General features: G+C 68.2%; 47 protein-coding genes and 1 pseudogene (1 of these 48 running past the window's edge). 22 read left to right on the top strand and 26 right to left on the bottom strand.

What is annotated here, in order from left to right:
* On the top strand, positions 1-798 hold the 3' portion of the coding sequence (locus tag HWW87_RS27105) for a TonB-dependent siderophore receptor (protein ID WP_175822895.1). Its footprint begins 1,404 nt before the window's first position; only the last 798 of its 2,202 coding nucleotides appear in the window; the start codon falls outside the window, past its left edge; the stop codon is at positions 796-798.
* 18 nt (positions 799-816) lie between these two features.
* On the opposite strand, the gene HWW87_RS27100 is transcribed toward HWW87_RS27105, so the two are convergent.
* Positions 817-2,085, bottom strand: a complete 1,269-nt coding sequence (locus HWW87_RS27100; RefSeq protein WP_175822894.1) for an MFS transporter — start codon at positions 2,083-2,085, stop codon at positions 817-819.
* 106 nt (positions 2,086-2,191) lie between these two features.
* Here HWW87_RS27100 and HWW87_RS27095 point away from each other — a divergent pair, with 106 nt between their 5' ends.
* The 3 genes from HWW87_RS27095 to HWW87_RS27085 all read left to right on the top strand — a co-directional run bounded on the left by HWW87_RS27095 (position 2,192) and on the right by HWW87_RS27085 (position 3,967).
* Entirely contained in the window at positions 2,192-3,253 is a 1,062-nt protein-coding gene (locus tag HWW87_RS27095; RefSeq protein ID WP_175822893.1) for a LysR substrate-binding domain-containing protein, read from the top strand.
* 94 nt (positions 3,254-3,347) lie between these two features.
* The gene (locus tag HWW87_RS27090) at positions 3,348-3,587 is read left to right on the top strand and encodes a type II toxin-antitoxin system prevent-host-death family antitoxin (RefSeq protein ID WP_175823060.1); all 240 of its coding nucleotides are present in this window, start codon (positions 3,348-3,350) and stop codon (positions 3,585-3,587) included.
* On the top strand, positions 3,587-3,967 hold the full coding sequence (locus HWW87_RS27085) for a type II toxin-antitoxin system VapC family toxin (RefSeq protein ID WP_175822892.1): 381 nt from the start codon (positions 3,587-3,589) through the stop codon (positions 3,965-3,967). The genes HWW87_RS27090 and HWW87_RS27085 overlap by 1 nt, the downstream gene beginning before the upstream one ends.
* A 21-nt stretch (positions 3,968-3,988) precedes the next feature.
* Here the strand turns inward: HWW87_RS27085 and dapA are convergent, their stop codons facing one another.
* Entirely contained in the window at positions 3,989-4,882 is an 894-nt protein-coding gene (dapA, locus tag HWW87_RS27080) for a 4-hydroxy-tetrahydrodipicolinate synthase (RefSeq protein ID WP_175822891.1), read from the bottom strand.
* Between the two features lie 451 nt (positions 4,883-5,333).
* On the opposite strand from dapA, the gene HWW87_RS27070 reads away from it, so the two are divergent.
* Entirely contained in the window at positions 5,334-6,353 is a 1,020-nt protein-coding gene (locus tag HWW87_RS27070; protein ID WP_175822890.1) for a sulfate ABC transporter substrate-binding protein, read from the top strand.
* Between the two features lie 163 nt (positions 6,354-6,516).
* Positions 6,517-7,485 (top strand): ion channel, encoded by a 969-nt coding sequence (locus HWW87_RS27065; protein ID WP_175822889.1) that lies wholly within the window; start codon positions 6,517-6,519, stop codon positions 7,483-7,485.
* Positions 7,486-7,517: 32 nt separating this feature from the next.
* On the opposite strand, the gene HWW87_RS27060 is transcribed toward HWW87_RS27065, so the two are convergent.
* Positions 7,518-8,132 carry a glutathione S-transferase gene (locus tag HWW87_RS27060; RefSeq protein WP_174390246.1) on the bottom strand — a complete coding sequence of 205 codons (615 nt, stop codon included), beginning with the start codon at positions 8,130-8,132 and terminating at the stop codon, positions 7,518-7,520.
* 393 nt (positions 8,133-8,525) lie between these two features.
* Here HWW87_RS27060 and HWW87_RS27055 point away from each other — a divergent pair, with 393 nt between their 5' ends.
* Positions 8,526-9,083: a DapH/DapD/GlmU-related protein gene (locus tag HWW87_RS27055; protein WP_175822888.1), complete on the top strand. Its 558-nt coding sequence runs from the start codon at positions 8,526-8,528 to the stop codon at positions 9,081-9,083.
* A 1,901-nt stretch (positions 9,084-10,984) separates the two neighbouring features.
* Positions 10,985-14,557, top strand: coding sequence for an indolepyruvate ferredoxin oxidoreductase family protein (locus HWW87_RS27050; protein WP_175822887.1), 3,573 nt, complete (start codon positions 10,985-10,987; stop codon positions 14,555-14,557).
* Between the two features lie 154 nt (positions 14,558-14,711).
* Here HWW87_RS27050 and HWW87_RS27045 read toward each other — a convergent pair whose 3' ends face one another.
* Entirely contained in the window at positions 14,712-16,133 is a 1,422-nt protein-coding gene (locus tag HWW87_RS27045) for a family 1 glycosylhydrolase (protein ID WP_175822886.1), read from the bottom strand.
* A 364-nt stretch (positions 16,134-16,497) separates the two neighbouring features.
* On the bottom strand, positions 16,498-18,165 hold the full coding sequence (locus HWW87_RS27040; protein ID WP_175822885.1) for a Na+/H+ antiporter: 1,668 nt from the start codon (positions 18,163-18,165) through the stop codon (positions 16,498-16,500).
* Positions 18,166-18,473: 308 nt separating this feature from the next.
* Between HWW87_RS27040 and HWW87_RS27035 the strand changes: the two genes are divergently transcribed.
* From HWW87_RS27035 to HWW87_RS27015, 5 genes are all read left to right on the top strand, one after another.
* Positions 18,474-19,760: an EAL domain-containing protein gene (locus tag HWW87_RS27035; RefSeq protein ID WP_175822884.1), complete on the top strand. Its 1,287-nt coding sequence runs from the start codon at positions 18,474-18,476 to the stop codon at positions 19,758-19,760.
* A gap of 172 nt (positions 19,761-19,932) precedes the next feature.
* Entirely contained in the window at positions 19,933-20,319 is a 387-nt protein-coding gene (locus HWW87_RS27030; RefSeq protein ID WP_175822883.1) for a hypothetical protein, read from the top strand.
* Positions 20,316-20,720 carry a hypothetical protein gene (locus HWW87_RS27025; RefSeq protein WP_175822882.1) on the top strand — a complete coding sequence of 135 codons (405 nt, stop codon included), beginning with the start codon at positions 20,316-20,318 and terminating at the stop codon, positions 20,718-20,720. Before HWW87_RS27030 ends, HWW87_RS27025 begins: the two co-directional genes overlap by 4 nt.
* A gap of 83 nt (positions 20,721-20,803) precedes the next feature.
* The gene (locus HWW87_RS27020) at positions 20,804-21,529 is read left to right on the top strand and encodes a copper homeostasis protein CutC (protein ID WP_175822881.1); all 726 of its coding nucleotides are present in this window, start codon (positions 20,804-20,806) and stop codon (positions 21,527-21,529) included.
* A 50-nt stretch (positions 21,530-21,579) separates the two neighbouring features.
* The gene (locus tag HWW87_RS27015) at positions 21,580-22,668 is read left to right on the top strand and encodes a suppressor of fused domain protein (RefSeq protein ID WP_175822880.1); all 1,089 of its coding nucleotides are present in this window, start codon (positions 21,580-21,582) and stop codon (positions 22,666-22,668) included.
* A 61-nt stretch (positions 22,669-22,729) separates the two neighbouring features.
* Here HWW87_RS27015 and bioB read toward each other — a convergent pair whose 3' ends face one another.
* From bioB to aceK, 9 genes are all read right to left on the bottom strand, one after another.
* Positions 22,730-23,749: a biotin synthase BioB gene (bioB, locus tag HWW87_RS27010; RefSeq protein WP_174389901.1), complete on the bottom strand. Its 1,020-nt coding sequence runs from the start codon at positions 23,747-23,749 to the stop codon at positions 22,730-22,732.
* Positions 23,750-23,789: 40 nt separating this feature from the next.
* Positions 23,790-24,512, bottom strand: coding sequence for a dethiobiotin synthase (gene bioD, locus HWW87_RS27005; RefSeq protein WP_175822879.1), 723 nt, complete (start codon positions 24,510-24,512; stop codon positions 23,790-23,792).
* Complete coding sequence (bioF, locus tag HWW87_RS27000; RefSeq protein ID WP_175822878.1) at positions 24,509-25,693, bottom strand: 8-amino-7-oxononanoate synthase; 1,185 nt, start codon at positions 25,691-25,693, stop codon at positions 24,509-24,511. The genes bioD and bioF overlap by 4 nt, the downstream gene beginning before the upstream one ends.
* The gene (bioA, locus tag HWW87_RS26995) at positions 25,690-27,036 is read right to left on the bottom strand and encodes an adenosylmethionine--8-amino-7-oxononanoate transaminase (RefSeq protein ID WP_175822877.1); all 1,347 of its coding nucleotides are present in this window, start codon (positions 27,034-27,036) and stop codon (positions 25,690-25,692) included. Before bioA ends, bioF begins: the two co-directional genes overlap by 4 nt.
* 512 nt (positions 27,037-27,548) lie before the next feature.
* Positions 27,549-28,820 carry a CocE/NonD family hydrolase gene (locus tag HWW87_RS26990; RefSeq protein ID WP_175822876.1) on the bottom strand — a complete coding sequence of 424 codons (1,272 nt, stop codon included), beginning with the start codon at positions 28,818-28,820 and terminating at the stop codon, positions 27,549-27,551.
* Positions 28,821-28,926: 106 nt separating this feature from the next.
* Complete coding sequence (locus HWW87_RS26985; RefSeq protein WP_175822875.1) at positions 28,927-29,364, bottom strand: YchJ family protein; 438 nt, start codon at positions 29,362-29,364, stop codon at positions 28,927-28,929.
* A 39-nt stretch (positions 29,365-29,403) separates the two neighbouring features.
* On the bottom strand, positions 29,404-30,081 hold the full coding sequence (locus tag HWW87_RS26980; protein ID WP_059585396.1) for an SDR family oxidoreductase: 678 nt from the start codon (positions 30,079-30,081) through the stop codon (positions 29,404-29,406).
* Between the two features lie 102 nt (positions 30,082-30,183).
* Positions 30,184-30,951, bottom strand: coding sequence for a carbonate dehydratase (gene can / locus HWW87_RS26975; RefSeq protein WP_124464809.1), 768 nt, complete (start codon positions 30,949-30,951; stop codon positions 30,184-30,186).
* Positions 30,952-31,007: 56 nt separating this feature from the next.
* Positions 31,008-32,825, bottom strand: a complete 1,818-nt coding sequence (gene aceK, locus HWW87_RS26970; RefSeq protein ID WP_175822874.1) for a bifunctional isocitrate dehydrogenase kinase/phosphatase — start codon at positions 32,823-32,825, stop codon at positions 31,008-31,010.
* A gap of 304 nt (positions 32,826-33,129) precedes the next feature.
* Between aceK and HWW87_RS26965 the strand changes: the two genes are divergently transcribed.
* The 3 genes from HWW87_RS26965 to HWW87_RS26955 all read left to right on the top strand — a co-directional run bounded on the left by HWW87_RS26965 (position 33,130) and on the right by HWW87_RS26955 (position 36,345).
* On the top strand, positions 33,130-34,206 hold the full coding sequence (locus HWW87_RS26965; RefSeq protein WP_175822873.1) for an MBL fold metallo-hydrolase: 1,077 nt from the start codon (positions 33,130-33,132) through the stop codon (positions 34,204-34,206).
* A 70-nt stretch (positions 34,207-34,276) separates the two neighbouring features.
* Complete coding sequence (locus tag HWW87_RS26960) at positions 34,277-36,061, top strand: DUF6880 family protein (RefSeq protein WP_175822872.1); 1,785 nt, start codon at positions 34,277-34,279, stop codon at positions 36,059-36,061.
* Positions 36,062-36,090: 29 nt separating this feature from the next.
* Positions 36,091-36,345, top strand: a complete 255-nt coding sequence (locus HWW87_RS26955; RefSeq protein WP_175822871.1) for a DUF6429 family protein — start codon at positions 36,091-36,093, stop codon at positions 36,343-36,345.
* 7 nt (positions 36,346-36,352) lie between these two features.
* Here HWW87_RS26955 and HWW87_RS26950 read toward each other — a convergent pair whose 3' ends face one another.
* From HWW87_RS26950 to argS, 6 genes are all read right to left on the bottom strand, one after another.
* Complete coding sequence (locus tag HWW87_RS26950; protein WP_175822870.1) at positions 36,353-37,999, bottom strand: ABC-F family ATP-binding cassette domain-containing protein; 1,647 nt, start codon at positions 37,997-37,999, stop codon at positions 36,353-36,355.
* A gap of 192 nt (positions 38,000-38,191) precedes the next feature.
* Positions 38,192-39,796, bottom strand: a complete 1,605-nt coding sequence (locus HWW87_RS26945) for an ABC transporter substrate-binding protein (RefSeq protein ID WP_175822869.1) — start codon at positions 39,794-39,796, stop codon at positions 38,192-38,194.
* Between the two features lie 432 nt (positions 39,797-40,228).
* A complete protein-coding gene (locus HWW87_RS26940; RefSeq protein WP_174389888.1) occupies positions 40,229-41,002 on the bottom strand; it encodes an SDR family oxidoreductase in 774 nt (257 codons plus the stop codon).
* A 19-nt stretch (positions 41,003-41,021) separates the two neighbouring features.
* The gene (locus HWW87_RS26935) at positions 41,022-41,660 is read right to left on the bottom strand and encodes a thiol:disulfide interchange protein DsbA/DsbL (RefSeq protein ID WP_174431741.1); all 639 of its coding nucleotides are present in this window, start codon (positions 41,658-41,660) and stop codon (positions 41,022-41,024) included.
* A gap of 69 nt (positions 41,661-41,729) precedes the next feature.
* The gene (locus tag HWW87_RS26930) at positions 41,730-42,629 is read right to left on the bottom strand and encodes an SPOR domain-containing protein (RefSeq protein WP_175822868.1); all 900 of its coding nucleotides are present in this window, start codon (positions 42,627-42,629) and stop codon (positions 41,730-41,732) included.
* 120 nt (positions 42,630-42,749) lie between these two features.
* A complete protein-coding gene (gene argS / locus HWW87_RS26925) occupies positions 42,750-44,531 on the bottom strand; it encodes an arginine--tRNA ligase (RefSeq protein ID WP_175822867.1) in 1,782 nt (593 codons plus the stop codon).
* A 200-nt stretch (positions 44,532-44,731) separates the two neighbouring features.
* On the opposite strand from argS, the gene HWW87_RS26920 reads away from it, so the two are divergent.
* Entirely contained in the window at positions 44,732-45,055 is a 324-nt protein-coding gene (locus tag HWW87_RS26920; RefSeq protein WP_011353361.1) for a DUF1840 domain-containing protein, read from the top strand.
* A gap of 306 nt (positions 45,056-45,361) precedes the next feature.
* On the opposite strand, the gene HWW87_RS26915 is transcribed toward HWW87_RS26920, so the two are convergent.
* The 6 genes from HWW87_RS26915 to HWW87_RS26890 all read right to left on the bottom strand — a co-directional run bounded on the left by HWW87_RS26915 (position 45,362) and on the right by HWW87_RS26890 (position 52,855).
* Complete coding sequence (locus HWW87_RS26915; protein WP_175822866.1) at positions 45,362-45,949, bottom strand: hypothetical protein; 588 nt, start codon at positions 45,947-45,949, stop codon at positions 45,362-45,364.
* Between the two features lie 148 nt (positions 45,950-46,097).
* Positions 46,098-48,815 carry a methionine synthase gene (gene metH, locus HWW87_RS26910; RefSeq protein WP_175822865.1) on the bottom strand — a complete coding sequence of 906 codons (2,718 nt, stop codon included), beginning with the start codon at positions 48,813-48,815 and terminating at the stop codon, positions 46,098-46,100.
* 42 nt (positions 48,816-48,857) lie between these two features.
* Positions 48,858-49,925 carry a homocysteine S-methyltransferase family protein gene (locus HWW87_RS26905; protein ID WP_175822864.1) on the bottom strand — a complete coding sequence of 356 codons (1,068 nt, stop codon included), beginning with the start codon at positions 49,923-49,925 and terminating at the stop codon, positions 48,858-48,860.
* Positions 49,926-50,126: 201 nt separating this feature from the next.
* Positions 50,127-50,384, bottom strand: coding sequence for a DUF3567 domain-containing protein (locus HWW87_RS26900; protein ID WP_006477667.1), 258 nt, complete (start codon positions 50,382-50,384; stop codon positions 50,127-50,129).
* 254 nt (positions 50,385-50,638) lie between these two features.
* On the bottom strand, positions 50,639-51,874 hold the full coding sequence (locus HWW87_RS26895) for a DUF3108 domain-containing protein (protein ID WP_175822863.1): 1,236 nt from the start codon (positions 51,872-51,874) through the stop codon (positions 50,639-50,641).
* A gap of 114 nt (positions 51,875-51,988) precedes the next feature.
* Positions 51,989-52,855: an IclR family transcriptional regulator gene (locus tag HWW87_RS26890; RefSeq protein WP_027812547.1), complete on the bottom strand. Its 867-nt coding sequence runs from the start codon at positions 52,853-52,855 to the stop codon at positions 51,989-51,991.
* 129 nt (positions 52,856-52,984) lie between these two features.
* On the opposite strand from HWW87_RS26890, the gene HWW87_RS26885 reads away from it, so the two are divergent.
* From HWW87_RS26885 to HWW87_RS26865, 5 genes and pseudogenes are all read left to right on the top strand, one after another.
* Positions 52,985-53,977 carry a fumarylacetoacetate hydrolase family protein gene (locus HWW87_RS26885; protein WP_175822862.1) on the top strand — a complete coding sequence of 331 codons (993 nt, stop codon included), beginning with the start codon at positions 52,985-52,987 and terminating at the stop codon, positions 53,975-53,977.
* 126 nt (positions 53,978-54,103) lie between these two features.
* On the top strand, positions 54,104-54,931 hold the full coding sequence (locus tag HWW87_RS26880) for an enoyl-CoA hydratase/isomerase family protein (protein WP_175822861.1): 828 nt from the start codon (positions 54,104-54,106) through the stop codon (positions 54,929-54,931).
* 81 nt (positions 54,932-55,012) lie between these two features.
* The gene (locus tag HWW87_RS26875) at positions 55,013-55,753 is read left to right on the top strand and encodes a PhaM family polyhydroxyalkanoate granule multifunctional regulatory protein (protein ID WP_175822860.1); all 741 of its coding nucleotides are present in this window, start codon (positions 55,013-55,015) and stop codon (positions 55,751-55,753) included.
* Between the two features lie 24 nt (positions 55,754-55,777).
* Entirely contained in the window at positions 55,778-57,004 is a 1,227-nt protein-coding gene (locus HWW87_RS26870) for a patatin-like phospholipase family protein (protein WP_175822859.1), read from the top strand.
* A 466-nt stretch (positions 57,005-57,470) separates the two neighbouring features.
* Positions 57,471-57,671: pseudogene (locus tag HWW87_RS26865) on the top strand (ferritin-like domain-containing protein); the annotation flags it as partial.

The raw sequence follows: 57,671 nt of genomic DNA, 5'->3' as shown, positions 1-57,671 counted from the left end.
TCGGAAGGCACCGCGGCGGGCAAGCCCACCGAGCGCGCGGACACCGCCGATCGCCATCTGAGCACGCGCGCGGGGCTCGTGTTCAAGCCGACCGACAACGGTCGCGCGTATTTCGCTTACGGCACGTCGTTCAACCCGTCCGCCGAATTTCTCGTGACCACCGGCTCCGGCCTGAGCGCGGCGACCGGCGCGCTCGCGCCCGAGAAAAACGAGAGCTTCGAACTCGGTGCGAAATGGGAAGGGCTCGCGGGTATCGCGCTGAACGGCGCGCTGTTCCAGACTGAAAAGAAGAACGCGCGCGAACGAATGGCCGACGGCAGCTATGCGCTCGTGGGCCGGCAACGCGTGCGCGGTATCGAGCTCGGTGCCGCCGGCAAGGTGACGCCGCGCTGGGACGTGTTCGCGAACTACACGTACCTGGCGAGCGTGACGCTCAGCTCGCCTGCGTCGCCGCGGCGCGACGGGCAGGCGCTCGGCAACACGCCGCGGCACGCGTTCAACGTGTGGACGACCTATCGGTTGCCGGCGGGCTGGACGGTCGGCTATGGTTCGCACTTCGTCGGCCGGCGCAACGTCACGTCGCAGGGCGACGGCAAGCTCGGCGCATACTGGGTGCACAACCTGATGGCGAGCTACGACGTGAGCCGTCGGCTGCACATCCAGCTGAACGTGGACAACCTGTTCGATCGCGCTTACGTCGAACGCGTGCGACAGGTGTCGGGCAGCGAGTCGCGGTCGTCGGCGGTCGAGTTCGGCGACGGCCGTTCGGCAATGCTGTCAGCCGTGTACAAGTTCTGACCGCGCCGTGCGTGCCCGTCATCGCGCGAACAGCGGATAGGTCGCGCCCGCGACCAACGCCGCCGCGAGCCATACCACGCTCCACGAACTCGCGGCGAGCAGCGGCGGAATCGCGAGCGGCGTCGCGAACAGCCCGAGGTAGACGATCGTGTTCGCCATCCCGAGCGCGGTGCCTGCGTGATTCGCGCCCGCGAGCGTCGCGAGCTCCGTGTACGCGACCCCATGCCATGCCGACACGCAGATGCCGGCGAACACGAGAATCGCGACGATCGCGGCGAGCGGCACATGCGGGCTGCCGGCCGTCGCCGCCGCGAGCAGCGTGAACGACCCGGCCGCGACGAACACGGAACCGCGCAGGTACGCGCGCCGGTTGCCGTGCCGGTCGGTATGGCGGCCGCTCCAGACGCGCATCACCATCGCGCCGAGCTGCAGCGCGACCATCGCCGCGCTGATGCCGGCGAGGCCGAGCCGGCCGAAGTCGTGCAGGAACACCGTCGCGAACGTGAGCACCGCGAATTGCGGCGCGCACAGCAGGCCGATGCCGAGCACGATGCGCCACACGGGGCCGCTCGCGAGCGGATTGCGCGCGTGCCCGGCGGCCGGCGGCCACTGGGCGGCGTGACGCGTGGCGAGGTTCGCCGCGGGCGGCTCGGCGGGCGGCTCGTGCAGCCAGCGCCACGTGAGCGCGGCCGATCCCGCGCACAGCAGCATCAGCGCGCCGAACACCGCGGCGAAGCCGACATGCGACGCGAGCGACGGCAGCAGCGCCGCGCCCAAGCCGCCGCCGAGCGGCACGGCCGTCTGGCGGATGCTCATCGCGAGCCCGCGTTCGCGCTCGCCGAACCAGCGCATCACCGCGCGCCCGCTCGACCCGTTCACGCTGCCGCCGAGCAGGCCGACGCAGCCCATGGCCGCGACGACGCGCATCAGCGGCGGCACCGCGTGCGCGGTCGGCGCGATCGTGCACATCATCAGCGCGAGCATCGCGGCCGTCGCGACGAGCCCGCTCAGCAGCACGCGGCGGTCGCCGAAGCGGTCGGCGGCGATTCCCCACGGCAGCTCGGACAGCGCGACGCCGAAGCCGAGCGCGCCGAGCACGAGGCCGAGTGCGCCGTTGTCGAGGTGATAGGCGGTGCGCATCCACACGGCCGTGGTCGGAATGCCGGCCGCGGCGGCCGAAAAGCTCATGTTCGCGGCGACGCCGGCGGCCAGCACGCGCCAGCGATGGGCCGGCCCGCGCACGTCGCGGGCAGGTGAAGAGGGAGAAGCGATGCACGAGGTATCCATGACGGCAGGCCCGGTTCGAAGTTGACGTCCACAGTCTGGCGGCCTACATTCGTCCTGAAAATCGGAAAGTTTTTGATGAATCGTTCGATAAATCAGGATGATTGAGATGCCCGGACAAGACATTCCGCGCGACGGCGGCGAGCCGCTCGCGGTGGCCGATGCCACGCTGGCGCGGCCCAACTTCGACGTTGCGGCGCTGCGCAGCCTCGTCGCGGGCGTGGATCTCGGCAGTTTCGCGAAGGCGGCCGACCGCGTTGCGCGCTCGTCGTCGGCGGTGAGCGCGCAGATCCGCAAGCTCGAGGAGCAGGCCGGCACGCCGCTGTTCGTGAAGGCCGGGCGCGGGCTCGCGCTGACCGACGCCGGCGACGCGATGCTGCGCTACGCGCGGCGGATGATCGAGCTGAACGACGAGGCGGCCGCGGCCGTGCGCGGCGTGAATCTCGACGGCTGGGTACGGGTCGGGCTGCAGGAGGATTTCGGCGAGGCGATCCTGCCGGACGTGCTCGGGCGGTTCGCGCGCGCGCATCCGAAGGTGAAGATCGAGGCGCGCGTGGCGCGCAATGCCGATCTGCTCGACCGGCTCGATGCGAACCAGCTCGATCTGGCGCTCGTATGGGGCGATCCGGCGTCGGCGGCGCTCGTGTCGCGGGCGGGAATCGACAGCGAGGCGATCGCGCAGGTGCCGATGCAATGGATCGGTGCGGTGGCGGGCGGGGGTTTCGGTGTGCCGGATGGCGGCGGGGATGCGGGTGGGGAGGGCGGGGCGGTGGGTGAGCGCAGGGTGGGCGAAACCGGCGGTCGTGCCATGCATGCGACGGGCGAGCCGTTGCCGCTCGTCGTGTTCGACCGGCCGTGCCGGTTCTTCGGCGCGGCGACCGATGCGCTCGATCGTGCCGGCGTGCCGTGGCGCGTCGCGTTCACGACGCCGAGCCTCGCCGGGCTATGGGCGGCCGCGGCGGCCGGCCTCGGGCTGACGGTGCGCTCGCATTACGGGCTGCCGGCGTCGGTGCGCGTGCTCGATGCGGCGTCGTGCGGGCTGCCGGCGCTGCCCGGCCTGCCGCTGATCCTGCTGCGGCGCACGTCGTCGGCGACCCAGACGGTCGACCGGCTTGCACGGATCGTGACGCAGGCGGTGCGGGGGGCGACGGAGGGAGCGCTTGCAGCGTGATTCCGGAGGTGGCGGGCAGGCCGGTGTCCGAGCGGCTGGACGTTTGGCCTATTGGAGCAACGAGGCGAATGTCGTAACAATGATGGGTCACTCAATGGAGCCCATCATGCAAGTTGCCACTGTCCCCGAAGCCACGCTCGATCTTCAGCGGCTGCTCGATGCCGCGATTGCCGGCGAACGTGTCGTGATCACGCAGAGCGGTAAGCAGTCGGTCCGGCTCGTGCCGCTCAGGCCTATCCATCAATTCGGCGCCCTTGAGGGACAGATATGGATTGCGGACGATTTCGACGCACCGCTTTCCGCCGAAGAGCTGGCCGCGTTCGAAGGGAAGTAATGCGGCTGCTGTTCGATACTCACATCTTTCTCTGGGCGGTGGCGAACGATTCCAGGCTGAGCGCGCGGGCGCGCAATCTGATCGTCGCTGCCGATGAAGTGTTCATCAGCAGCGCGAGCATCTGGGAAGTGGCCATCAAAGCCGGGAAGGGGAAGTTGGACGTCGATGTGGATCGGCTGATCGACAAGATCAAGGCGAACCAATACCGCGAACTGCCCGTTCGGGCCGCACACGGTGCGGCCGTACGTCATCTTCCCCATTACCACGGCGACCCGTTCGACCGATTGCTGGTCGCGCAGGCCTGGTACGAACCAATGGTGCTCATCACCGCGGACGGCCATCTTGCGCAGTATGGCGCGTCAAGAATTTTGACGGTCTGAAACAGTTTCGGGATCGAATCCCTACGCCGCTGCGCCAGCCGACGCGGACGCCTCCAGCTCCGCACAGAGCTTGCCCAGCCGCTCCCGCAACCCCGCGCTCGCCGGCACGAACGGTAGCCGCAACCCGTCCTCGCACCATCCTTGCGCGGCGAGCACGGCCTTCACCGGCGCCGGGTTCGGTTCCGCGAACAGCGCCGCGACGAGCGGCTGCAGTGCGACCGACAGGCGCCGCGCGTCGGCGAGCCGCCCGTCGCGCAGCAGCGCATGAATCCGCACATGCCAGTCGGGCAGCACGTGCGCGCTGCTCGCGATCGCGCCGTGCGCCCCCGCGCACATCGCCGCGAAGTTCTGGTTGTCGTCGCCGGACAGGATCGCGAGCGGCGTGTCGTGCACCAGCCGGCTCATCCGGTCGAGCGTGCCGCCGCATTCCTTGATGCCCGCGACGCGCGGATCGCGTGCAAGCGCCTGCAGCGTGTCCAGTTCGACGTTCACGCCGGTGCGGTACGGGATGTTGTAGACGAGCACGGGCAGGTCGGCCGCGTCGACGATCGTCTCGACATGGCGGCGGATGCCGTCCTGCGTCGGCCGCACGTAGACGGGCGGCGTGACGAGCAGCCCGTCGGGGCGCAGCGCCGCGAGTTCGCGCGCGCGGGCGGCCGCGAAGTGCGTCGCGCTCGCGGTCAGCCCGACGACGATCGGTAGCCCGGGCGCCGCGTCGCGCAGCGTCGCGAATACCGCGTCCTGTTCGCGCGCGTCGAGCAGCACGCCTTCACCGGTCGTCGCGCCCGCGACGAAGCCCGCGATGCCCGCGGCCGCATAGTGGCGCGCGAGTCGCGCGAGCGCTGCGTGGTCGACCTCGCCGTGGTGGAACGGCGTGATGATCGGCAGCCAGATACCTTCGAAACGTGTGTTCATGCAAAGCCTCATGGTGGAAACGGAGTGGGAAGGAACCGTTCCGCCGGCGGCGTGCCGGAGCGAGGCGTGCGTGCAAGGAGAAAGAAACGACCTGCGGGCATCCCGTCCGGCATTCGCCTGACGGGACGCGACGTCCCCGTCAGTCGAGGAGTCGTTTTTTCAGTTTCAGCCCGGCCGCACGCGCACCTGCCGCGACGGCGGCGAGGATCGAGGGCGAGCGCAGGGGAGCGGACATGGATGAACCGTGAGTGGGCTGAGCGGCGATCTTAACACCGGGGCGGCGGCGCGCGCGAGCCCCGGCCGCCGTTTAGCAGGATTCGAGATTTGCTTTCCACGACTGATTGGAAGACCCGCCGCGCCCGGCCGCTAGAATGCCCGCTTACGTTTCGATGACAGCGCGTACGCGTGCGGTCACGCACATTCACCACCACTGGAAACGGGGCATATCACGATGGCAAGCATCAAGGGGATCGGCCGCTGGCTGCACACGGGCGCGGCGGCGGCACTGGTCGTGGCGGCGACGGCCGCGCACGCGGACACGTCGATCCTGAACGTGTCGTACGACGTGACGCGCGAGCTGTACAAGGACATCAACACGAGCTTTGCCGCCGCCTACAAGCAGAAGACCGGCGAGACGGTCGCGCTCAAGCAGTCGCACGGCGCGTCGAGCGCGCAGGCGCTGTCGGTGCTGCAAGGGCTGCAGGCCGACGTCGTGACGATGAACCAGCCGAACGACATCGACCTGCTCGCCGAGCGCGGCCAACTGCTGCCGAAGGACTGGCGCGCACGCTTCCCGGACAACAGCTCGCCGTACTCGACGACGATGGTGTTCCTCGTGCGCAAGGGCAACCCGAAGGCGATCAAGGACTGGAGCGATCTCGCGAAGCCGGGCGTCCAGGTGATCATCGCGAACCCGAAGACGTCGGGCAACGGCCGCTATGCGTATCTCGCCGCATGGGGCTTCCAGAAGCAGAAAGGCGCGACCGACCAGCAGGCGCTCGACTTCGAGAAGGCGATCTTCCGCAACGTGCCGGTGCTCGATTCGGGCGGCCGCGGCGCGACGACGACGTTCACGCAGCGCGGCATCGGCGACGTGCTCGTCACGTTCGAGAACGAGGTCGCGCTGATGGACACGGGCGCCTCGGGCGCGCAGTTCGACGCCGTGTATCCGTCGGCGAGCATCCTCGCGGAGCCGCCCGTCGCCGTCGTCGACAAGGTGGTCGACAAGAAGGGCACGCGCAAGGTCGCGCAGGCGTATCTCGACTACCTGTACACGCCGGAAGCGCAGGAGATCATCGCGCAGCACCATCTGCGCCCGCGCGACGCGACCGTGCTGAAGAAGCATGCGGCCGAGTTCAAGGCGCTGAAGACGTTCAGCGTCGAGCAGGTCTTCGGCAGTTGGGCGAACGCGCAGAAGACCCATTTCGCCGACGGCGGCACGTTCGACCAGGTGATCGTCGACCGGAAGTGATCGCGGCGCGCGCCACGCGCGAGTCCGCATGACGACGCAGCCGGCCGCTTGTGCGGCCGGTTTTTTGCGGCTGCGCGGCGGATTGCCGTTCCGAACCGGCCCGCATTCCCGGCCGCTGCCGCGCGTGCTACGCTCATCGCCTCCCTGCAACCGGCACCGCGCGATGAACGTCGATTCGTCCTCCCCAGCCTCCCGCGGCCATGGCCGCAAGATCTGGTCGGGCACCCGCCCGGTGATCGCGTACGGGATGCCGCCGCTCGGCTGGCGCGACTTCTATCACCGCGCGCTGACGGTGAGCTGGCCCGTGTTCTTCCTGTCGCTCGCGGTGCTGTTCCTGCTGCTCAACGGCGGCTTCGCGATGCTCTACCTGCTCGGCCATGCGCCGATCGCGAACCAGTCGCCGCCCGGCTTCGGCGGTGCGTTCTTCTTCAGCGTCGAGACGCTCGCGACCGTCGGCTACGGCGACATGCATCCGCAGACGGTCTATGCGCACCTCGTCGCGACGTTCGAGATCTTCGTCGGGATGTCGGGCATCGCGCTGGCCACGGGGCTCGTGTTCGCACGGTTTTCGCGGCCGCAGGCGAAGATCCTGTTCGCGCGCTATGCGATCGCGCGGCCGCTGAACGGCCGGATGACGCTGATGGTGCGCGCCGCGAATGCCCGCCAGAACGTGATTGCCGAGGCGCAGGCGAAACTGCGGCTGATGCGCGTCGAAGGCACGCACGAGGGCTACTCGCTGCGCAAGCTTCATGACCTGCCGCTCGTGCGCAACGAGCATCCGATCTTCCTGCTCGGCTGGAACCTGATGCACGTGATCGACGAGTCGAGCGCGCTGTTCGGCGAGACGCCCGAATCGCTCGCCGCGCGCGATGCGTCGCTGCTGATCACGATCGAGGGCTCGGACGAGACCACCGCGCAGGTCATGCAGGCGCGTCATGCGTGGGCGCATGGCGAGATCCGCTGGCGCCACCGCTATGTCGACCTGATGCACGACGAGGACGGCATCACGCACATCGATTACACGCATTTTCACGACGTCGTGCCGATCGAGGTCGATACCGACGAGCGCGGTTCGCCGGGCGTGGTGATCGACGCGGGCGCGTCGGCGCCGGGGCCGGCCGCGCAGGCGTGAGCGAGGGCGGCGGGGCGCCGCCTCTTCACGCGTCACGCGTGCAGCAGACGCGCCGCTTCGCGCTGTTCGATCGCAACCGCGCGGCGGAACGCGTCGCGGTCCTCGGCGCGCGCGACGTAGTCGCCGAGCACGCCTTCGTGCGGCAGCAGATGCGCGTCGAACGCGATCTTCAGCGTGCTGGCGAGCAGCAGGTCGGCCGCGGTGAAGCGCTCGCCGACGAGCCAGCGGCTGTGGGCGAGCGCTTGCGCGAGGGCGCGCTGCACGCGTGTGATGTTGCCCCAGCCGAACGCGACCGGGTTGCTCGACGCGCCGGTGAATTTCTCGGCCATCGCCGGTTCGAGGCAGGTCGGCGTGAAGAACATCCACTGCAGGAAACGGCCGCGCAGCGGATCGTCGGGCGCGATGCCGAGCCCGGCGCCCGGGCAGCGGTCGGCGAGATAGAGCAGCACGGCGCCCGATTCGGCGAACGGGGCGCTGCCGTCGTCGAGCGCGGGCAGCTTGGCCATCGGGTTGACCTGCACGAACGCATCGCTGCCCTGTTCGTGCGAGCGCAGGTCGATCGGCACGAGTTCGTACACCACGCCGATTTCCTCGAGCATCCACAGCGCCCGGAATGCCCGGGTCTTCGGCCAGTAGTAGAGCTTCATCGCGCCTCCGCGTTTGGATGCAGGTGTCGATCCGGTGGATGCTCAAGCGTACCCGAGCGCAGGAGGTTCGGACAGGGGCGCCCGGCTAGGGGCGCCCGGCTGGGGCGTTCGATTCGGTTGCATGCGGTGAAGCGGGCGAAATGCGCCGTGAAGCCTTATGTGACGGTGGTTCAATAAATAACTAGTTATATGAAAACTAGTTATAAAAAAAATCCAGAAAATCCCAGCGGAAACCGGCATCACTACAATGTGCCCGGCCCATCCCGCAATATCCGCGCACACGGCAACGCAATCGCCCGCCCGCCCGCGATCGCCAACGCCAACGCCAACGCCAACGCCAACGCCAACGCCAACGCATCACGCAACCCCGCACTCACCGGAGACAAGTCACGCATGGCAAACGACGATCGCACCACGATCATTTCGCGCGGAACACCCGAATCGGCGGCCATGGTGGCCGAGATCAAACGGGCGATGGCGATCGCCGCGCGGCTCAACCGGCTGACGTTCGACGATGCGGCGGACGTGCGCGCATTGTTCGGTGAACTGATCGGCACGCAGGTGGACGACGGCTTCGTGCTGATCCCGCCGTTCCATGCGACGGGCGGCACCGGCATGAAGCTCGGGCGCAACGTGTTCGTCAACCAGAACTGCACGTTCTACGATCTGGGCGGACTCGAGATCGGCGACGACGTGATGATCGGCCCGAACGTCAGCCTCATCACGTCCGGTCATCCGGTCGAGCCTTCGCGGCGGCGCGACTGCGTGGTCGCGAAGCCGATCGTGATCGAGCGGAACGTATGGATCGGTGCGGGTGCGACGATCATCGGCGGCGTGACGATCGGCGAGAACGCGGTCGTCGCGGCCGCGGCCGTCGTCACCCGGGACGTTCCGCCGAATACGCTGGTCGGCGGCAATCCGGCGAAGATCATCCGGTCGATCGCGGAATAACGTCGCCCGGGCGCGCGCCGGCGCGATAAAACCCCGGGGGGAGGGATGTGGACAACCCATCGCCACAGCCACTCGAAACGCTGTGCATTTGAACGGTGAGTGTGCCGCCGAGGCCCATCGGACAAGCCTTTCCGGCTTTTCCTGGTTGTCGCGCCCGAGTCGTCCGTCGAGCGGCAGATGAAGATCCGGTCGCGCGCCCGGTTGTGGATATCCGGGCCTCGAAACGACTCGGCGCCCTGTGGTTTTCACAGGTGAGGATGACCGGATGCTGCGCGATACATGAAGCGGGTTGTGGACAACTCGCGGCAAGACGAAGCGAAATGCTGTGAAATTCAATGGTGAGTGTCGCCCCCGATCTGGCGGCGCGCCTGCACCAGCGCGGGTTTCCGGCCGTTGCCGCGGTTCGGAGCGCCGCGCATTCTAGCCGAATGGCGCGAGTGCGTGGCCACTACACGCGCGCCCCGCGACGTCGATATCCGGCTCCGGCCCCAATCGAAGGGCCGTGCATTCTAACGGTGAGTGCCGGTGCGTGGTTCGCAACGTGCGGATTTCGACGCACCTATCCGCTTTCTCCAGCGACTCGGCGCGCCGTGCAATTCAATGGTGAGCGTGAGCCTGCGATCGGCGCGCAGCCCGTCAGGATGCGGCCGTTCGACCGCCGAAGCCGCGCGAAACGGTGTTCCTGTCAGGCCCGGGCGCAAGGTTGCGAGCAACGACGACGCACGTGTCCGTGTGGATATCCGTCCGTGGAAACGACTCGCGGCACTGTGTATTTCGACGGTGAGCATCAGCGCCCGATCGGGTGATGAGCCGCTTCCGGTATGGATTGCCAGCCATCGGCGTCCTTCGAAACGCGCCTCTGCTATCGATCAGAGAGCGCTCGCCCATGTGGATATCCGGCCCGCCCAATCACTCGACGCGCTGTGGTTTTCAACGGTGAGGGTCCGCGCATGGCCGGGAGGCAACGCGGATCCGGGCATGGACAACTGACACCGCGGCCAGACGAAGCCCTGTGTATTTCGATGGTGAGAGCGAGTCGGCGATCGCGCGGCCTGCGTGTTCAGACGCGGATATCCGGCCCGCCCAATCACTCTGAGTGCTGTGGTTTTCAACGGTGAGGGTCCGCGTATGCCCGGGAGACAACGCAGATCCGCGCGTGGACAACTGCCACCGCAGCCAGTCGAAGCCCTGTGAATTTCAACGGTGAGTGCGGGACGGCAGGCGCGTGGCATGCGCGTTCGGACGGGGATATTCGATCGGGAAGCCCACTCTCGACCCTGTGTATTCGAAGGGTGAGAGTGAAAGTCGGACCGACGAAACGCGCGGTGTCCGACGTGGATATCCGCCACCGGCATCCACTCGCCAAGCTGTGAATTTCAACGGTGAGCGTCGCGGCCCGAGCGCCCCGCATGCCGATTCCGGACGTGGACATCCCGGCCCCGACGCCACTCGAAATGCTGTGCAATCGAACGGTGAGCGCGCGAGCCCGATCGGCCGAAGGGTGCGGCATTGTGGACATCCGTCGCCGCCGACCAATCGGAACGCTGTGCATTTCAACGGTGAGGGTGACGGCCCGATGCCGCCGAAACCCTTGTCGGACGGGGTTCGAGAGCCGATCGCCGGGCAGGCGGCAGCCCTGGCGACCTGCACCGCCTTTTCCGCCAAACCACCCGACCGCCCCGACGCGCCACCCATCGCGCGCCAGCACCCCGCGCGAGAACTCTCTCAAATCCCGGCAAAAAGCTGCGCAGTTTTTCTCGCTGCGCGCCGGTCCGAGCAAGATGAGGAAAAACATTCTCGGCTGCGCGCGAAAAAATAGAGCCATTCGCTGCCGGCACCCTGCGTCATCCGACGCTCCGCCGCGCACGGCCCAGAACAGCACAATCCGGAGACTTCCCCCCATGACCGCCCGCCTGCCCGTCGACGGCCCGCCTGCCCTGTCCGACTACCGCCTGACCGACAACCTGACCGCGACGCGCGGCCGGATCTTCCTGACCGGCACGCAGGCGCTGGTCCGCCTGCTGCTGATGCAGCGCGCGGTCGATACCGAACAGGGGCTCGACACGGCCGGCTTCGTCAGCGGCTATCGCGGCTCGCCGCTCGGCATGGTCGACCAGCAGCTGTGGAAGGCGAAGAAACTGCTCGACACGAGCGGCGTGCGCTTCCTGCCCGCGATCAACGAGGAACTCGGCGGCACGGCCGTGCTCGGCACGCAGCGGGTCGAGGCCGACCCCGAGCGCACGGTCGAGGGCGTGTATGCGATGTGGTACGGCAAGGGCCCGGGCGTCGATCGCGCGGGCGACGCGCTGAAGCACGGCAACGCGTACGGTTCGTCGCCGCACGGCGGCGTGCTGGTCGTCGCGGGCGACGACCATGGCTGCGTGTCGTCGTCGATGCCGCACCAGAGCGACTTCGCGATGATGGCGTGGCACATGCCGGTCGTGAACCCGTCGAACATCGCCGACATGCTCGAATTCGGCCTGTACGGCTGGGCGCTGTCGCGCTACTCGGGTGCGTGGGTCGGCTTCAAGGCGATCTCGGAAACGGTCGAGTCCGGCTCCACCGTCGACCTCGATGCATTGCAGACGCGCTGGCCGGCGCCGGAAGGCTTCACGCCGCCCGCGGGCGGCCTGCACAATCGCTGGCCCGACCTGCCGAGCCTCACGATCGAGGCGCGCCTCGCGGCGAAGCTCGACGCCGTCCGCCATTTCGCGCGCGCCAACAGCATCGACAAGTGGATCGCGCCGAGCTCGCACGCGAACGTCGGCATCGTCACCTGCGGCAAGGCGCACCTCGACCTGATGGAAGCGCTGCGCCGCCTCGATCTGACGGTCGCCGATCTTGACGCGGCCGGCGTGCGGATCTACAAGGTCGGCCTGTCGTATCCGCTCGAAATGACGCGCCTCGAGACCTTCGTCGACGGGCTCGCCGAAGTGCTGGTGATCGAGGAGAAGGGCCCGGTCATCGAGCAGCAGATCAAGGACTACCTGTACAACCGCACCGAAGGCGCGCGCCCGCGCGTGCTCGGCAAGCACGACGCGGCCGGCGCGTGCCTGCTGTCCGAGCTCGGCGAGCTGCGTCCGTCGCGCATCCTGCCGGTGTTCGCCGCCTGGCTCGCGCGGCACAAGCCGGCGCTCGACCGCCGCGAACGCGTCGTCGATCTCGTCGCGCCGCAGATCCTGTCGAACGAGGCGGACGCGGTGAAGCGCACGCCGTACTTCTGCTCGGGCTGCCCGCACAACACGTCGACGAAGGTGCCGGAAGGCTCGATCGCGCAGGCCGGCATCGGCTGCCACTTCATGGCGTCGTGGATGGAGCGCGACACCACGGGCCTGATCCAGATGGGCGGCGAGGGCGTCGACTGGGCCGCGCACGCGATGTTCACCAACACGAAGCACGTGTTCCAGAACCTCGGCGACGGCACCTACTTCCACTCGGGCATCCTCGCGATCCGCCAGGCGGTCGCCGCGAAAACGAACATCACGTACAAGATCCTCTACAACGACGCAGTCGCGATGACGGGCGGCCAGCCGGTCGACGGCAGCATCTCGGTGCCGCAGATCGCGCGGCAGGTCGAGGCGGAAGGCGTGTCGCGCTTCGTCGTCGTGTCGGACGAACCGGAGAAGTACGACGGCCATCACGGGCAGTTCCCGACCGGCACGACGTTCCATCACCGCAGCGAACTCGACGCGGTGCAGCGCGAATTGCGCGAGACGCCGGGCGTCACCGTGCTGATCTACGACCAGACCTGCGCGGCCGAGAAGCGCCGCCGCCGCAAGAAAGGCGAATTTCCCGACCCGGACAAGCGCCTGTTCATCAACGACGCGGTGTGCGAAGGCTGCGGCGACTGCGGCGTGCAGTCGAACTGCCTGTCGGTCGAGCCGCTCGAGACGCTGCTCGGCCGCAAGCGCCGCATCGACCAGTCGTCGTGCAACAAGGACTATTCGTGCGTGAACGGCTTCTGCCCGAGCTTCGTGACGGTCGAAGGCGCGGCGCTGAAGAAGGCGGCCGGCGCCGCATTCGACGAGGCGGCGCTCGCCGCGCGCGTCGACGCGCTGCCGGTGCCGGCGACGCATCTCGACGCGGCGCCGTTCGACATGCTCGTGACGGGCGTCGGCGGCACCGGCGTCGTGACGGTCGGCGCGCTGATCAGCATGGCCGCGCACCTCGAAGGCAAGAGCGCGTCGGTGCTCGACTTCATGGGCTTCGCGCAGAAGGGCGGCTCGGTGCTGTCGTTCGTGCGGATCGCGTCGAGCGACCGCTGGCTGAACCAGGTGCGCATCGACACGCAGCAGGCCGACGTGCTGCTCGCGTGCGACATGGTCGTCGGCGCGAGCGCCGAAGCGCTGCAGACGGTGCGTCACGCGCGTTCGCGGATCGTCGTCAACACGCACCGGATCCCGAACGCGTCGTTCGTGCAGAACCCCGACGCGAACCTGCATGCGGATGCGCTGCTCGAGAAGATGCGCCACGCGGCCGGCGACGGCTACCTGTCGAGCTGCGACGCGCAGGCGCTCGCCGCGAAATTCCTCGGCGATTCGATCGGCGCGAACATCCTGATGCTCGGCTACGCGTGGCAGCTCGGCCTCGTGCCGGTGTCGCTCGCCGCGATGATGCGCGCGATCGAGCTGAACAATGTCGCGGTGCCGATGAACAAGCTCGCGTTCTCGATCGGCCGGATGGCGGCTGGCGACGCGGCGGGCCTCGACGCGTTGTGGAACGCGCGGCATGCGGTGGCCGCCCACGCCGCGCCGGAGACGCTCGCCGAGCTGATCGCCGATCGCGAAGCGCGCCTCGATGCATACGGCGGCGCGCGCTACGTCGAGCGCTACCGGGCGCTGGTGAACGCGGCGCGCGCGAAGGGCGACGATACGCTGACGCGTGCGGTCGCGACGACGTTCTACCGGCTGCTCGCGGTGAAGGACGAATACGAAGTCGCGCGGCTGTACACGGACGACGCGTTCCGCACGGCGCTCGAAGCGCAGTTCGAAGGCGTGCCGGGCCACGCGTACCGCGTGAAGTTCAACCTGGCGCCGCCGACGGTCGCGAAGGCCGGCAGCGACGGCGGCACGCCGAAGAAGCGCGTGTTCGGCCAGTGGATGTGGCCGGTGCTCGGCATGCTGGCGCGCGTGCGCAGCCTGCGCGGCACGTGGCTCGATCCGTTCGGCCGCACCGCGGAGCGCAAGATGGAGCGCGCGCTGGCCGACGACTACGAGACCACGCTCGCGCGTGCGTTCGCCGCGATGACCCCCGGCAATGCGGCGCAGGTCGTGCAACTGGCCGATCTGCACTCGCGCGTGCGCGGCTTCGGCCACGTGAAGGTGCGCAACCTGGCCGGCGTGAAGCGCGCGGAACGCGAGCTCGCGTTGCAGCTCGGCATCGACGCGGCGACGAGCGCGGCCGTGCAGCACGCACTCGACGAGATGAAGGGCGCAGGGATGCTGAAGGGGATTCCGGTCGTCGTCGCGAAGTAGCGCGAACGCGGGGCGCGGGCGCGGTGATCCGCGCCGGCAAGCCGGCGCGGCAACGGGGCACCGCGTCACGCGAGGGGCTGGCGGGACGCCGCGGGTAGCCGGGCACATCGGTTCGCGCCGTGCCCGCCCGCGTCGCTCTTGCCGCTCTCGCCGCCTACGCGACGCGATTGCCCGCGATGCAGCGCGAGTAGTACGCGAGGCTGCGTTTCGGCAGGCGTGCCTGCGTGGCCGGGTCGACGTGGATCAGCCCGAATTTCTTCGCGAAGCCGCTCGACCATTCCCAGCTGTCCATGCCGGCCCAGTAGAACAACCCGTGCAGGCGCACGCCCTGCCGATACGCATCGTGTGCGGCGTTCAGATAGCTGGCGAGATAGTCGATGCGCGGACCGTCGTCGACGAAGCCGCCGCTCGGCGCGGGTTCGGCGATCGCGAAGCCGGTCTCGGTGACGAGGATGCGCGGCGCGCCATAGTCGCGGTGGACGCGCAGCAGCATCTCGGACATCCCGTACGGCTCGACCGGATAGCCCATCGTCTGGATTTCGTTCGCCGGGCTTGCGGCCAGCGTGAAGCCCGTGCCGCCGGCGCCGGCCTTCACGTAGAAGCAGTTGTAATACTGCACGCCGAGAAAATCCGGGTTTGCGGCGATCGTCGTCATGTCGCCGGGCTGGACGAGCGGCGCCAGCGCCGCCTGAAGCTCGGCCGGATAGCCCTTGCCGTACAACGGATCGAGAAACGCGCGATGCCAGATCGCGTCGAACTGCGCGGCGGCGGCCTGGTCGGCGGTCGAATTCGTTACCGCAAGGACGGGCCGCCCGCTGATCGTCGTGCCGACCTGCGCGGCGCCCCGCACGTTCGCGCGCACGGCCTGGAACATCAATCCCTGCGCGAGATTCTGATGGTGGATCGCGGCGAACATCGCGCCCATCGACTGCGCGCGCGGCGGCGACGCGCCGTATGCGTAGCCCGACAGCGCGACGCCGTTCGGCTCGTTCAGCATCATCCAGTGCTTGACCCGGTCGCCGACGCGGCGCGACACGATCTGCGCGTAGTCGGCCAGCCGGTACGCGATATCGCGGTCGCGGAAATCGCCGGCCCATACGGGGATGTCCCAGTGAAACAACGTCAGGTACGGGGTGAGGTTGCGCGCCAGCATCGCATCGACCATGCGGTCGTAGGTGGCGAGGCCCGCATCGCTCGGCGCGCCGGCGCCGTCCGGCTGCACGCGCGGCCATGCGGTCGAGAAGCGGAACGCCTGGACGCCCGCGTTCGCGAGCAGCGAGAGGTCGCCCGGGTAGCGCTGCTCGAATTCGATGCAGCGCGCGTTCGTCGAGCCGTCTGCGATCGTGCCGGGCTGGTCGGCGAACACGTCCCAGTTGCTTCGGCCTCGGCCGTCGCGGCTTTCGATTTGCGGCGCCGCGGTGGCGACACCCCACACGAAGTCGTCGGCGAAGCGGGCGGATGCGTCGGCGGAGTCGATCGAATCGCCGCCGCAGGCGGACAGCATGCCGCTGCCGAGGATGGCGGTGCCTTGTGCGAGAAAGCGTCGGCGGCTCTGGAGCGAGAGGGGTTTGATCATGGGGTGGGTTGTTTCGCGGACGATGACGTGCGCGTCTTGATTAGGATTGCGACGAAAGTGGAATGAGGCGGGGCAAGCTTCGCATGCACCGGATCAGCGATTCCGGGCGTCGCCCGTTGCCGACGACGCATGAAGCGACCGATCCGCATGGAATCGACCGTGTCGACGTACGAGCGGGAACCGGTATCGTGTCGGCCTGTATTAAATAATAAGGATGTATTGTTTAATTTTTTTGAAACCCGCTGAAGACGCGGCTGCGAACGCGCGAGCCCAAACGAAAAGGCCGAGCCCCGGGTAACACGGGGCTCGGCCTCGGGCCGGCTTCAAACCCGGCAGCACGGCAGGCCGCCGCGCTGCCTCACGGTCAGACGATGCCTTTCTTGCGCGTCGACAGCGCGGTTTCCGACAGGTCGATTTCGCGAAGCAGCTTCGTCAGCGTCTCGTCGGAAATCTTGCTGTCGCTGCGCAGCCGGTACAGCGCCGAGCGTTCCGCACGCACGGCCGCGATCCGCATCTGCAGCTCCATCGTTTCGGCCTGTTTCGCTTCCGCGCGCGGCGTGGGGCCGTCCTCGGCCAGCGCGGCCAGCCGGCGGCGGTACTGGTCCATCACGCGTGCGGAAATGTCCGCGCAGCGTGCCGCGCCTGATTCGTCGAGATCGGCCGAGATCGCGTCGTGCGACGAATCGATCGCGCGGATCGCGGCCTGCGCGGCGGCCGAGCGTGCGATGCGTTCCTCGTCGCCGAGCGGGTTGCGCGTCGAGCGCACGCCGCGCAGCAGCAGCGGCAGGCCGATCACCGCGACGATCAGCGAGCCGAGGATCACGGCCGACGCGATGAAGATCGCGGTGTCGCGACCCGGCAGCGGCGCGCCGTCGGACAGCGCGACCGGGATCGACAGCACGCCGGCGAGCGTGACCGCGCCGCGCACGCCGCCGACCGTCATCACCGCGATCGTGCGCACGCCGGCCATCGTGCCGGCGAGGCCGCGGCGTGCGGCGCGGCGGCTCGCGAACCAGCGCAGCAGCCACACCCACAGGAAACGGATCGCATACAGCGCGAGCATCATCGCGCACACGTTGAAGATCATGCGGCCGACCAGCGCGTCGCTCGTATGGTGCGCGTCGACGAGCGCGCGGCCGATGATGTGCGGCAGTTGCAGCCCGAGCATGATGAACACCATGCCGTTGAACACGAACTCGATCATCGCCCACGTGCTTTCGGCGCGCACGCGCGACGCGACGGTGCTTTTGCGCGAGAAGCTCGTGTAATTCATCATCATCCCGGCCGACACGGCCGCAAGTACGCCCGACAGGTCGAGATGCTCGGCGAACAGGTAGGCCGCGAACGGCACCAGTAGCGTCATCACGATGCCGGGGGCCGGGTCGCCTTCCTGCTCGGCATTCAGGAAGCGCGTCGACAGCGCGCTGAACACCCACGACACGATCGCGCCCGTCACGAGCCCGCCGGCCGCGACGATCACGAACGTGACCGACGCGGCGCGCAGCGAGAACACGCCCGTCAGCGCGGCCGCGATCGCGAACTTCAGCGCGACGAGGCCCGACGCGTCGTTCATCAGCGCCTCGCCTTCGAGGATGTGCATCAGTTGCGGCGGAATGCGGCCACGGCCGGCGATGCCGGACAGCGCGACCGCGTCGGTCGGCGACAGCACCGCCGCGAGCGCGAACGCGATCGGCAGCGGCAACTCGGGAATCAGCCAATGCGCGAAGTAGCCCACTGCGAGTACCGTCATGAACACGAGCCCGAACGCGAGCATCAGGATCGCGCGGCGCTGCAGGTAAAGCTCGCGTTTCGGAATCCGCCAGCCGTCCGCAAACAGCAGCGGCGGAATGAACAGCAGCATGAAGATTTCAGGGTCGAACGTGACGTGCAGGTTCAGCTTCGGCCACGCGAGCATCGCGCCGAATGCGATCTGCATCAGCGGCAGCGGCAGTTGCAAAGGCAGGAGACGCGTGACGGCGCCGGACAGCGCGACGGTCAGCAGCAGAATGAGGACTGTGAAAACGATTTCCATCGATACGGCGAATGACGCGGAATGAAACGATCGTACGGAGTGTAGCGTGCCGACGTGACGGATGCGCTCAAGTGGTCGGTGCGTGCGCACGGAAATGGTGCGTCGAAGGCGCGCCACGGTGGTGCGGCAGCCCGGCACAGCCGCGTGGCGCACGGGTTGTCGGCACCTCGCACGGAGCTTGCTTCAGGGAGAGCAGCCGTCCGGCTTGCGCCGGGCAACCGAGGGTCCAACCAATGACATTGCGCGCCGTTCCGTTGGTCGTCCGTTACGCAGGACGTCGCGCCTGAGTGCATCACGAGGAGGAAGGCATGACGATCGTGCAACAGGAGCGTCCGGCCGCCGCGTCGCCGTACCGGTTCGAGCGGGAGATGAGCTCCGGCTTGGAACGGCTGGCGACGCAGCACCGCGACCTGACGCTCACGACCGTGTTCCAGCCGATATTCAGCCTGTCGCACCAGCGTGCGGTGGGCTACGAGGCGCTGCTGCGCGCGCACGATGCGCTCGACCGCGCCGTGTCGCCGCTCGACGTATTCGGCGAAGCCGCGCGCCGGGGCGAACTGCTGCAGCTCGACCGGCTCGCGCAGGCGCTGCATCTGGAGAACTTCGCGCTGCTCGGCGCGGAGCGCGAGTGGCTGTTTCTCAACGTCAATCCGGGCGTGCTCACCGACCCGTTCCAGGCGGCCGCGCTGCTTGCGAACCTGAAGCGGCTCGGCATGCCGGCGCGGCGCATCGTGCTCGAAGTGCTCGAACAGCGCGCGGACGACGTCGAGCGGCTCGCGGAGGCCGTGCGCGAGTTCCGCTCGCACGGCTTCCTGATCGCGCTCGACGATTTCGGCGCGGGCCACTCGAACCTCGAGCGGATCTGGCAACTGAACCCGGACATCGTGAAGCTCGACCGGATCATGCTGTCGCACGCGGCGCACCGCACGGGGCTCACCGCGATCCTGCACGGGCTCGTGACGCTGTTGCACGAGGCCGGCAAGCTGGTGCTCGTCGAAGGGATCGAGACCGAGCACGAAGCGCAGATCGCGCTGTCGTGCGAGGCCGATTTCGTGCAGGGCTACTACTTCGGCCGGCCGGCGCCGGGGCTGCCCGACAGCGCGGCCGCGACCGGCTGCATCGGCGAGCTGACCGAGCGCTTTCGTCAGCAGACCGAAGCGCGCGAGCGGCGCGACACGCAGCGGCTCGCACCGTACCTGCGCGCGTTCGAACGGGCGGCCGAGCGTCTCGAGGCCGGCGAGCCGCTCGACGAGGTGTGCTGGAACTTCCTCGCGCTCGACGCGGCCGCGCGCTGTTTCCTGCTCGATGCACACGGCCGGCAGTCGGGCCGCAACGTCGTGCTGCGCGCCGATCGCGCGCTGGCCGAGGCGCGCTTTTCGCCGCTGGCGGACGCGCAGGGCGCGAACTGGTTGCGCCGGCCGTATTTCCGCTCGGCGATCGCCGAACCGGGGCGCGTGCAGGTCACGCGGCCGTACCTGTCGATCAACGAGGCGCAGCCGTGCGTGACGCTGTCGGTGGCCGTGCGCGTCGGCGATGCGCAGCGCGTGCTGTGCGGCGATATCGACTGGGTCGACGACGAGGCCGAAGCAGCGTAGCGACGCACGGTTCGCATGCGGCGATCGGCGCGCGGCGGCGCGGCGCAGGGCGCGGGGGCGGCCGTTGCGTTCGCCGCGCGCTTCCCCGACAATGGCGCGAGCGCGGCCATCGTGACCGCGCTCGCGCCGTCCCGGGGGCCACCATGGCGGCGAATAAAAAAAGGAAAACACCATGAAGCGACCGCTTTCGCTGACCATCCTCGCGTGGGTCATCATCGTGACCAACGCGATCACCTGCGTCTATACACCGTTCTCGATCGGCATGCCGACCACCCAGGCGCTGCTGTCGCACTACCTGCTGCCCGTCTGGGCGACGCTCGGCATCAGCGTGATCATCGAAGCCGCGAACGTCGTGATCGGCATCGCGATCCTCAAGGGGCGCGAGTGGTCGCGCAAGGCGTACATCGTGACGTTCGTGATCGGCATCGCGTTCTCGTTGATCAACATGCCGGTGTCGATGCTCGCGGTGCTGATCCCCGGCGTCCTGTTGTTCGCGCTGTTCATCTACCTGCTGTTCCGACGCCCCGCGACCGCGTATTTCAGGCAGGCCCTCGTGTGAGCGTCGTGCGCAACGCGCTGGCGATCGTGCTGTTCTCGATCGCCGGCTTCTGCGTGATCGCCGCGCAGATGGTCGCGTTCATGAAAGTCGGCCAGGCGGGCGCGACGGTCATATTCGTCGCCGTGCTGTTCGCGGTGTCGGCCGTGCTGCTGGCGGCGGGCGCGTTTGCCGGCGCGTTCCGGCCGCGTGCGCGCGGCGCGGGCATCGTGCTGCTCGTCGCGGCCGCGACCACCGCGCTCGGGATGATCGGCTGGGGGATGCTCATGCTCACACCGGCGCTCGTCGACGTGATGCAGCCGCAGGGCGCGCACGTCGACGCGCGGATGTTCAGGTTCGTGCCCGGCACCGCGGTGACGGCGTTGTCCGCACTCGTCGGGATCTGGCTCGTGCGGCGCGGCTGAAGTACACGGCCGCCGGGACGCTGGCGTCCGTCACGCGGCTCGGCTAGGATGCGCGAATTGTCCAGACGATTCGCGGGCCGCCCATGAACCGACACGCCGCTTCTTCCGTTCTCCTCGAAGTGATCGCCACGACCGTCGGCGATGCGAAGGTTGCCGCCCGCGCGGGCGCCGACCGTCTCGAGCTCGTGACCGCGATCACCGAAGGCGGGCTGACGCCGAGCGTCGGCCTGATCGAGGCCGTCGTGGCCGCCGTGCCGATTCCCGTCAACGTGATCGTGCGTCCGCACAGCCGCTCGTTCGTCTATGACGCCGACGACCTGCGCGTGATCGAGCGCGACGTGCGCGCGGCCGTCGCGGCCGGCGCGAACGGCGTCGTGTTCGGCGCGCTCGATGCGCGCGGCGACGTCGATCTCGGCGCGCTGGCCCACATCGCCGCCGCCGCGGACGGGCGCGCGCTCACGTTCCACCGCGCGTTCGACGTCGCGCGCGATCTGAACGCCGCGTTCGACGCGCTGCTGCGCGTGCCGGCCGTCACGTCCGTGCTGACGTCGGGCGGCCATCCGTCGGTGCTCGATGCGGTCGCGACGATCACGCGGCTCGTGCGGCAGGCGGCGGACACGACCTGCACGGTGCTGGCCGGCTCGGGGCTCACGATCGACGCGGTCGGCGATTTCGTGCGCGCCACCGGCGTGCGCGCGGTGCATTTCGGCTCGGGCGTGCGGCCGCGCGGCGAGGTGCTGGCGCCGGTCGACGCGCAGCGCGTCGAACGCGTGCGCGCGGCGCTCGACGGCGCGGCGTCGCACGTGTGACGCGCGCACGGACACGACACACCAGAACATCATCGGGGAGAGAAGGCCACATGAGCGAAGCCACGCACGACACGCACGACGGCGCGGACGACGATGCCGCGCCGGGCTGGGACGCGATCGACGGTGCGCTCGATCGCCTCTATCCGGGCCAGGAGCCGAAGCATTACGGCACGCTGGTCAAGTGGCGGTTCGGCGGCCCCGATCCGCTCGATGGGATCAGCGTATGGCAGCGCACGGCGCCCGTGCCGCACTGGCATTTCGTCACGTACGGGCTGAGCGAGCTGTATGCGAAGGAATCGGACGATCCGGCCGTCAGCGGCTTCGGATTCGAGCTGACGATGCGCGTCGCATGCGCGGCCGACGACGCAGAACCGCCGCGCTGGGTGTTCAGCTTCCTGCAGAATCTCGCGCGCTACGTGTTCCAGAGCGGCAACGCGTTCGACGATGGCCACTGGATGACGGCCAATGGCCCGATCGCGCTCGATACCGATACGGCGCTCTGCTCGATGGGCTTCGCGTTCGATCCGGAACTGCCGGCGATCGATACACCGCACGGCCGTCTCGCGTTCCTGCAGGTCGTCGGGCTGACGCTCGACGAGGAGCGCGCCGCGAAGCGCTGGCGCACGCGCGCGCTGCTCGACACGCTGCTGCCGCACATGCCGCTCTGGGTGACCGATCTCGGCCGCGCGTCGCTGCTCGAACGCGCGGACGTGCGCGAGCAGGTCGACGCGGGCACGCAGCGCGACGGCTCGGCGAGCGGCTACCTGTTCACCGACGTGCTCGGATGGGACACCCGCAAGCGGCTGCTGCGCGCGCCGGTGATCGAGATCACCGTCGGCGCGCGGCAGGTCGACGAACTCGTCACGCTGCTGCCGCTGCGGCTGCCGTTCGACCGGCCGTTTCGCCTCGTCGGTCACGACGGCGCGGTGCGGTTCGTGCGCGGCGACGCGAACGGCGTGACCGACGAAGACGGCACGCTGACGCTGCGGCTCACCGACTCGACGGTGCAAGCGCTCGCGGGAACGCTGAAGCCGCGCGCCGGCGAGTATGCGATCGACGGGCTCGACGGCGTGCGCTGGCGCGTGGAGAAGACCGTGATCCGCGACGCGCAGGGCAATCCGGTGCAGACAATCGGATGAAAAAGGCCGGGGCACGCCCCGGCTTTTTCGTTGGCGGGCGCGGCCCGCCGGCCGCTATCGCTTACGCGTTTTCCGCCAGCGCGCCGGCCTGGCTCGCGCGGATGCCGAGGCGCTCGAACAGCGCGCGGTCGCGCTGCGTCTGCGGGTTGCTCGTCGTCAGCAGCTGGTCGCCGTAGAACATCGAGTTCGCGCCCGCGAGGAAGCACATCGCCTGCATCGCGTCGTCGAGCTGCTCGCGGCCGGCCGACAGGCGCACGACCGCCTTCGGCATCGTGATGCGCGCGACCGCGATGGTGCGCACGAATTCGAACGGATCGAGCGGCGCGGTGCCTTCGAGCGGCGTGCCTTCGATCGCGACGAGGTTGTTGATCGGCACCGATTCCGGATACGGGTTCAGGTTCGCGAGCTGCGAGATCAGGCCCGCGCGTTCGCGGCGCGACTCGCCCATCCCGATGATGCCGCCGCAGCACACGTTGATGCCCGCGTCGCGCACGCGGTCGAGCGTGTCGAGGCGGTCCTGGTACGTGCGCGTCGAGATCACCTGGCCGTAGAACTCCGGCGACGTGTCGAGGTTGTGGTTGTAGTAGTCGAGGCCCGCGTCGGCGAGCTGCTGCGCCTGTTCGTCCTCGAGCATGCCGAGCGTCATGCAGGTCTCGAGGCCGAGTTCCTTCACGCCGCGCACCATTTCGGTCAGCGCCGGCATGTGGCGCTCCTTCGGGTTGCGCCACGCGGCGCCCATGCAGAAGCGGCTCGCGCCGTTCGCCTTCGCCGCGCGCGCGGCGTCGAGCACCGTGTCGACGTCCATCAGCTTCTCGGCCTTCAGGCCCGTGTCGTGGTGCGACGACTGCGAGCAGTAGCCGCAATCTTCCTCGCAGCCGCCCGTCTTGATCGACAGCAGCGTCGACAGCTGCACCGCGTTCGCGTCGAAGTGCTCGCGATGCACCTGCTGCGCGCGGAACATCAGGTCGTTGAACGGCAGCTCGAACAGCGCGACGACGTCGGCGACGCGCCAGCGCTGCGGCGCCGGAGCGGCCACGGGGATCGCGTCGGGTTGCACGGCGGCGGTCTGGGCTTGGGTCATTTCGTTTTCCTGTCCTGGGCGGGATTGGGGGATCGGTTGGTCAATGCCGCGCGGTGCGCAGCGACTCGACGAGCGCGGCGATGTCGAGCATCGCCGCGGCGGATTCGGGGGCGGCCGGCGTCATGTGCGCGATGCGGCCGACGAGCGGCGCGCGGTGTTCGCGCGCGAGCCAGTCGCGGATCGTCGCGACGTTCTCGTCGGCGAACGACATGGCCGGGTCGACGTGGTTCGCGACCCAGCCGGCGAGCGTGAGGCCGCGCTGGCGAATCGCGTCGGCGGTCAGCAGCGCGTGGCTGATGCAGCCGAGCCGCACGCCGACGACGAGCACCACGGGCAGGCCGAGCGCGACCGCGAGATCGGCGGTGTCCTGCGTGTCGTTCAGCGGCACGCGAAAACCGCCGACGCCTTCGACGACGACGACGTCCGCTCGCGTCAGCGCTTCGCGATGGCACGCGACGATCGTGTCGAGGTCGAGCGTCACGCCTTCCTGCGCGGCGACGATGTGCGGCGCGGCCGGCGCTTTCAGCAGGAACGGCGTGCGCAGCTCGGGCGGCAGCACGACGTTCGCGGCGGCGTCGAGCTGGTCGGCGTCCTCGTTGCGCCACACGCCGTCGCGTTCGTACGCGCCGGCCGCGACCGGCTTCAGCGCAGCCGCGCGCAGGCCGTGCCGCGCGAAGCCGTGCAGCATCGCGGCCGACACGAAGGTCTTGCCGATTTCGGTGTCGGTGCCGGTGACGAAGACGGAGAGCGGGGCGGTGGTCATACGGCTGCCTCGCTGGCTTCGATCAACGCGGCTTCGAGCCTTGCGAGATCGTCGAACGAATGCGCGGCCGACAGCGACACGCGCAGCCGCGACGTGCCGGCCGGCACCGTCGGCGGCCGGATCGCGGGCACCCACAGGCCGTGTGCGTCGAGCGCGCGCATCGCCGCGAGCGTCGCGTCGTTGCTGCCGATCACGAGCGGCTGCACGGCCGTGTGCGAATCGACCGGCTGCCAGCGCGTGTTGCGCAGCAGCGCACGCGTGCGTTCGATCAGCGCGGCGAGGTGCGCGCGGCGCGCGTCGCCTTCGTCGCCCGCGATCACCTTCAGGCTTGCCGATACCGCATGCGCGACGGCCGGCGGCGCGGCGGTCGTGAAGATATAGCTGCGCGCGCGCTGGATCAGCCATTCGATCACGGTTTCATGCGCGATCACGAACGCGCCGGCGACGCCGGCCGCCTTGCCGAGCGTGCCGACGTACACGAGATGCGGCGAACGCAGCGCGGCGGCCGCGAGCGCGCCGCGACCCTGCGGGCCGAGCACGCCGAAGCCATGTGCGTCGTCGACGACGAGCCACGCGCCGTGGCGTTCGGCCAGCGCGACGAGTTCGGCGAGCGGCGCGATATCGCCGTCCATGCTGAACACGGTATCGCTGACGATCAGCTTCGTTTCGGCCTCCGATGCGTCGAGCAGCGCGGCGAGCGCGGCCGTATCGGCGTGCGGATAGACCTGTACGTGCGCGCGCGACAGCCGCATGCCGTCGATCAGCGATGCGTGGTTCAGTGCGTCGGAGAAGATCGTCGCGTCCTTGCCGGCGAGCGCCGTCATCGCGGCGAGGTTCGCCATGTAGCCGGTGCTGAAGTACAGCGCGCGCGGCGCATCGGAGAAGCCGCCCGCGAAGCCCGCGAGTTCGTCTTCGAGCCGGGCGTGCGCGCGCGAATGGCCGCCGAGCAGGTGCGAGCCGCCGCTACCGGAGCCGTAGCGCTGCGCGCCTTCCGCGAAGGCGGCGACGAGCGCCGGATGCGCGGCGAGGCCGAGGTAGTCGTTGCTCGCGAAGCCGACGATTTCGCGGCCGTTCACGGTCATGCGCGCGTCGCATGCGGTGTCGGCGATGCGGCGTACGCGGCGCAGCCCCTGGGCGTCGAGCTCGGCGAGGCCGCGTTGCAGGGTGTCGAGCAGGCTCATCGGCCGAGGTCCTCCAGCGTGGCGTCGAGCGTGTCGCGCGTGCGCTGCGCGAGCCACGCGATGTCGTCGTCGCTCATCACGTACGGCGGCATCAGGTACACGGTCGTGCCGATCGGGCGCAGCAGCAGCTCGCGCGCGAGCGCCTGTTCGAAGAAGCGCCGCGAGAAGCCGCGCGCCGCGTCGCCGTCGAGCGCGACGTCGAACGCGAACAGCGTGCCGCGCTCGCGCAGGTGGCGCACGTGCGGATGCGCGTCGAGCGGCGCGAGCGCCGCGCGCAGCGTCGCCGATTTGCGGGCGTTGCGCGCGAGCACGTCGTCGCGCGCGAACAGGTCGAGCGTTGCAACGGCCGCGCGGCACGCGAGCGGGTTGCCCGTGTACGAATGCGAGTGCAGGAAGCCGCGCGTCGTGTCGTCGTCGTAGAACGCCGCGAACACGTCGTCGCGCGTGAGCACGAGCGACAGCGGCAGGTAGCCGCCGCTGATCCCTTTCGACAGGCACATGAAATCGGGCCACACGCCGGCCTGCTCGCACGCGAAGAAGGTGCCGGTGCGGCCGCAGCCGACCGCGATCTCGTCGGCGATCAGGTGCACGCCGAATTCGTCGCACAGCGCACGCAGCCCGCGCACGTACGACGGATCGTGCATCGCCATGCCGGCCGCGCACTGCACGAGCGGCTCGACGATCAGCGCGGCGATCCGGTCGCCGCGTTCGACGAACAGGCGCCGCACGTCCGCGAGCGCGCGGCCCGCGACGTCGGCGGCCGTCTCGCCCGCCAGCGCGCCGCGCGCATCGGGCGACGCGACCACGTGCGCGTGGCGGATCAGCGGGTCGTACGCATCCTTGAACAGCGCGACGTCGGTCACGCCGAGCGCGCCGATCGTCTCGCCGTGATAGCTGTTCGCGACGCAGACGAATTCCTGCTTGTTCGCGCGGCCGCGGTTGCGCCACGCGTGGAAGCTCATCTTCAGCGCGATCTCGACGGCCGACGCACCGTCCGACGCGAAGAACGCATGGCCCAGCGTACGCGCGGTGAGCGCATGCAGCCGTTCGGCGAGCTCGATCGCCGGTTCGTGCGTGCAGCCGGCGAGCATCGCGTGCTCGAGCGTGTCGAGCTGGTCCTTCAGCGCCGCGTTGATGTCCGGGTTCGCATGGCCGAACAGGTTGACCCACCACGAGCTGATCGCGTCGAAGTAGCGGCGGCCGTCACGGTCATACAGCCACACGCCCGCGCCGCGCGCGACGGGGACGAGCGGCAGGCGCTCGTGATGCTTCATCTGCGTGCAGGGATGCCAGACCGCGCGCAGGCTGCGCGCGACCCAGTCGTCGGTGGCTGGCGTACTCAAGGCGACTCCGGGGGTAAAAACGACCGCGCGGCATCGACGGGATGCCGCGCGGCGGGACACGAAACGCGCAGAGATTAGCGTGTTCCGCCGGACGTTGCACTAGCGGTTACAAACGCCGCAAAGCCTTGTCGGGCGGGAGTTCGGCGCAGTTCGGCGGTGCTCGGAACGGAACGCGGCGGATCGGGCGAAATGCACGCAGATGACGACGTTCGAGTGACACCCCCCGACAGAAAAAAATCGCGGGACGGGCGCGATTCAGCGGCGAAATATGGGGAGCGATGAGGGTGCGGTGTTTGCGGCGACAAGGGGCGATCCTGCTTCGCGGATTGTCCGATCGACGGGGGCGGCGCAAGGCCGGGCGACGGGACGAAATCCGGCGCGAATTCAAGTCGATTGCTCGTAAAAACGAGCATTACGCAGTGTGTGCTCGATTTGACGAGCAGGCGGTGGCGCGCCGCGATGACCTTGAATGGACGGGCGCGAAGCGGGAGCGGAAGAACGACAGCCGCGCGTCAGCGCGAAGCCAGTGCGCGCGTATCGGCGTCGCGAGTGTGATCGTCGCCGTTGTCGGCCGTTTGCGTCGTGGTGGCGTTCCACACGACGCGGTCGTTGACCGCATACAGCCGGCACGCGCCTGCGCCTTGTTTCGCGCAGTTGTCGAGCGCGAGCGCCATCGGGTCGTCGCCGCCTTCGGCCCACGACCACGCGCCTTCCGACGACACCGCGAACGCGCGGCTCGGATGCTGGTTCAGGAAGCGGCGATAGCCTTCGCGGCCCGCTTCGTCGACATAAGGCACCGCGTTGACCGCATCGATCGACGCATAGCCGGTGGCCTTCGGCTCGTGCGGGTCCGCGACCGCATAGCGCACCGTGGTCGGCAGGTTCAGTTCGGCGAGGAACGCGTGCACGGCCGGCCACCACACGGGCACGCCGTCGCGATCGACGATCAGCCGGTGCGCGTCGTCCTTGTAGCGGCCGAAATCGATGAACAGGGCCTGCGTGCCATGCGACACGTACGCATCGTGCATCTGCGCGACGAGCGCGGGCGTCCATACCGAATCGTTGTCGCCGTACAGCCACAGCGACCGCACGGCCGTGTGCGCGCCGTAGTGGTCGAACGCCTCGACGAGATTGCGCTGCCAGCCGTCGCAGAGGTCCTGGCGCAGCCCGCCGGAGAAGTTGATGATGCCGCGCACGCCCGCTGCGGCTTCGGTGCCGTATGCGACCGACACGAGCCCGCCGTGCGACGTGCCGGCGACGACGATGCGCGACGCATCGACGTACGGCTGGCGCGACATGTAACGCACCGTCGCATCGACGTCGGCGGCCTGCGCGAGGCCGTTCTTGCCGACGTTGCAGCCTTCCTGCTGGTACGTGCCGTCCGAACCGGCGAAGCCCTGGCGATTCGGTGCGATCACCGCATAGCCGCGGCGCACGAATTCGCGCGCGAACGCGAGCGGCCGGCTGCGCGGCTGCAGATGGAGATCGCCGGTATTTTTACCGTGGTTGAAGACGACGAGCGGGAACGGGCCGGGGCCGTTCGGCTTGAAGAGCGTCGCCTCGAGTGTGACGGCGCCCGACGCGTCGGCCGGAATGCGGAGGATCTGTTCGTTGAGGTCGGCGCTGACCTGCGGCAGGTTCGAGTCGCCGTAATCGAAGTGCTCGGCATGGGCGAGCGATCCGCGGGTGCCTGCACCCGTATTGACGCTCGGCAGCGTACCGGCCTGAGCGGCCGACAGCGCACAGGCCGCCATCCATCCCACCAATACCTTGCTGAACGCCATCCGTAAGCCCTGCCACGCAACATGACCAATTCGAGGCCATCGTAGCCCGACAAAATCAGGTTGTGCAATGCGGGAATTACCCGGCGTCTGACATGGCAACTATTTGTCAGCGTTCACTTACTTCGCCGTCGACATAGCGCCAGAATCCGTGCTCGTCGCGCTCGAATCGGCTCGTCTCGTGCAGCCGGTACGCGCGTCCGCCAACCTTGTAGCGGGCCGTGAATTCGACCTCCGCGTGCCGGTTGTCGAGCGGCGCGTGGCGTTTGACCGCGAGGCCCAGCCAGCGCGGCGCGTCCGGCGCTTCGGGGTCGGTGTCGAGATCGGGCGGGCAGGTGCGCGCGGCCCACGTCGCACGCAGGTAATCGGTCGCGCCGAGCACGTACGCGCTGTACCGCGAGCGCATCAATTCGAGCGCGGTCGGGGCGGCCTCGCCGCCGTCGATGAAGCGGCCGCAGCAGGCCGCGTAGCGCGGCGCTGGCGCTTTGCCGGCGGGCGCGGGGGACGCGCCGCCGCACGGGCACGCGTCAGGTCGGTTCAAAATCATGCGAAATGTGAATTAACAACGCTCGGTTGCCGGCGCCGCTCACCAGCTGAGCTCGACGCCGTCGTACTGGAAGAACCGGCCGTTCGCCTGGGACACGTCCGAACCGGATTCGGCGATGACGCGACGCATGCCGGTCACGCTCGTTTCCGGATCGATCGCGGCCTGCGCGCCGCCCATGTCGGTGCGCACCCAGCCGGGATGCAGCGAAATGCACGCGGCATGGCGCGTCTGCAGCGACGCGATGCGCAGCGCGTCGTTCAGCGCGGCCTTGCTCGCGCGGTACAGCCAGCCGGTCGTGCCGGTCGCCTCGGCGATGCTGCCCATCCGGCTCGACACGACGGCCAGCACGCCGCGCGCGTCCTCGACGAGCGGCAGCAGGATCGGCAGCAACTGCATCGGCCCGCGCACGTTGGTATGCATCACCGCGTCGAAATCCTCGGCGGTGATCGTCTCGACGCCTTCGGTGCGCGGTCCGTACACGCCCGACACGAGCACGGCCGCATCGAGCCGCTCGCCGTCGAGCTTCCAGCCGAGCGCCGCGATCTGCTCGGGCTGCGCGATGTCGAGCGCATGCGGCTGCGCGCCGAGCGCGCGCAACGCGTCGAGCGACGCCGCGTCGCGCGCGGTGGCGATCACGTTCCAGCCGTCGCGCCGGTATTGCCGGACGAATTCGCGGCCGAGGCCGCGCGATGCGCCGACGATCAATACGGTTTTCATGCCCGTGGCTCCTTTGGTTGGCGCCGCCGAGGCAGTGCCGGTGTCAGATCCGTTCGATGCGTGCCGCGCCCGCGTGGCAGCCGCCGCCAGGCGGCCGGCGCGTTACTGCGCGTCGTCGCACGGCTTCAGCGTGGCGGCGACCGCCTGCGCGACGCCGTCGAGTTGCGCGGCATCCGCCGCGACCATGTCGTTGTCGGGCGCATGCTGGCCGCGTGCGGTCAGCGCCGCCACGCAGCGCCTGTAGGTTGCGTCGAGCGCGTCGAAGTTCGACACGGACATCCCGAGGTTGCGCATCCGGCCGTCGTGCACGCCGTACACGAGCCCGTGCACGGTGAGCGACTGGCCGCGCGCCCACGCGTCGTTGACGATCGTCGTGCGGCACACGTTGACGACCTGTTCGATCGAATTCAGCTCGATCAGGCGCCGATACCGCGCTTCGCCGACCGGCCATTCGTCGAGCAGTGCCGCATGGCGCTCGCGCACGTCCTGCACGTGATGCAGCCAGTTGTCCGCGAGGCCGACACGGCGGTTGTGCAGCGCCGCGTTCACGCCCGAGCAGCCGTAGTGGCCGACGACCATGATGTGCTTCACGCGCAGGATGTCGACTGCGAACTGGATCACCGACAGGCAGTTCAGGTCGCTGTGCACGACCACGTTCGCGATGTTGCGGTGCACGAACACTTCGCCCGGCGGCAGGCCGATGATCTGGTTCGCCGGCACGCGCGAATCCGAGCAGCCGATCCACAGATATTCCGGCGCCTGCTGGTCGGCGAGCCGTGCGAAGAAATCGGGATCGTCGGCGAGCTGGCGCTTGACCCAGGCATCGTTGTTGTCGAACAGATGTGAAAGCGGATTGTCTTGGGTAGTCATCGGTGTGGATTCCGTTGGCGGAAATCGGGTCGATATGGGATTCGGTGTTGCCGGCGTCAGGCGGCGCGCTGCGCGTCGCCTCCGCCGTCGTTCCGGCCCGTCGCGCCGAAGCGCGCGGGGTAGCGCACGCAAAAGCGCAGCGCCGCGTCATACGGATAAAAATCGGGCAATTCGCCCTGCAGCAGCTTGTCCTTGCTCGCCTGCCACAGCGCGGGATCGAAAAAGTCCGCGTGATGCTTCATGAACACGCCGCGCACGCGCGGGTCGCCGAGCAGGAACGGCCCGTAGGTTTCCGGAAAGATGTCGTGCGGGCCGACGGTATACCACGGTTCGCCGGACATCTCGTCTTCCTCGTTGCGCGGCGGCGGCACGCGCCGCACGTTGCAGTCGGTCAGGTACTCGATCTCGTCGTAGTCGTAGAACACGACGCGGCCGTGGCGCGTGACGCCGAAGTTCTTGTACAGCATGTCGCCGGGGAAGATGTTGGCCTTCATCAGCTCCTTCACCGCGTTGCCGTATTCCTTCACGCCGTGCTCGACGTCCGCGTCGCTGCCGTTCTGCAGGTACAGGTTCAGCGGCGTCATCCGGCGCTCGATGTACAGGTGCTTGATCACGAGCTTGTCGTCCTCGTATTCGAGCAGCGACGGCACTTCCTTCTCGAGTTCGCGCACGAGTGCGTGATCGAGCCGCGCGAGCGGCAGCCCGACGCTCGAATACTCGAGCGTGTCGGCCATCCGCCCGAGGCGGTCGTGGCGCTTCACGAGCTGGTACTTCTCCATGATCTGCGCGCGCGTCGTTTCCTTCGGCGGCGGGAACTGATCCTTGATGATCTTGAACACGTACGGGAACGACGGCAGCGTGAACACGAGCATCACGAGGCCCTTGATCCCGGGCGCGATGATGAAGCGGTCGCTCGAATGCGACAGGTGGTGCAGCAGGTCGCGGTAGAACAGGTTCTTGCCCTGCTTCTGCAGCCCGACCGACGTGTAGATCTCGGCCTTCGGCTTGCCCGGCATGATCGTGCAGAGGAAATCCACGTACGCGGACGGCACGCCCATGTCGACGAGGAAGTACGAATGCGAGAAGCTGAAGATGATCTGCAGCAGGTCGCGGCGCAGCAGCACGGTATCGAGCGCGAGCAGGCCCGGGCGCACGTGGCGGATCGGCACCGCGAACGGCAGCACGCGGTCGGCGTTGATGATGCGGCCGACGATGTACGCGCTCTTGTTGCGGAAGAACAGCGACGACAGCACGTGGATCTGGAAATTCGGCGCTTCGTCGAAGTGGCCGAATTCGTCGTCGATCGCCTGCATCACGCAGCCGATGTCGCGCGTGAGATCCTCGAACGGGGGCTCGAGCTGGAAGTTCGTGACGATGCGCTCGAGCGTGACCGCGAGCCCGTCGGTGCCCGGGTAGTACGCGCGGTAGGTCGGCTTCGCGGCCGGCTCGTCGTTCTCCAGATACTCGGTCGAGATCGCCGGGCGCACGAAGATGAAATCGTTGCTGAAATACGAGCGGTGCAGGATCTTGCAGCACACCGAATTGAAGAAGGTTTCCGCGCACTCGGGCTGGCGGTGCGACGTGAGCAGCCCGATGTAGTGCAGCTTGATCTGCTGCCACACTTCGTCGTCGATGTTCTCCGCGTCGTATTCGTCTTCCAGCACCTCGACGCATTCCTTCACGCGATCGTCGTACGACGTGATCCGCTCGCGCGCGAGCCGCTGCAGCCCGTGCCAGTCGCCGCGCTCGAACAGCGTCTTCGCGTCGACCGCCGCTTCGCGGAAGATCCGGTAATGGCGATCGAAGTATTCGAGCATCGTCTGCGCGACGTCGAAACCGATCTGCGACGACAGCAGTTTGGGGAAGTGATTCATCGCGTGCAGGCTCGTTCGGAAGGGGCTGTAAGCACCCGCCATTTTAGCGCCCAAGTCGGCGTTTCAATGACTTTTGAGGTGATGTGCGAACGATCGCCAATCGGCGTGTTGATCGCCGTTGGGCGCCGTTCAGTGCATCTTCGCGTAAAGATACGGGTATAGAACCGATTCTGACACGAACTTTTTTGGGCCGCCCGGCGCTCGCCGGGCACGCGTTTTTCGCGACGGCGATAGAATCGACGCACCGCCCGCCGCGCCTGTCGCCGGCGCGCATTCGCACCGATAACGACGAGACGCCCCACCGATGAATGCCCTGGAACACCAACTCGACTACCCCTTCGCCGATACGCTGCCCGCCGCGGGCGACACGTTCGAGGTCGCGCCCGGCGTGCGCTGGCTGCGCATGCCGCTGCCGTTCTCGCTCGATCACATCAATCTCTGGCTGCTGCGCGACGAGATCGACGGGCAGGCCGGCTGGACGGTCGTCGATTGCGGGATCGCGTCGGATGCGATTCGCACGCACTGGGAGCAGATCTTCGACACGCAGCTCGACGGCCTGCCCGTGCTGCGCGTACTCGTCACGCATTGCCACCCCGATCACTTCGGCCTCGCGAACTGGCTGTGCGAAGGCGGCGACAAAGGCCGCTGGAACGTGCGGCTGTGGATGACGCTCGGCGAATACCTGTTCGGCTGCCTGATGGCGGCCGGCAACGGTTCGAACGCGGGCGGCGCGGCCGCCGCCGATCACTTCGCGCGCCACGGGCTGACCGATCCGGCCGCGCTCGACAAGCTGCGCAACCGCCGCAGCTATTACGCGGACCTCGTGCCTGCCGTGCCGCCGCGCTACCGGCGCCTGCGCGAAGGCGACGCGGTGACGATCGGCGCGCGTACGTGGCGCGTGGTCACCGGCTTCGGCCATTCGCCTGAACATTGCGCGCTCCACAGCGAAGCGGACGGCGTGCTGATTTCCGGCGACATGGTGCTGCCGCGCATCTCGACGAACGTGTCGGTGTTCGACCTCGAGCCGGAAGCGAACCCGCTCGCGCTGTACCTCGAATCGCTCGGTCGCTACGAGACGATGGCGCCCGACACGCTCGTGCTGCCGTCGCACGGCAAGCCGTTCCGCGGCGTGCGCACGCGCATCGCGCAACTGCGCGAACACCACGATGCGCGTCTGGCCGAAGTGCGCATCGCGTGCGCGGAGCAGCCGATGAGCGCGGCCGATATCGTGCCGATCATGTTCCGCCGCCGCGAGCTCGACATCCACCAGATGACGTTCGCGCTCGGCGAGGCGCTCGCGCACCTGAACCTGCTTTGGCTCGCGGGCGAACTCGTGCGCGAGCAGGGCGGCGACGGGGTGATTCGCTTCGCACGGGCCTGAGTTTGCCTGTTGCGGAGCGGGTACAGGTTGTTCATCATTGCCGCATCCGCCCCGACACGCTTCATCAGTCATGCCACGCAATGTCAGTCTCTCCGACCTCATCACGTTGTCGGCCGTCCGGACACTGGCCGACCCGAAATCCTTCGAACGGGGTCGAGCCTACCATCGCGACGGCGTCGTTTCGCGGTTGACCGAACGCGATGGCGAGCTGTCGGCGACCGTGCGCGGCACGTATCGCTATCACGTCGCATTCGCGGTGGGCGACGACGACACGCTGGACTATGCGTGCAATTGTCCGGTCGGTGACGACGGCGCATTCTGCAAGCACGCGGTGGCGGTCGCGTTGTCGTGGCTGGAGAACCGCGGCGAAACGCTTCTTCACGCCGAAGCGCCCGAGCCGGAGCGGCCGCGGCGCAAACGCAAGACCCACGCGGAGCTGATTCGCGATCATCTGGAGACGCTCGACGAGCACGCGTTGCGCCGCTGGCTGCTCGACGCGGCCGAGCGCGACCGATCGTTGCGCGACAGGCTGCTGTTCGACGCACGTGCCGCGAACGCCGACGACATCGCGAGCCTGCGCACTGCCGTCCGGCAAATGGCCCGCGTGTCGCGGCCGCTTGGCTGGGACGAAGCGCATATTTTTGGAGAAGGGCTGCTCGAACTCGCCGACATGCTGCGCCGACAACTGGCGGGCGCCCATGCCGAGCAGGTCGTCGAGCTCGCCGAGCGGGCGATTGCCGACGCGGAAGCGAGCCTCGAACAGATCGACGACTCGGACGGCAGCGTCGCGCCCGGCATCGGCGAACTGGCCGCTCTGCATCTCGATGCGTGCATTCAGACGCGGCCGGATCCGGTGAAGCTGGCCGACCGGCTGTTTCGCCTGCAGGCCCAAGGCCAGTGGGATACGTTCCACGATGTGCTGCCGGCCTACGCGGAGGTGCTGGGCGACGCGGGATTGAGCCGTTATCGGGAGCGGGTAGAGGAGAGTTGGGCCGTGCTGCCCACGCGGCCGGCGAACAAGCGCGACGAGTACGCGCATGACACGGTGCGCCACAATCTGGAGCATGCGATGGAGACGCTCGCGAAACATGACGGCGACGTCGACGCGCTGATACGCATCTGGTCGAAGGACCTGTCGGCGTCGTACCGGTATGCGCAGATCGCGGAATTGTGCGCGGAGCACGGGCGGTTCGACGAAGGGCTGGCGTGGGCCGAACGCGGGATGCACGAGTTGAAGGACCGGCACGACGATCGCCTGCTGGGCTTCTGCATCGAAGAGTATTTGCGTCGACGCGCGTTCGATCGGGCAGACGAGCTCGCGTGGCAACGCTTTGCACATCATCCGACGGCCGACGCATTCCGTGCATTGATGAAGGTGGCAAAGCGGACCAAGCGAGATGCCGCCGTGAAAGCGCGCGCTATTTCGCATCTGCAGTCACTCGCCCGCAAGCGGGAAACGGCGGGGCGGCCGAACACCGGCGCACGGCGCTGGGAGCCGCCGCCGCGTGCCGAACTGGTGAAGCTTTTGCTGGCGGAACGGGACGACGACGCAGCGTGGGACGCGTTTCAGGGCGGCCCGGTCGATGTCCTCGTATGGCCGACGATGGCCGCTGCGCGTGCGAAGACGCATCCAGAGGAGGCGATCGCGCTGTATCACCGCTATCTGCCGTTCGCGCTCGACCATGGCGCGGGCAATGCGCGGTACGACGAGGCATTTGGCGTCGTGCGCGATATTCGGGCGCTGCGGGTGGCGCATCGCCAGCAGGCGATATTCGACGTGGAACTCGAAGCCATTCGCAAGACTTACCGTGCGAAGCGCAACTTCATCAAGCTGCTCGCGAAGCTCGACGCGTGATCCGACCACGACGAAAGGAGGGCATCGACATGAATATCGATCTGCAGGCCGTCGACGACGCCGTGCTCGCGCTTCTTCATCTGACGTTGCACGACGGCAATCGCGCGTGGAAAAGCTTCGATTGGGACGCGCTGAACCGGTTGCATGAGCGCGGGCTGATCGGCGATCCGGTCAACAAGGCGAAATCCGTTGTCCTGACCGATGAAGGCTTGCGCGCATCGGAGCGACTCTTCACTCGGTTGTTTGCCGCATCGTCCGATGCGCGGACGGACGAGCAATCGTGACCTTCACTTACGCGACGGGTTCGTAACGCCACCCGTCGCGCTGCCATTGCATCGTGTGCGTCGGTTCGAGCGCCGCGAGAAACGTGGTGTCGTGCGACGCGACCACGATCGCGCCCGGGAAGCCGGCCAGCGCCGCTTCGATCGCGCGCACCGATTCGAGATCGAGGTGATTGGTCGGCTCGTCGAGCAGCAGCAGTTGCGCGGGCGTGCCGCGCCACAACGCGCATGCGAGCGCGGCCTTCAGCCGTTCGCCGCCGCTCAGTTGCCGCGCCGGTTGCGTCGCACGCGTCGCGTCGAGTTGCAGCAGCGCGAGACGGCTGCGTAGGTCGCCTTCGGCGAGCGGCGTATCGAGCAAGCCCAGTTGCTCGACGATCGAGCGCTCCGGGTCCAGCAGCGCGAGCCGCTGGTCGAGATACGCGGCGCTCACGTGCGTCGTGCAGGTACCTGAGCGCGGCGTGAGCTCGCCCGCGAGCATCCTCAGCAACGTCGACTTGCCGCAGCCGTTCGGGCCCGTCAGCGCGATGCGCACGGCGCCGCTCGCCGACCAAGTGATCGCGTCGGTGTCGCCCGCGACGCGCCATGGCAGGTGCGCGCGTTCGAGCGTGAACAGCTGGCGGCGCGCGCTGATCTCCGTGCCCGGAAGCGATACCAGCACGGGCGCGTCGGCTTCGACGCACGCGGCCGCTTCCTGCACGCGCTCGTCGAGCGTCGCCTTGAAGTCGCTCTGATGACGTCGGACCGTCCCCATGATGGCGCGCGCGGCGCCCTTGCGGTTCTGGCGCGCCATCGACGACAGGTTGGCCGTCTTCGCGTCGCGCAGCGACGCGGCCGCGTGGCGCTGGATCGTGTCGTGTTCCTGTTCGAGCCTGCGCCGCACGCGGCCGCGCTCGGTGCGCGCATGGTCGAGCGCCGCGTGCGCGGCTTCCTGCTCCGCGTCGCGCTGCGCGCGGTAGAGCGCGTAGTTGCCGCCGTACGAGCGCGCGCCGTGCGGCGTCAGCTCGACGATGCGTTGCACGCCGGCGAGCAGCGCACGGTCGTGGCTCACGATGACGACCCCGCCGCGCCAGCCATCGAGCGCCGCGCGCAGCCACGCGCGGCCCGGTGCGTCGAGATGGTTGGTCGGTTCGTCGAGCACGAGCAGGCCGGCGCCGGACAGCAGCGCGCCGATCAGCGCGACGCGCGCGAGCTGACCGCCGCTCAGTGCGTGCGCGGGCGTGTCGGCGTGGACGTCGTGCAGGCCGGCCGCGTCGAGCGCCGTGCGCAGCCGCTCCGCGAGATCCCAGCGATCGCCGATCAGGTCGAAGTCGTGCGGCTCGGCGCGGCCGTCCACGAGACGCGCGAGCGCGCCGAGCGGCGCATCGAGCGCGGCGATCTGCGCGACGGTCCGCGGGGCGGCGGCCGCATCGTCGTGATCTTGCTGTTGCGCGACGTAGACGACGTGCGTATGCCGCTCGATCATGCCCGCGCTGGGCGCGCGGCGGCCTGCGATCAGTTGCGCGAGCAGGCTCTTGCCGACGCCGTTGCGGCCGACGATGCCGGTCGGCGTGCGGTCGATGGACAGGTCGAGCGAATCGAACAGCGTGACGCCGTCGTCGAAGCGGAAGGAAACGTGATGAAGCGCGACGAGCGCGCCGGTGGGCGTGGCAGCAGCCATAAGCACCTCCAAAAATGCGTGAAGACCTTCGCGCGCGGCGTGCGTGGCACGGGCGGCGAAAACATTTCGGGAAGGCTTAGTTGTTCACTTTGGCTGGCGTCCGGTATGAGGAATGAGCGCGCAGTGTAGCAAGCGCGGCGCGCGGGCCGCAAGCGAGCGGCGCGTACGCCGTCGCTTGCGCGCCACGCACGGTTACTGCACGGCGACCGTCGTGAAATTCTGCCGCCCGAACGGACTCACGTGATAACCGCTCACGTTCGTGCGCGTGAGCGCGGCCGCGGTCGGGTAGCCGAGCGGGATCCACAGCGCCTGGTCGTGGATGATCTTCTGCGCGCTTTCATACAGCTTCGCGCGCTTGGCCTGATCTGCGGTCGACTTGCCGTCGGCGATCAGCTTGTCGAGCTGCGCGTCGCAGAAGCGCGCGAAGTTGATGCCCGACTTCACCGCGTTGCAACTGAACAGCGGCGACAGGTAGTTGTCCGGATCGCCGTTGTCGCCGGCCCAGCCCATGAACAGCATGTCATGCTGGCCGAGCTTCGCCTGCTTGATCAGCTCGCCCCATTCGATCACCTTGACTTCGGCCTTCACGCCGATCTTCGCGAGGTCGGCCTGCAGCAGTTCCGCGCCGACCTTCGGGTTCGGGTTCAGCACGCTGCCGGTCGGGCGCGTCCAGATGGTGGTCGAGAAGCCGTTCGGGAAGCCGGCCTGCGCGAGCAGCTGCTTCGCCTTCGCCGGGTCATACGCATACGGCGCGACGTCCTTCGCGTAGCTCCACGTGTTCGGCGGATACGGGTTGTTCGCGGCCGTCGCGGTGTTGTCGAACACGACCTTCAGGTAGGTCGCGCGGTCGAACGCGAGGTTCAGGGCCTCGCGCACCTTGTCGTTGTCGAGCGGCTTCTTCTGCGTGTTCAGCGCGACGAACGCGGTCATGAACGCGGGCGTCTGCACGACCTTCAGCGCGCTTTCGCCCTTCGCGGCGAGCACGTCCTGCGGCTTCGGCGACAGCGCGATCTGGCATTCGCCGGCCTTCACCTTCTGCAGGCGTACCGACGGGTCGGGCGTGATCGCGTAGATCAGCCGGTCGACCTTCGGCTTCGTGCCCCAGTACGTCGGGTTCGCGTCGTAGCGGATCAGCGCGTCCTTCGTATAGCTCTTCAGCACGAACGGGCCGGTGCCGACCGGCTTCGCGTTCAGGTCGGCCTGCTTGCCGGCCTTCAGCAACTGGTCCGCGTATTCGGCCGAGTAGATCGACGCGAAGCCCATCGTCAGGATCGGCACGAAGGTCGCGTTCGATTCGTTCAGCACGAACTTCACCGTGCTGTCGTCGACCTTCGTGACCGACTTCACGAGCTTCACGAGGCCCATCGACTGCGCGTGCGGGAAGCCGCTCGCGCCGGCCACCTTGTGCCACGGATTCGCATCGTCGAGCATCCGCGTGAACGTGAACACGACGTCGTCCGCATTGAGCGTGCGGCCCGGCTTGAAATAGTCGGTGGTCTGGAACGCGACGTTCGGGCGCAGGTGGAACGTGTACGTGAGGCCGTCGGCGCTGGCTTCCCATTTGTCGGCGAGCGCGGGCACGACCTTCTTCGCGGCTTCGTCGTAGGACACGAGCGTGTTGAAGATCACGTCGGCCGATGCGTTGGTCGTGACGAGCGAGTTGTACTGCACGACGTCGAAGCCGTCCGGGCTCGATTCCGTGCAGACGGTGAGCGGCTTGGCGGCGGCGAGGCCGGGGGCGGCAAGGGCGGCGAGGGTCGTGGCCACCGCGGCCGCGGCGAACAGCTTGACGTGCATAGGTTCTCCCACGTGGCTTGTGATTTTTGCTGGATGTCGGAATGCGGGCGCGGCGCGGTCGAGGACCGGCCGGCGCGGCTGGCGAACAGCATACCGTCAAAGCGCGCGACACGTGAAAAAAGGCGCCGGAACGCGGCGAATTGACCGAAAAACGGCTGCGTTCGCGACGGAACGGGTGTTGATGCGGCGGTTCGCATAGTGCGAGCGCGGCGCAGGAGGCGAGGGGGCGGGACGGGGTGGGCGGCTTCGAACGCGTGACGGAAATGCGCGGCGCGGTGTGAGCGACGGAACGCACAGGATCGCGGCAGCGGTGCGCGGTACGTGATGCGACACGAGGGTAGAGACCTGCGCGGATTCGCGCGGTACGGCGATGCAGATCAGGCCGAGGCCTGACAGCGATCCGGCGCGACGCGCGCCGGATCCACGACGCACTCAGTGCGCGCCGGCCTTCGGCTTTCGCGGCGCCTTTTCGAACAGGCGGTCGTACAGCCAGCGCGGCAGCACGTGCAGCACCTTCGCGACGACGCCCATCTGCCACGGAATCACGCGGAACGCGTGCTGCTTTGCGATCGCGCGCGCCGCGCGTGCGGCGAAGCGGTCGGCGTCCATCAGGAACGGCATCCGGTACGGGTTGTGCGCGGTCATCGGCGTGCGAATGTAGCCGGGCGCGATCGTCACGACGCCGACGCCGGCCGGGCGCAGCTCGACGCGCAGCGATTCGAGATACTTGATCGCGGCCGATTTCGACGCGCTATACGCGCCGGAGCCGGGCAGGCCGCGCACGCCGGCGACGCTCGCGACGCCCACCAGCGTGCCGTGGCGCGCGGCCGTCATCGGGCCGACGAACGGCTCGAACGTCGCGACCATCCCGTAGTAGTTGATGTCCATCACGTCGCGGAACGCCGCGAGGTCGCCCTGGCCCGTGACGGCGCCCTGGCTGATGCCCGCGTTCGCGATCACGACGTCGGGGCAGCCGTGCGCGGCGATGAACGACGCGGCGGCCGTCGCGAGCGCATCGGCGTCGCGCACGTCGGCGGAATAGACGGAGATGGACAGCTTCGGGAAACGCCGCGCGAACGCATCGAGTGCATCGGTGCGTCGTGCGACGAGTGCGAGCGTGGCGCCCTGGCGGGCGTATTCCTCGGCCATCGCGAGGCCGAGGCCGCTCGACGCGCCGGTGATGAAGACCTTCAGCGGAGTAGTCATGCCGGCGCGCGGGCGGGGATCAGAGCTTCTTGTCCTGAACCTGCTTCACGAGGAAGTCGAGCACCTGGGCGGTACCCGGGATGCTGTTCGTGTAAGCCGGGCCCGTCTTGTACTTGCCCTGGACGACGACCGTCGGCACGCCGTCGATCGCGTAGTCCTTCAGCAGCTTGGCCGACTGGTTCACCTCGCCCTGCACGCTGAACGAGTTGTACGCGTCCATGAACTTCTTCTTGTCGACGCCCTGCGTGGCCAGGAAGTCGGCCTGCGCCTGCGGCGTCAGCAGGTAGTTCTTCTGCTTGTGGATCGCATTGAAGATCGCCGGCGTGACCTTCTCGGAGATGCCGAGCGCGGACACCGCGTAGAACAGCTTCGAGTGCGGGAGGAAATCGTCACGGAATGCGACCGGCACGCGCTTGAAGTCGATGTTGTTGCCCTGTTTCTTCACCCAGGCCTCGATCGTCGGCTCGAATTCGTAGCAGTGCGGGCAGCCGTACCAGAAGAACTCGATCACCTCGACCTTGCCGGCCGGCGCGGACACCGGCTGCGGCGACTTCATCACCTCGAAGTCCTTGCCGGACACCGGCGCGGCGGGCGATGCCTGGGCCAGGCCGGCAACCAGGCCGAGAGACAGAAGGAGCGTGCTAAGCAGTTTTTTCATGTTGTGGACGTCGAATCAGTTGCTCGGGTTACGAAACGTAACGGGTTCTGCGTGGGTGCGGCCGGCTGCTTACTGCTTCGTGAAACGGATCACCGCCGTATCGACACCTGCATCGGACAAGCGCTGGCGGGCCGAGTTCATATCCTCGAATTTCGAGAACGGGCCGACGCGCACGCGGAAATAGGTCACGCCGCTGACGTCGCGCTTCGACACCTTCGATTCGAAGCCCTGGAAGCCGAGGCGCGCACGCTGCTGCTCGGCATCGCCTTCCGTCTTGTACGCACCGACCTGCAGGAAGTAGCCGGTGTTCGCGTCGTTCGCGGTCGGCGGCTTCGCTGCTGCTGCCGCTGCGGCCGTGGCCGACGACGTCGGCTTCGGCGTGTTCGCGGCCTGCTGCTGTTGCTGCTGCTTTTGCGCGGCGGCCTGCTGCGCCTGCTTCTGCGCGGCGAAGCGCGCGAGGTCGTCCTCGCCGCCTTGCTGCTGTTGCTGCGCCTGTTGCGTCTTCTTCGGCGGCGGCGTGGTGTCGGCCGGCTTCGGTGCGACGGCGACGCCGTTGCCCGACGACGGATTGTTCGACGCGGTGGGGGTGCTCGAGCCGGTGGCGCCGTTCGTGTTACCCGACGGCGGCACTTCGACGATCTGCGGCTCGGGCAGCAGGCCGCCGCCCTGGGTCTGGTTCGCGGCCTGGCCGGGCGCGGTGTTCGGCGGCGCGGGCTGGGCGGCTTGCGGCACCGGCTGGCCGGGCGTCTTGCCCTGCAGCGCACGGTTCGGGTCGAACTGCTGCGGCTGGCTCGCGCCGTTGTCGGCCGGCGGCGGCGCGACCTTCGACACGAACGGCGACGGCGAACGCGTGATGTAGAGCGCCACCACCACGGCGATCGCGAGGCCGACGATCAGGCCCAGCACGATTCCAAGAAATGTTCCTCCGGCTTGTTTCGATTGCTTCGAAGTTCGGCGTGGTTGTGCCATTGCTTGAGTTACCTGCAAAAAGAATCGTGAAAAGGCTGCGACGGGCATCCGGCGACGGCAATCCGACGGCGGGCGCTGCCGCGGCCATTCGCGGCCCGGTTCGGGGCCGCGCTGACATCCTTACATCTTGGCGGGCGCGGATACGCCGAGCACCGCCAGACCGTTCTCCAGCACCTGCCGGGTCGCGGCGAGCAGCGCGGCGCGCGCATTGCGCGGCGCTTCGTCGTCGACCAGCACGCGCTCCGCATTGTAGAACGAGTGGAATTCGCCAGCGAGATCGCGCAGGTAGAACGCGACCGCGTGCGGCGCCAGCTCGTTCGCCGCGTGCGTGAGCATGTCCGGGTACTCGGCCAGCTTCTGCATCAGCGACGCCGCTTGCGCGCTGGTCAGCTGCGACAGGTCGGCGCCCGGCAGTTGCGCGACGTCGACGTTGTAGCGCGACTTCAGTTCGTTGAGCACCGAGCAGATCCGCGCATGCGCGTACTGGACGTAATAGACCGGGTTCTCGTCGTTCTGTTTCAGCGCGAGGTCGATGTCGAACACGAACTCGGTATCGGCCTTGCGCGAGATCAGGAAGAAACGCACCGCGTCGCGGCCGCGCGTGATGGTCGCCTCGTCGATCAGGTCGGGTGCCGCTTCCTGGCCCGCCGCTGCGCCGCCCGACCATTCGATCAGGTCGCGCACCGTCACGTAGCTGCCCGCGCGCTTCGAGATCTTCACTTCCTGGCCGTCGCGCATCACGGTGACCATCTTGTGCAGCACGTAGTCGGGATAGCCCTTCGGGATTCCGACGTGCAGCCCCTGCAGGCCGGCGCGCACGCGCGCGATCGTGCCGTGGTGGTCCGAACCCTGGATGTTGATCACCTTCGTGAAGCCGCGCTCCCACTTCGTCACGTGGTAGGCGACGTCCGGCACGAAGTAGGTGTACGTGCCGTCCGACTTGCGCATCACGCGATCCTTGTCGTCGCCTTCGTCGGTCGTGCGCAGCCACAGCGCGCCGTCCTGCTCGTAGGTCATGCCGGCCTTGACCAGCGCGTCGACCGTCTTCTCGACGCGGCCTTCGCTGTACAGCGACGACTCGAGATAGTACTGGTCGAACTTCACGCCGAACGCCTGCAGGTCCATGTCCTGCTCGCGACGCAGGTACGTGACCGCGAACTTGCGGATCGCGTCGAGATCCTCGACGTCGCCCGCGCCCTTGACCGGCTCGCCGTCCGATGCGGCGACCGTTTCGCCGTTCAGGTAGTCGCGCGCGATGTCGGCGATGTACTCGCCGTTGTACGCGGCTTCCGGCCAGCCCGCGTCGCCCGGCTTCAGGCCGCGGGCGCGGGCCTGCGTCGAGATCGCCAGATTGCCGATCTGCACGCCCGCGTCGTTGTAGTAGAACTCGCGGTGCACCGCGTAGCCCTGGCTCGCGATCACGTTCGCGAGCACGTCGCCGAGCGCGGCCTGGCGGCCGTGGCCGACGTGCAGCGGGCCGGTCGGGTTGGCCGACACGAATTCGAGCAGCACCTGCTTGCCTTTCTCGCGATCCGACGTGCCGAACGCGCGGCCCTGGTCGAACACGGCGGCGATCACCGCCTGTTTCGCGGCGGCCGACAGGCGCAGGTTGATGAAGCCGGGGCCGGCGATCTCGGCGGCTTCGACGAGGCCTTGCGCGGCCGGCTGCGCGGTGAGTGCGGCGACGATCTGCTCGGCGAGCTGGCGCGGGTTCGCGCCGAGCGGCTTCGCGAGCTGCATCGCGACGTTGCACGCGACGTCGCCGTGCGCGGCGACCTTCGGGCGCTCCAGCGTGATGGCCGGGGCGACGAATGCCGCGTCGGCGCCTTTCAGCGCGTGTGCGACCTGCTTGACGCTATCCGCGAGCAGGGCTTCGAGAGTCTGTTTGTGTGCTGGCAGCATGCTGGTAGAAGGCTTCGTTGGTGGCGGCCGGAAACGCCGGGCCGCCGGCGCGCTTTTTAAGCGCGCGTTTCAGGGATCGCAGAATTTTAACAGGTGCTAATATGCCGCTCAGGCGGCCCGCGTCCGCGAGGCCGGACGCCGGTCTGTCGGCGTTCCCCAACCGCGCCGCGCAGGCACAACAAGATGAAAAGGGAATTGTCATGATTACGTTCAAGAGCAAGGCGGCACAGGATCTCGACGTGCTGAAGGATTTCGCCGTGTATGTGCTGGGTCTCGTCGGCAAGCAGCTGGGCGAGCGCGGTGTGATTACGCACGACGAACTGGACCACGCGATCGCCAAGCTGGAAGGCGCGGTCGCGCAGGCGAAGCAGGAGCGCGCCGAGCACGCCGGCCATTTCCACGAGGACGAAGCCGACCACGCGCACCACGAAGTGCCGCCGAGCCTGGCCCAGCGCGTCGCGCCGTTCCTGACGATGCTGCGCGAAGCGAAGGCCGGCGAGGCCGACGTGCACTGGGGCTTCTGAGCTTCCTTGCGTGGCGAATCGAAAGGTTCGCTAGACAGGAAAAAGCCCGCCTTCGAGCGGGTTTTTTCTTTTGTCTGATGATAATTGCGCCGGGCAGAAGGTGGGCGCGAAATCGGGGCGGCAGCGCGGCGCCTGCCTTGACCGAAAGGTAAAATTCCTTATAATTCAATGCAAGACTATGTGAAAGCGGGTGCGAAAACATAGCGCCGCCCGAGCAATCGGGTCCCACCTGGAGTGGGTATTTCGTCGAAAGACGGAAAGAGAGTCCCGCATGCGACGGCTGCCGAAAGGCGGCCGTTGGTTTTTCTACGCTCGAATCTTGCGGCCTTCCAGGCTTGCGCGCAGCAACGTGCGCAACGCGACTTTCCGGGCTTCCCGCTGGCGTCGGGTCAGGTCGCCATCCAGCATGTAGGCTGACTGCACGCGCAGGATGAGCCGGCGTTTCCTGAGCCGGTCCTTCGCAACCTCGAAAAACACGGCATACACGCGTTGAGTGCCGTCCGCTGCGACCGTCTCCACCGTCACGAAATTGGGTTGCCGTTCATCCGCGACAACGATCCGGCGCGTCGCCAGCCCGACGATCACGCCGCGCAACAGCTGCCGTGACGCGCGATACCGTTCCGCGCAGAGTACGCGTGTCTCGCGGCCGTCGTCGTAGATCTCGTCGTCCGGAATGGCGTCGCGGGTGCGTCCGTCCCATTTGAAGCTGCGTGTGAAGCAGTGACAGGAGAACAGGACCAGGACCGTCACGTCGAAGCCGGTTTCCAGATCGCATGTGAACGTCAACGGGCGCAAGTGGCTCAGGTCCCAGCTTTCGCCGCGGTAGCGGGTCGGCGGGAAGGGCCCGATGGCGTCGAGCGGTGTGTCGGTGATCCTGATCTCGAAGGAGGGCATGGCGGGGCGAATGTCGGGTCGAGAGGCTGCGGCTCTGATCGGCTAATATTGAGATTAGTTATCCTGATTGAATGGCAAGATGTACAACGCGCCCCGGGATCGGGGCGCGTGATGGCAAGTCGCGGCTGAGGTGCCGCGGCTCGATCAGTTACAGCTGCGGCGCAAGCGCGCGGCGCGCGTCGTCGAGCGACAGCGCCATGCGCTTCGCGTAGTCCTCGAGCTGATCCTGCCCGATTTTGCCGACCGAGAAATAGCGGCTGTCCGGATGCGCGAGGTAGAAGCCCGACACGCTCGCCGCCGGCAGCATCGCCAGCGAATCCGTCACGCTCATGCCGATCTCGTCCGCATGCAGCACGTCGAACATGTCGCGCTTCACGAGGTGGTCGGGGCAGGCCGGGTAGCCGGGCGCCGGGCGGATGCCCGCGTACTTCTCGGCGATCAGCGCGTCGTTGTCGAGCGTCTCGCCGCTCGCATAGCCCCACAGCTCACGCCGCACGCGCGCATGCATCGCTTCCGCGAACGCTTCCGCGAAGCGGTCGGCGAGCGCCTTCAGCATGATCGCGCTGTAGTCGTCGTGGTCGGCTTCGAACTGCTTTTCCTTCACGTCGACGCCGAGGCCGGCCGTCACCGCGAACATCCCGATGTAGTCGGCGACGCCCGATTCCTTCGGGGCGATGAAGTCGGCGAGCGAACGGTTCGGCCGCATCACGCCGTCGACCACCGGGCGCACGCTCTGCTGGCGCAGGTTGCGCCACGTGAGCAGCACTTCCGAGCGCGACTCGTCGCTGTAGATCTCGATGTCGTCGTCGTTGACGGTGTTTGCCGGCAGCAGCGCGATCACGCCGTTCGCGGTCAGCCAGCGGCCCTGGATCAGGCGCGCGAGCATCGATTTCGCGTCGGAGAACACGCGCCGTGCCGATTCGCCGACGATCTCGTCGTTCAGGATCGCCGGGTACGGGCCCGCGAGGTCCCAGGTCTGGAAGAACGGGCCCCAGTCGATGTAGTTCGCGAGCTCGTTCAGGTCGTAGTTCTTGAATACGCGGCGGCCGATGAACTTCGGCTTGACCGGCTGGTAGCCGGCCCAGTCGACCTTGGTCTTGTTCGCGCGCGCCTCGGCAAGCGTGACCATCGGCTGCTGCTTGCGGTTCGCGTGCTGGTCGCGGATGCGCTCGTAGTCGGACTTCAGCTCGTCGAGATACTTCGCCGCGCCTTCGTCCGACAGCAGGTTCGACGCGACCGACACCGAGCGCGACGCATCGGGCACGTAGACGACCGGGCCTTCGTAGTGCGGCGCGATCTTCACGGCCGTGTGCACGCGCGATGTGGTCGCGCCGCCGATCAAGAGCGGAATCTTCTTCACGCGGAAGTAGTCGTCGCGCTGCATCTCGGATGCGACGTATGCCATTTCCTCGAGGCTCGGCGTGATGAGGCCCGACAGCCCGATGATGTCCGCGCCTTCGACCTTCGCCTTCGCGAGGATCTCGTTGCACGGCACCATCACGCCCATGTTGACCACTTCGAAGTTGTTGCACTGGAGCACGACCGACACGATGTTCTTGCCGATGTCGTGCACGTCGCCCTTCACGGTCGCGATGACGATCTTGCCCTTCGCGCGCACGTCGCCGCCCGCTTCCGCGAGCAGGCGTTTTTCTTCCTCGATGAACGGGATCAGGTGCGCGACCGCCTGCTTCATCACGCGCGCCGACTTCACGACCTGCGGCAGGAACATTTTGCCCTGGCCGAACAGGTCGCCGACGATGTTCATCCCGTCCATCAGCGGGCCTTCGATCACGTTGATCGGGCGGCCGCCGGCCGCGTCGATCTTCGCGCGCACTTCTTCGGTATCCTCGACGATGAAGGTCGTGATGCCGTGCACCAGCGCATGCGAGAGCCGCTTCTCGACCGGCTGGTTGCGCCACTCGAGGTTCTCTTCCTTCTTCGCGCCCCCCGCCTTGAACTTGTCGGCGATCTCGAGCAGGCGGTCAGTCGAATCCTCGCGGCGGTTCAGGATCACGTCCTCCACGCGCTCGCGCAGCTCCGCGTCGAGATCGGCGTACACGCCGAGCTGGCCCGCGTTCACGATGCCCATGTCCATCCCGGCCTGGATCGCGTGATACAGGAACACGGTGTGGATCGCCTCGCGCACCGGGTCGTTGCCGCGGAACGAGAACGACACGTTCGACACGCCGCCGCTCACCTTCGCGTGCGGCAGGTTCTGCTTGATCCAGCGGGTCGCCTCGATGAAGTCGACCGCGTAGTTGTTGTGCTCCTCGATGCCGGTCGCGACCGCGAAGATGTTCGGGTCGAAGATGATGTCTTCCGGCGGGAAGCCGACTTCGTTCACGAGGAAGTCGTACGAGCGCTTGCAGATCTCGGTCTTGCGCGCGTAGGTGTCGGCCTGGCCGGTTTCGTCGAACGCCATCACGACCGCGGCCGCGCCGTAGCGGCGGATCAGGTTCGCGTGGTGGCGGAACGCGTCCTCGCCTTCCTTCAGCGAGATCGAGTTCACGATCGCCTTGCCCTGCACGCACTTGAGGCCGGCTTCGATCACGTCCCACTTCGACGAGTCGATCATGATCGGCACGCGCGCGATGTCCGGCTCCGACGCGATCAGGTTCAGGAAGCGCACCATCGCCGCCTTCGAGTCGAGCATCGCCTCGTCCATGTTGATGTCGATCACCTGCGCGCCGTTCTCGACCTGCTGGCGCGCGACGGCGAGCGCCTCGTCGAACTGGCCGTTGAGGATCATCCGTGCGAACGCCTTCGAGCCGGTGACGTTGGTGCGTTCACCGACGTTGATGAAGAGCGTCCCGGGCGTGACGTTGAACGGCTCGAGGCCGGCAAGGCGCATCATGTGATCGGTCATGGCGGTGCGAATTCTGGTGATGAAGGACGTGGGGCGGTCGGGTCAGGCGTTATCGCTGTACTGGTTCGGCCAGCGGCGCGGCTTCACGTCGGCGAGCGCCTTCGCGATCTCGGCGATGTGTTCGGGCGTCGTGCCGCAGCAGCCGCCCGCGAGGTTCACGAGCCCGGCCTGCGCGAATTCCTTCAAGAGGCCCGACGTGACGTCGGGGGTTTCGTCGAAACCGGTGTCGCTCATCGGGTTCGGCAGGCCCGCGTTCGGGTAGCACGACATGTAGGTGTCGCACAGCTTCGCGAGCTCGGCGATGTACGGGCGCATCAGCGCCGCGCCGAGCGCGCAGTTCAGGCCGAACGTGAGCGGCTTCGCGTGACGCAGCGAATTCCAGAATGCCTCGACGGTCTGGCCCGACAGGATCCGGCCCGATGCATCGGTGACGGTGCCGGAGATCATGATCGGCAGGCGCTCGCCGGTGTCCTCGAACAGCTCGTCGAGCGCGAACAGCGCGGCTTTCGCGTTCAGCGTGTCGAAGATCGTCTCGACGAGGAAAAGGTCGACGCCGCCGTCGAGCAGCGCCTTCGCCTGCTGGTAGTACGACGTGCGCAGCTCGTCGAACGTGACGTTGCGGGCGCCCGGATCGTTGACGTCCGGCGAGATGCTGGCCGTCTTCGGCGTCGGCCCGATCGCGCCGGCGACGAAGCGCGGCTTGTCCGGCGTCGCGTATTTCGCGGCCGATTCGCGCGCGAGCTTCGCCGATTCGACGTTCATCTCGACGACGAGATCTTCCATCCCGTAGTCGGCCTGCGCGACGGTCGTCGCGCCGAACGTGTTGGTTTCGACGATGTCGGCGCCGGCCGCGAAGTACTGGTCGTGGATCTCGCGGATGATCTGCGGTTGCGTGAGCGACAGCAGCTCGTTGTTGCCCTTGATGTCGCGCGGGAAATCCTTGAAGCGCTCGCCACGATACGCGGCTTCGTCGAGCTTGTAGCGCTGGATCATCGTGCCCATCGCGCCGTCGAGGATCAGGATGCGCGATTTCAGCAGCGCGGGCAGGGCGGCGCCGCGCGTGTAGGGCGCGTCGAGCGGGACGGAAGCGGCGAGAGGAGTCGCAGACATGGGCGGAAGACCGGCGAAGACGGAAAACCGTCATTGTAGCCGGTGCGTCAAGCGGTCGCCGCCCTCGCCGCGCCGGCCGGACGGCCCGCCAAATGAAAGCCCCCGCCGGCGAACCGGACGGGGGCATGATCGGAGTGCACGCGGCGCCGCATCGATGCGCGGCGAATGGCCCGGCCGCGTGACGCGCCGGGCCGCGGGTCGTCAGTGCAGCACGACGGGCATCATCATCAGGCTGTCGAATTGTCCGAGGAATTCGTCGACCTCGTCGAGCGACGGTTCATCCTCGATCAGCTGCTTCACGTGTGCGCGGAATCGTTCGGCAAGTTCGCCGTCGATGAAGATTTCGCGCTGCGCGTTCTTGTCGACGATTTCGTATCCGCCGGCATTCATCAGGTGATGGCCGGCCTGCGGCGCAAATTCGACGACGCAGTAGTTGGGGCTGTTGTAGATCATTTGCATGGCGGCACTCCTCTTCGCAGTGGCATCTGGCCTTGTTGTCCCCTAGGTGGGGCAAGCCTTGCCGGTTTCAAGGGGCTTGCGCTGCACACCCCGTTCTCCCGTTTGCGTGGGGTGTATCGGTTAGAAGCCGATGTCTATCAAACGTTTCTCATTGTGAGCCGGTGGACTGAAATAGTTGTTAAAGAGTGTCATCGGCCATTTTTTGTAAATCTGTAATCGGTCGAAATTGCCGATTGGCGCGCATTCACGCGCGTTCACTGTGTGACAGTCGATGACGCAGGTGGTTGCATCGTCGCGGGCGGTGCCGATTGCGCCGGTTCCGCGGGCGGCGCAGGCGATGCATCGGCTGCCGGTGCGGCGGCGGGCGCGTTCGTTGCGCCGCTGGGCGGTGCGGCATCGGCCGGCACGTTCGGTGCGGCGAGGCGGCCGTGCCACAGCAGCTCGATCTGCGCACCGTTCGGCTCGCTCTGCACGAGCCGCGCGGGCAGCCAGCCGAGCGACGGCGCGAGCCACATGTCGATGCGGCGCGTGTCGCCGTCGCGGCGCGGCAGGCGCATGAAGTGCCGCGCAGCGATGATGCCGGACTGCGTCTGCACCTGCTCGTCGCCGATCACGGTGATCGGCCAGGTCTCGCCGCTGTTGTTGTCGATCACGAAGAACTGCTGTGTGACGCCCGGCTTGTAGGCGGCGGGATTGCCGCGCACGAGCCCCGACAACTGCATCAGCATGCTGAAGCGGTCCTGCACGCCGTCGGGCAGCGGCGCGTTGTTCGGCGTGCGCGTGAATACGACCTGCCGGATCTCGCGGTTGAAGATCGCGATGTCTTCCGGCCGTTTGCCGCGCTTCTCGACGTAACGGTCGGGCGCGACGCCGAATGCGTCGATGCGGCCTTCGCTGCGATAGGTGAACGGGCCGACGAACGGCACCGGCATCGACACCGACAGGTCGTAGGTGTGCCCGTCGGTGCGCCAGCGGATCGTGCCGATCATGTTCTGCATGCCGTTGTAGAACGTGTCGTACTGCAGGTCGCCGGACGGCGGCGCGGCGAACTTCACGCCGCTCGTCGCGGGGCCCGGGGTCGCGGCGCTGGCGCCTGCGGCCGACGCGGCGTGTGCGCCCGCGGCTCCCGGTGTGCCGCTCGCAGCGGACGCGGCAGCCGCCGGCGGTTCGCCGTGCTCGGCCGTCTGCGTCGACGTGAGGACCGGCTCGTGCGACGGCGCGGGTGTCGGCGGGGCGGCCTTGGGCGCGGCCGGACGTTCGACCGGCTTCGGCTCCGGCGGCGCAGGCTGGCGCTCGATCGGCTGCGGTTTCAGCAATTCGATCTGCACCGGGATGTCAGCGGGCGGCGGCGTGAACGATTCGCGGTTGCGCATCAGCCAGAACCCGGCGAGCGCATGCAGCACCAGCACGGCGACGAGCGCGACGCCCACGCGCAGCCAGCGGCGGGGCAGGGCGTGACTCGGGCGAAGGTCGGCAGGCTGCATGGGCATCGGAACAGGGTCGGGGCGCTTGCGTGACGTCGGGCGCGCGGCGCGCGCCACAGAAATCGGACCGTCGGATGCGCCGCGCGTTCGCGATGCGTGACGTGGCGTGAACCGGATGCGTCAGGCGTCGCGTGCGTCGGGACTATAGCCGAGTTCGTAAGACAGTTTCTGTGCGCATGCGCGCAGCGCGGTGTCGATCTCGCCGCCCCACGCGATGTCGAACGAGCCTTCCTGGCCGAGCGCGACGATCGCGAGCGCGAGTTCGCCGACCGCGTCGAACACCGGCATGCAGAACGCGTGGATCGTCGGCAGCAGCATCCCTTCGACGCGCGCGGCCTGGTGCTCGCGCACGTCGGCGAGCACCGCATCGACTTCGTCGAGCGTGCGCGGGCCGCCGTGGTGCGGCGAGCGGCGCGTATCGGCGAGTTCGCGCTCGAGCATCGCGGCGGTCTTGCTGCGCGGCAGGTACGCGGCGAACAGCAGGCCCGTCGCGGAGCCGAGCAGCGGCATCACGTCGCCGAGCTTCAGCGACGCCTTCGCCGGATGGCTCGATTCCATCCAGTGCACGATCGTCGGCCCCTGGTTGCCCCATACCGCGATGCCGACCGTCTGGTCGAGACGGTCGCGGAATTCGGTCAGCGCGATCCGCGCGAGCTTCACGCCGTCGACGCGCGCGAGCCGCGCGAGGCCCATCTGCAGCGCGAAGCCGCCCAGCTCGTAGCGGCCCGAGACGGGATCCTGCGACACGACGCCGAGCCGCGAGAAGCTGACCAGATAGCGGTGCGCCTTCGCCGGGCTCATGCCCGCGCGCTGCGCGAGATCGCGCAGCATCATCGCGCGCGGCTCGCTCGTCAGCACGTCGAGCAGGCGGAAGCCGACCTCGATCGACTGGATGCCGGAACGGACCTTCTCGCCGTGTTCGCCGGAGGCGGCGTCGTCGGTATCGGAGTCGGCGAGATCGTCGTCGGGAAGCGGGCTGGCGGGCATGGGCAACGGGTGCGCGAAAATGCGACAGGAAACGGGGCGAAAACGGCGTGCGCGATCATGGCGCGCCGCAGGGATTCACCATCGTAAAATAGATTCCCTCCATCGTCACTACAACGGCAGATCCTCCCTATGAAACTTGCTTCGCTGAAGGACGGCACGCGCGACGGCCAGCTGATCGTCGTGTCGCGCGACCTGCACACCGCGGCGATTGCCGATGCGATCGCGCCGACGCTGCAGCGCGTCCTCGACGACTGGGCGTTCTACGCGCCGCAACTGCGCGACCTGTACGACGCGCTGAACCACGGCCGCGCGCGCAACACGTTCGCGTTCGATCCGGCCAACTGCATGGCGCCGCTGCCGCGCGCGTTCCAGTGGGCCGACGGCTCCGCGTACGTGAACCACGTCGAGCTCGTGCGCCGCGCGCGCGGTGCCGAGATGCCGCCCGAGTTCTGGACCGATCCGCTGATGTACCAGGGCGGCAGCGACGATTTCCTGGGGCCGCGCGACGACGTCGTGTGCCCGTCCGAGGAATGGGGCATCGATTTCGAGGCGGAAGTCGCGGTGATCACCGGCGACGTGCCGATGAGCGCGTCGCCCGACGATGCGCTGAAGGCCGTGCGGCTCGTCACGCTCGTGAACGACGTGTCGCTGCGCAACCTGATTCCGGCCGAACTCGCGAAGGGCTTCGGCTTCTTCCAGAGCAAGCCGGCCACCGCGTTCGCGCCGGTCGCCGTCACGCCGGACGAGCTCGGCGACGAATGGCGCGCGGGCCGCGTGCACCGTCCGATGATCGTCCACTGGAACGGCAAGAAGGTCGGCCAGCCCGATGCGGGCACCGACATGGTGTTCCACTTCGGCCAGCTGATCGCGCACGCGGCGAAGACGCGCAACCTGCGTGCCGGCTCGATCGTCGGCTCCGGTACGGTATCGAACAAGGACGCGAAGCGCGGCTACTGCTGCATCGCCGAGAAGCGCTGCCTCGAGACGATCGAGCACGGCGCGCCGCAGACCGAATTCATGCGTTATGGCGACACCGTGCGCATCGAGATGTTCGATGCGGCCGGCAAGTCGATCTTCGGCGCGATCGAGCAATCGGTCGCCCCGCCCGACGGCGCGGCATAAGCCTCGCGGCGGACGCAACGCAGCGGCGAAACCCGGCTTTGGCCCGCGCGCCGGGTTTCGCCTGATGTTTGCCCGCGCGGGCTTGGCTACACTCGATTCAAGCGTTCAAGAACCCGGGAGCTGCGCATGGCCGATCTCGCCGCATATGGCGGTTACGAAGCACTGAAGGTGACGCGCCGCGACCATGGCGTGCTCGACATCGTGATGAGCGGCGAGGGCGCGAACCGCAGCGGCCTCGCGACCGCGAACGCACGCATGCATCGCGAGCTCGCCGACATCTGGCGCGACGTCGATCGCGATCCCGACACGCGCGTCGCGGTGATCCGCGGCGAAGGCAAGGGCTTTTCGGCGGGCGGCGATCTCGCGCTCGTCGAGGCGATGGCGAACGATTTCGACGTGCGCGCCCGCGTGTGGCGCGAGGCGCGCGACCTCGTCTACAACGTGATCAACTGCAGCAAGCCGATCGTGTCGGCGATGCATGGCCCGGCCGTCGGCGCGGGGCTGGTCGCCGGGCTGCTCGCCGACATCTCGATCGCCGCGAGGGATGCGCGGATCATCGACGGCCATACGCGGCTCGGCGTCGCGGCCGGCGACCACGCGGCGATCGTGTGGCCGCTCTTGTGCGGGATGGCGAAGGCGAAGTACTACCTGATGCTGTGCGAGCCCGTGAGCGGCGAGGAGGCCGAGCGGATCGGGCTGGTCTCGCTCGCGGTCGAGCCGGCCGACCTGCTGCCGAAGGCGTACGAAGTGGCCGAGCGGCTCGCGCACGGCTCGCAGTCGGCGATCCGCTGGACCAAGTACGCGCTGAACAACTGGCTGCGCACCGCCGGGCCGACCTTCGACACGTCGCTCGCGCTCGAATTCATGGGTTTTTCGGGGCCTGACGTGCAGGAAGGCATTCGCTCGCTGCGCGAACGGCGCCCGCCCGCGTTCCCCGGCGACGCGCCGTTCTGACGTGCGCGCTATGATCGAACCACGCGCGGCTGCGCGACGCACGGCAGCCGCCTCGCTCCCCCAGTCAACCAGGATGCCCGTATGACGACCGATGCCTCCGGCGCCAACCCTTTCGCCGGCTTTGCCGGGTTCCAGCCCGCCGACATGATGGACCGGATGTGGGACATGATGCGGATGTCGCCGTTCGGCGGGATGGCGCCGTTTCCGGGCGCTACGCACGGGCTGCCGCCGTCGCTGTCGAGCATGTCCGACATGATGTCGCCGCTCACGAACGTCGAGGAACTCGACAAGCGGATCACCGATCTGCGCGCGGTCGAGCAGTGGCTGAAGCTCAATCTCGGGATGCTGCAGTCCGCGATCCAGGCGCTCGAGGTGCAGCGCGCGACGCTCGCGACGCTGCGCGCGTTCGGCGCGTTCGCGCAAAGTTCGATGTCGGCGGCCGAGGAGGCGGCCGTTGCCGCCGCGCAGGCCGCCAAAACCGCGGCGGCGGGTGAGCCCGCGCCCGCGGCCGATGCCGCGGCGTCCGCCGCGGATGCGCCTGCAGGCGACCCCGCGCAGCAGCCATTCGACCCGGCCGGCTGGTGGAACCTGCTGCAGACGCAATTCAACCAGCTCGCGGGCCTCGCGATGGCGCAGCCGGGCATGCAGCCTGCGGCGCCGCCGGAAGCCGCTGCCGCGCCGGAACCCGCCGCGAAGCCGGCTGCGGCCGCAACCGCGCCGCGCAAGCCCGCCGCGAAGCGCGCGAAGCCGTCCGGTTCGGCCGCGGCGCGCGCGGCGGCCGCTTCGTCGCCCGACACGCGTCCGCCGAAGCGCTCGACGTGACGCGGCGCAGGTAGCAGGTCGATCATGCGGCTCGCGCTCGTTCTGATGGGAGGCGGCGCGCGCGCCGCATACCAGGTCGGCGTGCTGAAGGCGCTGGCCGAGATCGCGCGCGAGGCCGATCCGCAACGGAACACGCTGCCGTTCGCGGTCGTGTGCGGTTCGTCGGCCGGCGCGATCAACGCGACGTCGATCGCGAGCCACGCGGACGACTTTTCCCATGGCGTGCGGCGCCTGCTCGAATTCTGGGAGCCGCTGCGCGCCGAATACGTGTATCGCACCGACTGGCTCGGCATCGCGGCCGCCGGCGCGCGCTGGCTCGCGACGATGACGTTCGGCTGGGCGGCCCGCCGCTCGCCGCGCGGGCTGCTCGACAACACGCCGCTCGCGCACCTGCTGCAGCGCGAGCTGAGCTTTCACCGGATCGAGCAGATGCTCGAGGCGCGCCAGCTGCACGCGCTCGCGATCACCGCGCTCAGCTATTCGAGCGGCCGGCACCTCACGTTCTACCAGGCCGCCGAGCCGATCCAGGCGTGGCGGCGCGCGCAGCGCACCGCGCGGCTCGTCGACCTGTCGGCGTCGCACCTGCTCGCGTCGTCGGCCATTCCGTTCGTGTTTCCAGCCGTGCCGCTCGTGCTCGACGGGCAGATCGAGTACTTCGGCGACGGCTCGATCCGGCAGATCGCGCCGCTGTCGCCGGCGATCCATTTCGGCGCGCACCGGATCGTCGTCGTCGGCGCGGCCGATCCGCGGCCCGAGATTCCGGCCGCGAACGGCGCGGGGCGGCCCCGGGGCTACCCGACGCTTGCGCAGATCGGCCAGCAGGTGCTCGCGAGCGTGTTCCTCGATTCGATCGGCTCGGACATCGAACGGATCGAGCACATCAACCGGATGATCGAGCACCTGCCGCACCAGATCGAGGTCGACAGCGGCTGGCGGCACGTCGACGTGCTCGCGATCGCGCCGTCCGAGCGCATCGAGCTGATTGCCGCGAAGCACCTGAAGCAGATGCCGGCGACGATGCGCGGGCTGCTCGGCGCGATCGGCGGCAGCCAGCCGGCCGGTGCATCGTTTGCCAGCTACCTGCTGTTCGAGGAGGCCTTCACGTGCGAGCTGATCGAGCTCGGCTACCGCGACGGCCGGGCGCAGCGCGAGACGCTCGCCGGCTGGATCGCGCACGCGGATGGCAGCAGCGCGCCGGCGGCCGGTACGCCGCCGGAAGACGGCCTCGCGACCGGCGAAATGCGGGTCTGACACGCGCAGGCACAATGTAAGGTTGCGTTTTCGCGACGGTCGGCCGCGACAGATCGCCGCACCGCGGTGGGCGGCGCGCGACCGGCCAGGCGTCTCGGAACCGTCATGCACGCGTGCTATCATGGCCGCCGCCGTATACACCATATCGAGCAGCCCGCCGATCCGGCATCCGCACGGGACCTTTCGGGGAACCCGCCTGGGGCAGGGGACGGGCGCGCCACCGAGCCGGCCAGCGCCGGCCCCCACTCAGGCACGCGCGCCCGGCTCCGCCCGAACGGAGCGGGGTGGCGGCATGCCCAACGGCGGCAACGCGGCCGCCTGGCCGCCGGACGAGGAATCGACGTCCGGCGGGCCGGTTTCCCGCGTAAAATTAGAGTCTTGGCTGCAAAAAGCGCGCGTGGCGCGCTTGCGCGGCAACAGTCACGTTTAGAGAAGTCGCATTGCGCAGAACAGGGGTGGGACCATCATGAACACCATGCTTTATCCGGAACTTTACAGGTCGCTCGAAGCTGTCCGCTGGGACATGGAGAAGGACATTCCGTGGGACAAGTTCGACGCTTCGCTGCTCACCGACGAGCAGGCGAAGACGATCAAGATGAACGCGATCACCGAATGGTCGGCGCTGCCCGCGACGGAAATGTTCCTGCGCGACAACCAGCACGACAGC

The organism is Burkholderia sp. BCC0419, assembly GCF_902830285.1.
GTDB lineage: Bacteria > Pseudomonadota > Gammaproteobacteria > Burkholderiales > Burkholderiaceae > Burkholderia.
Note: the sequence above shows the minus strand (reverse complement) of the source record. Positions and strands in the feature narration are given on the sequence as shown.

Excerpts from the sequence above, each read along its gene's own strand:
- HWW87_RS27100 (WP_175822894.1), bottom strand. The coding sequence starts at position 2,085 with ATGGATACCTCGTGCATCGCTTCTCCCTCTTCACCTGCCCGCGACGTG.
- HWW87_RS27095 (WP_175822893.1), top strand. The coding sequence starts at position 2,192 with ATGCCCGGACAAGACATTCCGCGCGACGGCGGCGAGCCGCTCGCGGTG.
- HWW87_RS27090 (WP_175823060.1), top strand. The coding sequence starts at position 3,348 with ATGGAGCCCATCATGCAAGTTGCCACTGTCCCCGAAGCCACGCTCGAT.
- HWW87_RS27085 (WP_175822892.1), top strand. The coding sequence starts at position 3,587 with ATGCGGCTGCTGTTCGATACTCACATCTTTCTCTGGGCGGTGGCGAAC.
- dapA (WP_175822891.1), bottom strand. The coding sequence starts at position 4,882 with ATGAACACACGTTTCGAAGGTATCTGGCTGCCGATCATCACGCCGTTC.
- HWW87_RS27070 (WP_175822890.1), top strand. The coding sequence starts at position 5,334 with ATGGCAAGCATCAAGGGGATCGGCCGCTGGCTGCACACGGGCGCGGCG.
- HWW87_RS27065 (WP_175822889.1), top strand. The coding sequence starts at position 6,517 with ATGAACGTCGATTCGTCCTCCCCAGCCTCCCGCGGCCATGGCCGCAAG.
- HWW87_RS27060 (WP_174390246.1), bottom strand. The coding sequence starts at position 8,132 with ATGAAGCTCTACTACTGGCCGAAGACCCGGGCATTCCGGGCGCTGTGG.
- HWW87_RS27055 (WP_175822888.1), top strand. The coding sequence starts at position 8,526 with ATGGCAAACGACGATCGCACCACGATCATTTCGCGCGGAACACCCGAA.
- HWW87_RS27050 (WP_175822887.1), top strand. The coding sequence starts at position 10,985 with ATGACCGCCCGCCTGCCCGTCGACGGCCCGCCTGCCCTGTCCGACTAC.
- HWW87_RS27045 (WP_175822886.1), bottom strand. The coding sequence starts at position 16,133 with ATGATCAAACCCCTCTCGCTCCAGAGCCGCCGACGCTTTCTCGCACAA.
- HWW87_RS27040 (WP_175822885.1), bottom strand. The coding sequence starts at position 18,165 with ATGGAAATCGTTTTCACAGTCCTCATTCTGCTGCTGACCGTCGCGCTG.
- HWW87_RS27035 (WP_175822884.1), top strand. The coding sequence starts at position 18,474 with ATGACGATCGTGCAACAGGAGCGTCCGGCCGCCGCGTCGCCGTACCGG.
- HWW87_RS27030 (WP_175822883.1), top strand. The coding sequence starts at position 19,933 with ATGAAGCGACCGCTTTCGCTGACCATCCTCGCGTGGGTCATCATCGTG.
- HWW87_RS27020 (WP_175822881.1), top strand. The coding sequence starts at position 20,804 with ATGAACCGACACGCCGCTTCTTCCGTTCTCCTCGAAGTGATCGCCACG.
- HWW87_RS27015 (WP_175822880.1), top strand. The coding sequence starts at position 21,580 with ATGAGCGAAGCCACGCACGACACGCACGACGGCGCGGACGACGATGCC.
- bioB (WP_174389901.1), bottom strand. The coding sequence starts at position 23,749 with ATGACCCAAGCCCAGACCGCCGCCGTGCAACCCGACGCGATCCCCGTG.
- bioD (WP_175822879.1), bottom strand. The coding sequence starts at position 24,512 with ATGACCACCGCCCCGCTCTCCGTCTTCGTCACCGGCACCGACACCGAA.
- bioF (WP_175822878.1), bottom strand. The coding sequence starts at position 25,693 with ATGAGCCTGCTCGACACCCTGCAACGCGGCCTCGCCGAGCTCGACGCC.
- HWW87_RS26990 (WP_175822876.1), bottom strand. The coding sequence starts at position 28,820 with ATGGCGTTCAGCAAGGTATTGGTGGGATGGATGGCGGCCTGTGCGCTG.
- HWW87_RS26985 (WP_175822875.1), bottom strand. The coding sequence starts at position 29,364 with ATGATTTTGAACCGACCTGACGCGTGCCCGTGCGGCGGCGCGTCCCCC.
- HWW87_RS26980 (WP_059585396.1), bottom strand. The coding sequence starts at position 30,081 with ATGAAAACCGTATTGATCGTCGGCGCATCGCGCGGCCTCGGCCGCGAA.
- can (WP_124464809.1), bottom strand. The coding sequence starts at position 30,951 with ATGACTACCCAAGACAATCCGCTTTCACATCTGTTCGACAACAACGAT.
- aceK (WP_175822874.1), bottom strand. The coding sequence starts at position 32,825 with ATGAATCACTTCCCCAAACTGCTGTCGTCGCAGATCGGTTTCGACGTC.
- HWW87_RS26965 (WP_175822873.1), top strand. The coding sequence starts at position 33,130 with ATGAATGCCCTGGAACACCAACTCGACTACCCCTTCGCCGATACGCTG.
- HWW87_RS26960 (WP_175822872.1), top strand. The coding sequence starts at position 34,277 with ATGCCACGCAATGTCAGTCTCTCCGACCTCATCACGTTGTCGGCCGTC.
- HWW87_RS26955 (WP_175822871.1), top strand. The coding sequence starts at position 36,091 with ATGAATATCGATCTGCAGGCCGTCGACGACGCCGTGCTCGCGCTTCTT.
- HWW87_RS26950 (WP_175822870.1), bottom strand. The coding sequence starts at position 37,999 with ATGGCTGCTGCCACGCCCACCGGCGCGCTCGTCGCGCTTCATCACGTT.
- HWW87_RS26945 (WP_175822869.1), bottom strand. The coding sequence starts at position 39,796 with ATGCACGTCAAGCTGTTCGCCGCGGCCGCGGTGGCCACGACCCTCGCC.
- HWW87_RS26940 (WP_174389888.1), bottom strand. The coding sequence starts at position 41,002 with ATGACTACTCCGCTGAAGGTCTTCATCACCGGCGCGTCGAGCGGCCTC.
- HWW87_RS26935 (WP_174431741.1), bottom strand. The coding sequence starts at position 41,660 with ATGAAAAAACTGCTTAGCACGCTCCTTCTGTCTCTCGGCCTGGTTGCC.
- HWW87_RS26930 (WP_175822868.1), bottom strand. The coding sequence starts at position 42,629 with ATGGCACAACCACGCCGAACTTCGAAGCAATCGAAACAAGCCGGAGGA.
- argS (WP_175822867.1), bottom strand. The coding sequence starts at position 44,531 with ATGCTGCCAGCACACAAACAGACTCTCGAAGCCCTGCTCGCGGATAGC.
- HWW87_RS26920 (WP_011353361.1), top strand. The coding sequence starts at position 44,732 with ATGATTACGTTCAAGAGCAAGGCGGCACAGGATCTCGACGTGCTGAAG.
- HWW87_RS26915 (WP_175822866.1), bottom strand. The coding sequence starts at position 45,949 with ATGCCCTCCTTCGAGATCAGGATCACCGACACACCGCTCGACGCCATC.
- metH (WP_175822865.1), bottom strand. The coding sequence starts at position 48,815 with ATGACCGATCACATGATGCGCCTTGCCGGCCTCGAGCCGTTCAACGTC.
- HWW87_RS26905 (WP_175822864.1), bottom strand. The coding sequence starts at position 49,925 with ATGTCTGCGACTCCTCTCGCCGCTTCCGTCCCGCTCGACGCGCCCTAC.
- HWW87_RS26900 (WP_006477667.1), bottom strand. The coding sequence starts at position 50,384 with ATGCAAATGATCTACAACAGCCCCAACTACTGCGTCGTCGAATTTGCG.
- HWW87_RS26895 (WP_175822863.1), bottom strand. The coding sequence starts at position 51,874 with ATGCCCATGCAGCCTGCCGACCTTCGCCCGAGTCACGCCCTGCCCCGC.
- HWW87_RS26890 (WP_027812547.1), bottom strand. The coding sequence starts at position 52,855 with ATGCCCGCCAGCCCGCTTCCCGACGACGATCTCGCCGACTCCGATACC.
- HWW87_RS26885 (WP_175822862.1), top strand. The coding sequence starts at position 52,985 with ATGAAACTTGCTTCGCTGAAGGACGGCACGCGCGACGGCCAGCTGATC.
- HWW87_RS26880 (WP_175822861.1), top strand. The coding sequence starts at position 54,104 with ATGGCCGATCTCGCCGCATATGGCGGTTACGAAGCACTGAAGGTGACG.
- HWW87_RS26875 (WP_175822860.1), top strand. The coding sequence starts at position 55,013 with ATGACGACCGATGCCTCCGGCGCCAACCCTTTCGCCGGCTTTGCCGGG.
- HWW87_RS26870 (WP_175822859.1), top strand. The coding sequence starts at position 55,778 with ATGCGGCTCGCGCTCGTTCTGATGGGAGGCGGCGCGCGCGCCGCATAC.